General features: G+C 35.5%; 53 protein-coding genes. 19 read left to right on the top strand and 34 right to left on the bottom strand.

The genetic code is table 11. The annotated features are described in order from the left end of the window. The first annotated feature begins 83 nt into the window (after positions 1-83). Positions 84-2,108: a mucoidy inhibitor MuiA family protein gene (locus tag MWU65_RS13465; RefSeq protein WP_247078682.1), complete on the top strand. Its 2,025-nt coding sequence runs from the start codon at positions 84-86 to the stop codon at positions 2,106-2,108. Between the two features lie 61 nt (positions 2,109-2,169). Here the strand turns inward: MWU65_RS13465 and MWU65_RS13460 are convergent, their stop codons facing one another. Beyond that, complete coding sequence (locus MWU65_RS13460; RefSeq protein WP_247078680.1) at positions 2,170-3,462, bottom strand: glycoside hydrolase family 27 protein; 1,293 nt, start codon at positions 3,460-3,462, stop codon at positions 2,170-2,172. Positions 3,463-3,699: 237 nt separating this feature from the next. Between MWU65_RS13460 and MWU65_RS13455 the strand changes: the two genes are divergently transcribed. After that, complete coding sequence (locus MWU65_RS13455) at positions 3,700-4,482, top strand: NIPSNAP family protein (protein ID WP_247078678.1); 783 nt, start codon at positions 3,700-3,702, stop codon at positions 4,480-4,482. Between the two features lie 79 nt (positions 4,483-4,561). Here MWU65_RS13455 and MWU65_RS13450 read toward each other — a convergent pair whose 3' ends face one another. The 5 genes from MWU65_RS13450 to aroC form a co-directional block, all read right to left on the bottom strand. After that, positions 4,562-5,731 (bottom strand): flavohemoglobin expression-modulating QEGLA motif protein, encoded by a 1,170-nt coding sequence (locus MWU65_RS13450; protein WP_247078676.1) that lies wholly within the window; start codon positions 5,729-5,731, stop codon positions 4,562-4,564. Next, positions 5,731-6,558, bottom strand: coding sequence for an N-formylglutamate amidohydrolase (locus MWU65_RS13445; RefSeq protein WP_247078674.1), 828 nt, complete (start codon positions 6,556-6,558; stop codon positions 5,731-5,733). The genes MWU65_RS13450 and MWU65_RS13445 overlap by 1 nt, the downstream gene beginning before the upstream one ends. Then, on the bottom strand, positions 6,551-7,582 hold the full coding sequence (gene gshB / locus MWU65_RS13440) for a glutathione synthase (protein ID WP_247078672.1): 1,032 nt from the start codon (positions 7,580-7,582) through the stop codon (positions 6,551-6,553). Before gshB ends, MWU65_RS13445 begins: the two co-directional genes overlap by 8 nt. Positions 7,583-7,595: 13 nt before the next feature. Then, complete coding sequence (locus MWU65_RS13435; RefSeq protein WP_247078671.1) at positions 7,596-8,924, bottom strand: dicarboxylate/amino acid:cation symporter; 1,329 nt, start codon at positions 8,922-8,924, stop codon at positions 7,596-7,598. 90 nt (positions 8,925-9,014) lie between these two features. After that, positions 9,015-10,076: a chorismate synthase gene (gene aroC / locus MWU65_RS13430; RefSeq protein WP_247078670.1), complete on the bottom strand. Its 1,062-nt coding sequence runs from the start codon at positions 10,074-10,076 to the stop codon at positions 9,015-9,017. 166 nt (positions 10,077-10,242) lie between these two features. Here aroC and MWU65_RS13425 point away from each other — a divergent pair, with 166 nt between their 5' ends. Next, a complete protein-coding gene (locus MWU65_RS13425) occupies positions 10,243-11,130 on the top strand; it encodes a UDP-2,3-diacylglucosamine diphosphatase (RefSeq protein WP_247078669.1) in 888 nt (295 codons plus the stop codon). Here MWU65_RS13425 and MWU65_RS13420 read toward each other — a convergent pair. Continuing rightward, positions 11,122-14,025: an FAD-binding and (Fe-S)-binding domain-containing protein gene (locus MWU65_RS13420; RefSeq protein WP_247078668.1), complete on the bottom strand. Its 2,904-nt coding sequence runs from the start codon at positions 14,023-14,025 to the stop codon at positions 11,122-11,124. The genes MWU65_RS13425 and MWU65_RS13420 overlap by 9 nt on opposite strands. 89 nt (positions 14,026-14,114) lie before the next feature. Here MWU65_RS13420 and MWU65_RS13415 point away from each other — a divergent pair, with 89 nt between their 5' ends. Both MWU65_RS13415 and MWU65_RS13410 read left to right on the top strand, forming a co-directional pair. After that, complete coding sequence (locus tag MWU65_RS13415) at positions 14,115-14,642, top strand: hypothetical protein (protein ID WP_247078667.1); 528 nt, start codon at positions 14,115-14,117, stop codon at positions 14,640-14,642. Between the two features lie 107 nt (positions 14,643-14,749). Continuing rightward, positions 14,750-15,856, top strand: coding sequence for a TlpA disulfide reductase family protein (locus MWU65_RS13410; protein ID WP_247078666.1), 1,107 nt, complete (start codon positions 14,750-14,752; stop codon positions 15,854-15,856). 62 nt (positions 15,857-15,918) lie between these two features. On the opposite strand, the gene MWU65_RS13405 is transcribed toward MWU65_RS13410, so the two are convergent. Next, positions 15,919-16,566 carry a rhomboid family intramembrane serine protease gene (locus MWU65_RS13405; protein WP_247078750.1) on the bottom strand — a complete coding sequence of 216 codons (648 nt, stop codon included), beginning with the start codon at positions 16,564-16,566 and terminating at the stop codon, positions 15,919-15,921. 59 nt (positions 16,567-16,625) lie between these two features. On the opposite strand from MWU65_RS13405, the gene MWU65_RS13400 reads away from it, so the two are divergent. Beyond that, positions 16,626-17,516, top strand: coding sequence for a lysophospholipid acyltransferase family protein (locus MWU65_RS13400; RefSeq protein WP_247078665.1), 891 nt, complete (start codon positions 16,626-16,628; stop codon positions 17,514-17,516). Between the two features lie 4 nt (positions 17,517-17,520). Here the strand turns inward: MWU65_RS13400 and MWU65_RS13395 are convergent, their stop codons facing one another. Both MWU65_RS13395 and glmM read right to left on the bottom strand, forming a co-directional pair. Continuing rightward, positions 17,521-18,297, bottom strand: coding sequence for an endonuclease/exonuclease/phosphatase family protein (locus tag MWU65_RS13395; protein WP_247078663.1), 777 nt, complete (start codon positions 18,295-18,297; stop codon positions 17,521-17,523). Between the two features lie 12 nt (positions 18,298-18,309). After that, positions 18,310-19,698 (bottom strand): phosphoglucosamine mutase, encoded by a 1,389-nt coding sequence (gene glmM / locus MWU65_RS13390; protein WP_247078662.1) that lies wholly within the window; start codon positions 19,696-19,698, stop codon positions 18,310-18,312. A gap of 74 nt (positions 19,699-19,772) precedes the next feature. Between glmM and MWU65_RS13385 the strand changes: the two genes are divergently transcribed. Together MWU65_RS13385 and asnA are read left to right on the top strand one after the other, a co-directional pair. After that, complete coding sequence (locus tag MWU65_RS13385; RefSeq protein ID WP_247078660.1) at positions 19,773-20,366, top strand: acyl carrier protein phosphodiesterase; 594 nt, start codon at positions 19,773-19,775, stop codon at positions 20,364-20,366. 247 nt (positions 20,367-20,613) lie between these two features. After that, a complete protein-coding gene (gene asnA, locus MWU65_RS13380; protein WP_247078659.1) occupies positions 20,614-21,657 on the top strand; it encodes an aspartate--ammonia ligase in 1,044 nt (347 codons plus the stop codon). 216 nt (positions 21,658-21,873) lie between these two features. Here asnA and MWU65_RS13375 read toward each other — a convergent pair whose 3' ends face one another. The 3 genes from MWU65_RS13375 to MWU65_RS13365 all read right to left on the bottom strand — a co-directional run bounded on the left by MWU65_RS13375 (position 21,874) and on the right by MWU65_RS13365 (position 24,588). Beyond that, complete coding sequence (locus MWU65_RS13375; RefSeq protein ID WP_247078658.1) at positions 21,874-23,226, bottom strand: DEAD/DEAH box helicase; 1,353 nt, start codon at positions 23,224-23,226, stop codon at positions 21,874-21,876. A 124-nt stretch (positions 23,227-23,350) separates the two neighbouring features. Then, a complete protein-coding gene (locus tag MWU65_RS13370; protein WP_247078657.1) occupies positions 23,351-23,800 on the bottom strand; it encodes a cold shock domain-containing protein in 450 nt (149 codons plus the stop codon). 212 nt (positions 23,801-24,012) lie between these two features. Continuing rightward, positions 24,013-24,588 carry a uracil-DNA glycosylase family protein gene (locus MWU65_RS13365; RefSeq protein WP_247078656.1) on the bottom strand — a complete coding sequence of 192 codons (576 nt, stop codon included), beginning with the start codon at positions 24,586-24,588 and terminating at the stop codon, positions 24,013-24,015. Positions 24,589-24,678: 90 nt separating this feature from the next. On the opposite strand from MWU65_RS13365, the gene MWU65_RS13360 reads away from it, so the two are divergent. Further along, positions 24,679-25,683: a DUF4432 family protein gene (locus tag MWU65_RS13360; RefSeq protein ID WP_247078655.1), complete on the top strand. Its 1,005-nt coding sequence runs from the start codon at positions 24,679-24,681 to the stop codon at positions 25,681-25,683. A 263-nt stretch (positions 25,684-25,946) separates the two neighbouring features. Here MWU65_RS13360 and MWU65_RS13355 read toward each other — a convergent pair whose 3' ends face one another. The 10 genes from MWU65_RS13355 to MWU65_RS13310 all read right to left on the bottom strand — a co-directional run bounded on the left by MWU65_RS13355 (position 25,947) and on the right by MWU65_RS13310 (position 35,507). Then, a complete protein-coding gene (locus tag MWU65_RS13355) occupies positions 25,947-27,026 on the bottom strand; it encodes an amidohydrolase family protein (protein ID WP_247078654.1) in 1,080 nt (359 codons plus the stop codon). A 5-nt stretch (positions 27,027-27,031) separates the two neighbouring features. After that, complete coding sequence (locus MWU65_RS13350; RefSeq protein WP_247078652.1) at positions 27,032-27,628, bottom strand: nucleotidyltransferase family protein; 597 nt, start codon at positions 27,626-27,628, stop codon at positions 27,032-27,034. Further along, positions 27,628-28,638, bottom strand: coding sequence for an XdhC/CoxI family protein (locus MWU65_RS13345; protein WP_247078650.1), 1,011 nt, complete (start codon positions 28,636-28,638; stop codon positions 27,628-27,630). Before MWU65_RS13345 ends, MWU65_RS13350 begins: the two co-directional genes overlap by 1 nt. Next, positions 28,639-29,838 (bottom strand): molybdopterin molybdotransferase MoeA, encoded by a 1,200-nt coding sequence (locus MWU65_RS13340; RefSeq protein ID WP_247078648.1) that lies wholly within the window; start codon positions 29,836-29,838, stop codon positions 28,639-28,641. A 2-nt stretch (positions 29,839-29,840) separates the two neighbouring features. Next, positions 29,841-30,902: a HesA/MoeB/ThiF family protein gene (locus MWU65_RS13335; protein ID WP_247078646.1), complete on the bottom strand. Its 1,062-nt coding sequence runs from the start codon at positions 30,900-30,902 to the stop codon at positions 29,841-29,843. Positions 30,903-30,916: 14 nt separating this feature from the next. Beyond that, positions 30,917-31,519 (bottom strand): NTP transferase domain-containing protein, encoded by a 603-nt coding sequence (locus tag MWU65_RS13330; RefSeq protein ID WP_247078644.1) that lies wholly within the window; start codon positions 31,517-31,519, stop codon positions 30,917-30,919. Between the two features lie 82 nt (positions 31,520-31,601). Further along, the gene (gene moaA, locus MWU65_RS13325) at positions 31,602-32,585 is read right to left on the bottom strand and encodes a GTP 3',8-cyclase MoaA (protein ID WP_247078643.1); all 984 of its coding nucleotides are present in this window, start codon (positions 32,583-32,585) and stop codon (positions 31,602-31,604) included. 24 nt (positions 32,586-32,609) lie between these two features. Beyond that, the gene (gene moaD / locus MWU65_RS13320) at positions 32,610-32,855 is read right to left on the bottom strand and encodes a molybdopterin converting factor subunit 1 (protein ID WP_247078641.1); all 246 of its coding nucleotides are present in this window, start codon (positions 32,853-32,855) and stop codon (positions 32,610-32,612) included. A 1-nt stretch (position 32,856) separates the two neighbouring features. Beyond that, entirely contained in the window at positions 32,857-35,022 is a 2,166-nt protein-coding gene (locus MWU65_RS13315; protein ID WP_247078639.1) for a molybdopterin cofactor-binding domain-containing protein, read from the bottom strand. A 23-nt stretch (positions 35,023-35,045) separates the two neighbouring features. Then, positions 35,046-35,507: a (2Fe-2S)-binding protein gene (locus MWU65_RS13310; protein ID WP_247078637.1), complete on the bottom strand. Its 462-nt coding sequence runs from the start codon at positions 35,505-35,507 to the stop codon at positions 35,046-35,048. Positions 35,508-35,756: 249 nt separating this feature from the next. Here MWU65_RS13310 and MWU65_RS13305 point away from each other — a divergent pair, with 249 nt between their 5' ends. Continuing rightward, positions 35,757-36,845, top strand: a complete 1,089-nt coding sequence (locus MWU65_RS13305) for a VWA domain-containing protein (RefSeq protein WP_247078635.1) — start codon at positions 35,757-35,759, stop codon at positions 36,843-36,845. 160 nt (positions 36,846-37,005) lie between these two features. Beyond that, a complete protein-coding gene (locus tag MWU65_RS13300; protein WP_247078633.1) occupies positions 37,006-37,173 on the top strand; it encodes a hypothetical protein in 168 nt (55 codons plus the stop codon). 1 nt (position 37,174) lies between these two features. Here the strand turns inward: MWU65_RS13300 and MWU65_RS13295 are convergent, their stop codons facing one another. Next, positions 37,175-38,650, bottom strand: a complete 1,476-nt coding sequence (locus tag MWU65_RS13295; RefSeq protein WP_247078631.1) for a M14 metallopeptidase family protein — start codon at positions 38,648-38,650, stop codon at positions 37,175-37,177. 87 nt (positions 38,651-38,737) lie between these two features. On the opposite strand from MWU65_RS13295, the gene MWU65_RS13290 reads away from it, so the two are divergent. Beyond that, the gene (locus MWU65_RS13290) at positions 38,738-40,075 is read left to right on the top strand and encodes a serine hydrolase (RefSeq protein ID WP_247078629.1); all 1,338 of its coding nucleotides are present in this window, start codon (positions 38,738-38,740) and stop codon (positions 40,073-40,075) included. A 354-nt stretch (positions 40,076-40,429) separates the two neighbouring features. Here MWU65_RS13290 and MWU65_RS13285 read toward each other — a convergent pair whose 3' ends face one another. The 5 genes from MWU65_RS13285 to MWU65_RS13265 form a co-directional block, all read right to left on the bottom strand. Next, positions 40,430-41,044: a DEAD/DEAH box helicase gene (locus tag MWU65_RS13285; protein ID WP_247078627.1), complete on the bottom strand. Its 615-nt coding sequence runs from the start codon at positions 41,042-41,044 to the stop codon at positions 40,430-40,432. 242 nt (positions 41,045-41,286) lie between these two features. Continuing rightward, on the bottom strand, positions 41,287-42,129 hold the full coding sequence (locus MWU65_RS13280; RefSeq protein WP_247078625.1) for a 1,4-dihydroxy-2-naphthoyl-CoA synthase: 843 nt from the start codon (positions 42,127-42,129) through the stop codon (positions 41,287-41,289). Between the two features lie 9 nt (positions 42,130-42,138). Next, positions 42,139-43,377, bottom strand: coding sequence for a glycosyltransferase (locus tag MWU65_RS13275; protein ID WP_247078624.1), 1,239 nt, complete (start codon positions 43,375-43,377; stop codon positions 42,139-42,141). A 12-nt stretch (positions 43,378-43,389) separates the two neighbouring features. Next, positions 43,390-44,901 (bottom strand): DEAD/DEAH box helicase family protein, encoded by a 1,512-nt coding sequence (locus MWU65_RS13270; protein WP_247078623.1) that lies wholly within the window; start codon positions 44,899-44,901, stop codon positions 43,390-43,392. A 142-nt stretch (positions 44,902-45,043) separates the two neighbouring features. Next, positions 45,044-45,553, bottom strand: coding sequence for a DUF6155 family protein (locus tag MWU65_RS13265; protein WP_247078622.1), 510 nt, complete (start codon positions 45,551-45,553; stop codon positions 45,044-45,046). A 212-nt stretch (positions 45,554-45,765) separates the two neighbouring features. Here MWU65_RS13265 and MWU65_RS13260 point away from each other — a divergent pair, with 212 nt between their 5' ends. Further along, complete coding sequence (locus tag MWU65_RS13260; protein WP_247078621.1) at positions 45,766-46,629, top strand: RNA polymerase sigma factor RpoD/SigA; 864 nt, start codon at positions 45,766-45,768, stop codon at positions 46,627-46,629. 471 nt (positions 46,630-47,100) lie between these two features. Here MWU65_RS13260 and MWU65_RS13255 read toward each other — a convergent pair whose 3' ends face one another. The 3 genes from MWU65_RS13255 to MWU65_RS13245 are packed head-to-tail and all read right to left on the bottom strand — an operon-like array spanning position 47,101 to position 49,471. Next, positions 47,101-47,712 carry a hypothetical protein gene (locus tag MWU65_RS13255; RefSeq protein WP_247078620.1) on the bottom strand — a complete coding sequence of 204 codons (612 nt, stop codon included), beginning with the start codon at positions 47,710-47,712 and terminating at the stop codon, positions 47,101-47,103. 10 nt (positions 47,713-47,722) lie between these two features. Continuing rightward, on the bottom strand, positions 47,723-48,121 hold the full coding sequence (locus MWU65_RS13250; protein ID WP_247078619.1) for a hypothetical protein: 399 nt from the start codon (positions 48,119-48,121) through the stop codon (positions 47,723-47,725). 12 nt (positions 48,122-48,133) lie between these two features. After that, positions 48,134-49,471: an ATP-binding protein gene (locus MWU65_RS13245; RefSeq protein ID WP_247078617.1), complete on the bottom strand. Its 1,338-nt coding sequence runs from the start codon at positions 49,469-49,471 to the stop codon at positions 48,134-48,136. A gap of 156 nt (positions 49,472-49,627) precedes the next feature. Between MWU65_RS13245 and MWU65_RS13240 the strand changes: the two genes are divergently transcribed. Both MWU65_RS13240 and MWU65_RS13235 read left to right on the top strand, forming a co-directional pair. Further along, entirely contained in the window at positions 49,628-50,917 is a 1,290-nt protein-coding gene (locus tag MWU65_RS13240) for a dipeptidase (protein ID WP_247078615.1), read from the top strand. A 6-nt stretch (positions 50,918-50,923) separates the two neighbouring features. Continuing rightward, positions 50,924-51,382 carry a hypothetical protein gene (locus tag MWU65_RS13235; protein ID WP_247078613.1) on the top strand — a complete coding sequence of 153 codons (459 nt, stop codon included), beginning with the start codon at positions 50,924-50,926 and terminating at the stop codon, positions 51,380-51,382. Positions 51,383-51,413: 31 nt separating this feature from the next. Here MWU65_RS13235 and MWU65_RS13230 read toward each other — a convergent pair whose 3' ends face one another. Next, complete coding sequence (locus tag MWU65_RS13230) at positions 51,414-51,800, bottom strand: hotdog domain-containing protein (RefSeq protein WP_247078610.1); 387 nt, start codon at positions 51,798-51,800, stop codon at positions 51,414-51,416. A gap of 356 nt (positions 51,801-52,156) precedes the next feature. Between MWU65_RS13230 and MWU65_RS13225 the strand changes: the two genes are divergently transcribed. Together MWU65_RS13225 and MWU65_RS13220 are read left to right on the top strand one after the other, a co-directional pair. Further along, positions 52,157-53,068: an alpha/beta fold hydrolase gene (locus tag MWU65_RS13225; protein WP_247078609.1), complete on the top strand. Its 912-nt coding sequence runs from the start codon at positions 52,157-52,159 to the stop codon at positions 53,066-53,068. Positions 53,069-53,278: 210 nt separating this feature from the next. Beyond that, a complete protein-coding gene (locus tag MWU65_RS13220) occupies positions 53,279-54,337 on the top strand; it encodes an NAD(P)/FAD-dependent oxidoreductase (protein WP_247078607.1) in 1,059 nt (352 codons plus the stop codon). 166 nt (positions 54,338-54,503) lie between these two features. Here the strand turns inward: MWU65_RS13220 and MWU65_RS13215 are convergent, their stop codons facing one another. Next, a complete protein-coding gene (locus MWU65_RS13215) occupies positions 54,504-55,907 on the bottom strand; it encodes a hypothetical protein (RefSeq protein WP_247078605.1) in 1,404 nt (467 codons plus the stop codon). Between the two features lie 414 nt (positions 55,908-56,321). On the opposite strand from MWU65_RS13215, the gene MWU65_RS13210 reads away from it, so the two are divergent. Both MWU65_RS13210 and MWU65_RS13205 read left to right on the top strand, forming a co-directional pair. Then, the gene (locus tag MWU65_RS13210; protein ID WP_247078604.1) at positions 56,322-56,711 is read left to right on the top strand and encodes a VOC family protein; all 390 of its coding nucleotides are present in this window, start codon (positions 56,322-56,324) and stop codon (positions 56,709-56,711) included. Between the two features lie 268 nt (positions 56,712-56,979). After that, the gene (locus MWU65_RS13205) at positions 56,980-57,438 is read left to right on the top strand and encodes an RDD family protein (protein ID WP_247078602.1); all 459 of its coding nucleotides are present in this window, start codon (positions 56,980-56,982) and stop codon (positions 57,436-57,438) included. Positions 57,439-57,671 lie beyond the last annotated feature (233 nt).

The raw sequence follows: 57,671 nt of genomic DNA, 5'->3' as shown, positions 1-57,671 counted from the left end.
CTACAAAGGGATGCACATGCGTAGTATTGGTTTTATATCGCAGGATTTGGTTATAGGTTTGACTAACCTTAAAAACCACTACGATGAAGAACTATATCTATATTTTGCTCCTAATTCCATTTACTCTTTTTGCCAACGACAAAAAAATACCTTCAAAAATTAAAGAAGTAACCGTATATCTCAGTGGTGCACATATAACCAGAAGCAGTTCTTTTAATTTAGCTGCTGGAACTACCGAGTTAAAATTTACAGGCTTATCTTCTAAAGTTGATGAAAATAGTATTCAGATTTCAGGTTTGCAAACGGTTTCCATTGTATCTATAGATTATGGAATAAACTATTTAGATAGCTTTATGGTTTTGCCAGAAGCCTCAAAAGTACAAGATAAGATAAAGGAATTGACCTCTAAAATAGCGCTGTTAAACAATAAAATTTCAGGTTTGCATGAGGAAGAACTCTTAATAACAACGAATAGGAGTATTAGCGCTACCAATGAGTCTTTAAATTTAGAAAAGTTAAAACAGATTAGCACGTATTACCGAGAACGAATTACAGCCATTAAAAATGAAGTTTTTAATATCAACCTAGAAATAAATAGCCATAACGAAGCAGTAAGAGAATTAAGGCTACAGCAAGAAGAACTTACTAAAGGACCTGCTATTGCACAAGGTGAATTGATTGTGAAATTTGACGCTCCTATAGCAACCTCCTTGAATCTAATGATTTCTTACTTGGTTACTGATGCTGGTTGGGTGCCAACCTATGATATTAAATCTGAAGCACTCAATAGTAGTATACAACTAAAATACAAAGCTAATGTATACCAAAATACCGGTGCGGATTGGCAGCATGTGAAAATTAACTTATCTACCGGAAATCCAATACAACAGACAACAAAACCAAACATAGAAGCTCAGTACCTTAATTTTGTCAATGCTAATTGGTACAGACCAACAGCCATACAAAAAAGCAAGTATTACTACAATCCGGCTGTAAAAAAAGTAATAGGGAGAGTTACGGATGCATCTGGACAGCCTTTGCCAGGCTGTAATGTGGTTATTAAAGGAACCAATAATGGTACACAAACAGATTTGGATGGTAATTATAGTTTGGTCATTACAACCGGTCAAGAATTAGAGTTTTCTTATATCGGTTATACCTCTTCTGAAACCCCTATTTATGCCTCTATTATAAATACTCGAATGGAAGAAAATCACGCTCAATTAGATGAGGTTGTCGTTGTTGGCTATGGTAGGTCTAATGCATTGTCTGGAAAGGTAGCTGGAATTAAAATTAAAGGAGCCCCAAGTGTTGCTCAAGAGTTACCGCTCTATGTTATAGATGGCGTTCCTATGCCAAATTTTGAGGAAGGCGATATAGATGCTGCAGACATACAATCAATGGAAGTGCTAAAGAGTGAGAACGCCACAGGAATTTATGGCAGTAATGCAAGTGCTGGTGTAATTCTTATTACGACAAAAAAGAGTAAAACAGAAAATGATGTTACCCATACCTTATTTGCCATAAAAAAACCATATTCTATTGCATCGGACGGAGATATTATATCCTTGGAAATAAATACTTTTACTTTGGATGCCAAATATGAGTATTTGGCCATCCCTGTAATCAATGAAAATGTATTTTTAACCGCAGCCTTTAATGATTGGGAACAATTTAATTTATTACCCGGTGAAGCTAATATTTATTTCAAAGGAGGATTTGCAGGTAAAACGGTCTTAGATCCATATACAACTGCTAAAGAAATGACTATTTCGTTGGGTATTGATGCAGGAATAACGGTAACAAGAAAACAAGATCGTAATTTTAAGGACAAATCTTTTTTAGGAAACAACAGGATTTTAAACAGAGCATATGATCTTGAAATTAAGAACAACAAAAATACAAGCGTCTCCATTACATTGATGGATAGGATTCCCCTATCCGAAAACAATGAAATTAAAGTGAGTGAAATGGAGACCTATGCAGCTGAATACAATGCTAAAAACGGAGTGTTGCGTTGGAACCTAAATTTAAAAAGTAAAGCAACGCAAAAAGAACGCTTTTCATACCAAGTGAAGTACCCAAAAAATAAGCATATATCTTTGTAACTTACAATGACATTTCAAAAAACAGCGAGGAGTAATCCTCGCTATATCTAAGTGGATAATCCTATTTATCCTTATACTGAAACACATTATACGGCAAGGATGTTCCTGTGATTTTTAAGACCACTACCCCATGTGATGGTACCTCAATTTTTATCTTTTCATTTAAGGTAGTACCCTGTGTTTTTTTAGACCATAAATCCTTATAAATATAGGTTTTAGAAGCATCAATCCCTACTGCCTTTAATTCAAAAGGAATAATAGTGTCCGTATCTGACCTGTTTAATAAGGCAACGGCTACTTCCCCACTCATTGTAGAAACCAAAGGTTTGGCCCAAACCTCTAAAGCGCCATAATCTACCAACCGTCTGGCTTGGTATGAAAAGGGGCTTTGGTTTAATGCTATAACATCTTCATTGGTTACAATACCAATAGTTTCTGCACTCATTTTGGTTAAATCATTCCCCAGCAAAAGCGGCGACTGCATCATACTCCACATGGAAAAATGTGCTTTATCTTCTTCATAACTCATACCTCTGCCCACCTGCAGCATGTCCATATCATTATAATGCCCCTCTGAACTGTACATCCATAAATCTGCATTGAGATCAATGATATGCATTATAGATTGAAAAGTATTATTTATATCTCCAGAAATCCGCCAAGAATCGGCCACTTGTGTCACCCATTTTCCAGGGAATTCCCAACGACATATATTGTAACCTGCATTTGGTTTTATTTCCTTTATAATTTTCCCAATTTCTGTATACCGCACTTCTTCATCTAATCCCAACCATTCGCCACCACACCAATCTACTTTTATAAAATCATAGTCCCATTCCTTTAGATATCTAGTTAAATCGCGCTTGTCAAAGCCATACAATCCCATTCCAACACCAATGGTGTCTTTATCCCAATAGGCAGCACATGTATTACTACCTGCATCTGAATAAATACCAGCTTTTAATCCTTTTGAATGGATATAACTAGCCATGGTTTTCATTCCGTTAGGGAATCTATCTTGATGTGCTACAATATTACCCCTTGCATCTCTTCCTCCAAAAAAACCATCGTCAATATTGATATAGGAATACCCCACGTCCTTTAATCCTGATATTACCATAGCATCTGCTTGCGATTTAATGATAGACTCATTGATATTCACCCTATAATTATTCCAACTTGCCCATCCCATAATAGGTGTTTTATAGATAGGAGTAGCTGTATCCAGCTTTATTAAATTTACAGTTTCTGGTAATGCATTGGTGTTCGTAACCACTTTACAGCTCATAGAAAGACTGAGAAACACAAAAGGAAGTGATCGTAAAATATTAATTTTGTTATGTAATGAAGTCATTAAAAAAGTGGGTATAAGTATTTGTTATTTATTGTAAATGTAGCAATTTACGGTATAGGATATTAAAATTAAAACAAATGTTGCTTTTGTTGGGAGATAGCAGTTCAGACTAGAAATAACAATCAAGAACGAAGCGGTGAAAAAACCATAAATTTACAGGATTTGTGAAAATTAGGAGTATTAATAGGCTATTTGGGCTAATTTATTTAGGTTCGTAATGAATACATACTACATACTATGAAAAAACTGTTCCCTACCCTTTTTGTCTTTTTACTTTTGGCAAGCTTCACTTGCACAACCCTTAACGCACAAGAGGAAGAGTACTACCAACTAAAAACCTATACCATCAAAAATGAAAAACAGGAAAGTGCGATGGACCTGTACCTAAAAGAAGCGCTTTTACCTGCACTTAATAAAACAGGAATTACCCAAGTGGGTGTCTTCAAACTAAGACCAAACAAGTTTACATTAGCAAATAAAATCTATGTTTTGATTCCTTTTTCTTCCCTTTCGCAATTTGAAGGGTTAGATAAACGCTTATCAGAAGATAAAGACTACCAATTGGCAGGAAGTGATTATATTAACGCATCCTTCAAAAATCCGCCTTACGAACGCTTTACCAGCACTATTTTACGAGCCTTTACCGGAATGCCAAAATTGTTGCCAAGTCCGGTAGAAGGCCCAAGAGCCGACCGAGTATATGAACTCCGCAGTTATGAGTCTCCAACGGAAAAGACCTATTTGAATAAGGTAGCTATGTTTAATGCTGGGGGAGAAATTAAACTATTTAATGATTTAGGGTTTAATGCCGTGTTCTATGCCAAAGTGATTTCAGGAGATCATATGCCAAACCTGATGTATATGACCACCCATACCAATATGGAACAACGAGATGCCAAGTGGGATACCTTTCGGAATTCACCTGTATGGAAAAAATTATCTGCTGAAAAAAAATACAAAAACAATATGAATAAGGCAGATATTCTATTGCTTTATCCTACCGAATATTCGGACTATTAGTGACCAAAACACTACAATTAACAAGACCTCCTTTTCTTTTTGTGAGCAAAGGAAGTTTTTTTGTGACGCTAACTTGAGCTTACTTTAAATTATTCAATATAAAGTCTAGTGTTTCATTGCTGTTTAAACATTGATTGTAGGCAATATTGGTATGCGTTATTTTTTCAGATAGGCCCATACTTTCCAAGTTAGTAATGGCATTTTCATATTCTAAGGTAACCTTACCTCTGAGTAAAATATCCATAGATTTTTCATTTTGGTAACGCTTAAATATTTTACGCAAACCACTAAGGTATAGCCTATCTTTAGTAAATCCGCCCCCTCGATGTGCTCGTAATGTTATGGAAAAGGCATCGTTCTTATTCAATTTGTATTGATTGTGAATTAAATCGAACGTATCTGCAAAATTATACCCTTTTATCAAACTATCAGAGGCTAACACTCTATAAGACAACTCCTTTAATCTTTTTAAAGTTAATGCACCACTCATATATTCGCTAAAAACAGCCAATCCCTCTTGAGTTTCTACATTCTTAGGAAATCCATTGGAAAAAATTTGCAAAGGTTGTAAGCCGCCATTATAGGTAGTTACCAAATGCACGCCTATTTCGTGATGTGCCAAGGTCAATAACTGATTGTCGCTAAACTTGGCATTCTTTTTAATGAACAAACTTTTAGTAGCATTGCTTACCATGGCATCTGCTGCAATATTGGTAGATAATTTTATATTTATAGGAAAATTATACTGCTTGCCAAATTCTTCAAAATAAGAAACTGCTTGCTGAGCCGTGTATTTCTTATCTTGGTCTGGAGTTAATTCTTCATTCTTAAAATGCAATATAAACTCTGCGTTCTGTACATCTTTCTCTGTTGGTGTACCGTAAATTTTTAAGGAGTTGTAGTAGAATTTATTTTCCTTGCCAATGGTTTCAATACACTGTATCATATTAGAATAGTAGTATATGATATCCTGGTAAAGTTTGCGAATAGCATCATCTTCTATACGTTCTAAACGTTGTGAAAAAAATAACCGGTGTAATTTATAAGGATCAAATTTTAACTTGGGGTATTTAAATTCAGGAACCTCAGTAAATTTAGACGCAAAAAAGCGCTGCTTCTCCTTTTCTAAATTCTGGGGATTAACATAGCTAAGTAATTCTATTCGTTTTACTAACCGGTTTAAATTGGCATCGATCTCAAAAAGATCGGCAAATTCATTTTTTAACTCAACTTTGAGTGATTCTTGCATTATACGTTACTATTACTAAATTCAGTTACTTGCAAAGGTATTATGTTTTTTAATGCCGTTGCCACTGCTTGTACAACTTCTGGGAATATTACTCCAGATTCTTCGTCACAATAAATTTTTGCCATTTCTGTGGCAAAAACGAGTGAATTAGTGAAATTTTGGGTGATAAACTTTAAAAAGTAACCATTTCCTTGAAAAGTATCATTAAGCTTAGATGTAGATTTTAAGCCGTTAGGCAATTGTAGTTGCTCTAATTTTTTACGCCATGCTTCGGTAAAAACTCCAAATCTCTCCGTGTCAATATTTTTGGTTCCCATATTCCAAGTAGGCACTTCCCGATCCCACCGTTTCCAATTGTAACTGTGCATATCAAAAACTAAGACTTTGGGATGTAAAACTTCCAACTTAGTCAGTAGCGCCGCAGTTACCTTATAAAATGACTGGTGTTTTTGTAAACTAATTCTTTTTTCAATTGCTGAAAGCTCGTTTTTCCAAAGCTTTTTCCCCCAAGCATCCGTGTAAATGGCTGCATCAGGTGCTCTATTTAAATCGTATTCAAACCTACTATCGCAGCCTGCCAGAACTATGGGCTGATTCTGTATCATTTGTTTGGTACAAGGGTCTTCTTCATACCAACGTTCATAAGCAGTATGCAGGCAATTATCCCAAAGCGATTTCCGAAACTGATGTCCATCATGCACGGCCGCACAAACAAAAGGAACATATTCATCAATCTTTAAAGTAAAGGAATAGTCTTCAGCAACTGCTTCAAATTTAAGACCAGACTCAATATTGTGAATGATATCTGTAATAGATAATTTAAGCATTGTCTACTTCGCTTCTTAATCTAGATCTTCTATCAAAAGCTTGCAACTTGTCTAAAACTCTACTTTCTACAAAATCGATCACTTGTTTTTGAAGTTTTGTTTTATATACCTTGTTCATATAGGTTATCCCACCGGGCGACATTACATTGACTTCAACCAATTTACCACCAATGACGTCAATACCCACAAAATAGAGTCCGTCATTAACCAATTTAGGACCTATCTGTTTGCACAAGGCTTTTTCTTCTTTACTTAAGGTATGTTTTGCAATTGTACCTCCTGCTGAAACATTAGATCGATGGTCTTCTGTTCCTGGAATTCTTCGCATAGCCCCAATAGGCTCTCCATTTAATAATAAAATACGAATATCACCTTTATCTGCTCCTTCTATATAATCTTGAAGGATTACATAATTAGAACTACCGTCAGAATTTGTGATGTAAAAATCTAACAATGATTTTATATTAGACATGGCAGATTTCTCTATCAATATTACCCCAGAGCCTCCAAAACCATTTAATGGTTTTAAAATCATTTTATCGGCCTCAGATTCCCGAATTTGTTTGATGAGGTAATTCTTGTTTTTAGAAACATGGGTTGCCGGTATAATATTACTATGAGAATCCCCAAAGGCAGCCGTATATAATTTATTATTAGCCTCACGTAAGCCTTGAATGGAGTTAACAATAAAAACATCATCCTTAACTGAATCTAAAAAGTTAAGCATTATAGGGTCTAAGGGTGGATTTCCACGCATAAAAATCACGTCGAACCCAGCCAAAGGCAACATTTCTTCACGTAGTTTTACTTGCTTATAAAAAGTTTTCAGATTGACCGGAATTTTTTCCATTCTATTTAGAACCGTACAAAATGCATTGGTAACACTATTGCGAATAGTCAAATTAGCAGGTGTACATAAACCAACGCCATGTCCCCTTCGTATACACTCATGAATTAGAGCCAAACTGGTATCATTTTCTGGATCAATTTCTTCCCAAGGGTACATTAAAAAACAAATATTCATCTTCTAGTAATTTTTATTTTACTTTATCATAGTTATCATCCCAATTTTTAGGTTTAGGATCATGTAATTTGTCTACTGATTTGGCCACAACCATTGCAACGGTAGCATCTCCTGTTACGTTTACAACCGTTCTACACATATCTAGAGGCCTATCTACCGCAAAAATCAATGCTAAGGCAACTGGGTATAAGTCTGGTGGAAAACCGATAGCTTCCAAAACAATAACAAGCATAACCATCCCTGCACCAGGAACAGCTGCTGATCCAATGGATGCTAATAAAGCTGTTAATACAATGTATAATTGATTGCTAAATGTTAATCCTTCAGGCCAAAGTACTTGCATGATAAACACGGCAGCAACGGCCTGGTATAAACTGGTACCATCCATATTTATGGTAGCTCCCACAGGCAAAACAAAACTAGATACTTCTTTATCGACCCCAATATGCTCTTCTACCCGTTCCATTGTAACTGGCAAGGTCGCAGCACTAGAACTTGTAGAAAAAGCGAGTAATTGTGCGGGACTCATTTGCTTTAAGAACCAAATAGGGTTCTTTTTTGTATAAATAGAAACCACAGTACAGTAAAATACAATCATAAGTACTAACCCTAAAACAACAACCCCGGCATAGGATAATAATTTTTGTAATATTTCAGGGTCATCGGCTGTGACCACAACCTGACTTAACAAGGCAAAAACAGCAACTGGTGCCGCTAGCATAATTAAATCTACCATCTTGAGGACGACATCATTTAAAGAGTCAAAAAACTTTTTTAAAGGCTTAGAACGTTTTTCTCCAACGAGCAACATAGAAATTCCCATAAAAATAGTAAAGAAAATAACCTGAAGCATTAACTTATTATTTCCCAATGCAGCAATGGCATTGTCTGGAACCATATCTACTAAAAACCGCAATGGGCCTCCTTCTTTTTGATTGGTTGCCTCTGCTATTTTTCCTTGAACATTACTATCGTTAGCGTAGGTTTCTGAAAGTTTTGCAATGGTTTCTTCAGAAATACCTTCGCCAGGTTTAATGACATTCACCAAAACTAAGCCAATGGTAATAGCAATGACAGTTGTAAATATATAGATCCCTATAGTTCGTAATCCTATATTTCTAAATTTAGAGATATCCTTTAAGTCCGATATCCCTTTTATCAAAGATGCTAATATTAATGGGACAGCAATTAACTTTAAAAGGTTGACAAATATGCTTCCAAATGGCCCTATCCAATCTAGAATAAATTGTTTTCCCCAAACAACTTGTGCCATTCCAAAACCAAAGAGTAGTCCTAAAACCATCCCTATCATAATCTGCCAATGCAGCTCTAACTTCTTCATTCTTGTATATTTTGGTGAGTAATATACTATTTTGCCAAGCTAAACTCCAAATAAAATGGAAGCAATAATTATATAAGCGCTATTAAAAAATTATCGCATTGAATTATTCAGTAAGGTATAATCTGCTAAAACCAATGCAGCCATAGCTTCTACAATTGGCACAGCCCTAGGTACAACGCAAGGATCATGGCGCCCTTTGCCTTGTGTTTTTACCATATTACCTTCCTTATCTATAGTTTCATAAGGCTGTATTATAGTAGCAACCGGTTTAAAGGCTATGTTAAAATAAATATCCATTCCATTGCTAATACCTCCTTGAATACCACCACTGTGATTTGTTTTGGTGCTACCGTCGCTATTAAATTGATCGTTATGCGCACTACCTTTCATAGTAACTCCATTAAAACCACTTCCGTATTCAAATCCTTTTACGGCATTAATACTCAACATTGCTTTACCCAATTCGGCATGTAATTTATCAAAAGCTGGTTCACCCAAGCCAATTGGAACGTTTTGTAAAACACAGCTAATTACTCCACCAATAGTATCGCCTTCTTTTTTAATTTCTTTGATATAGTCTTCCATCTGAGCCGCCATCTCTTGATCAGGACAACGGACAGGATTTAATTCAGTTTCTTCTAAATTTAATTCTTTGTAGCTTTTTGTCAGTTTTAAATCACCAACCTGCGAAACATACGCATTTATTTTTATCCCTTTTAAAAACTGTTTGGCTATAGCACCAGCGACTACCCTACTTGCGGTTTCACGTGCAGAACTACGTCCGCCTCCCCTATAATCTCGAAAGCCATACTTTTTATCGTATACATAATCGGCATGTGAAGGACGGTATGAATCTTTAATATGTGAATAATCATGTGATTTTTGATTGGTATTGTGAATGGCAAAACCAATAGGTGTTCCTGTTGTTTTCCCTTCAAATAAACCGGAGTAGAATTCTACTTCATCTGGTTCCTTACGCTGAGTAACGATCTTAGATTGACCAGGTTTTCTTCGATTTAAATCTGTTTGTATAGCCTCAAAATCCAATTCAATTCCAGACGGACAACCATCTAAAACTCCCCCTATTGCTACGCCATGTGATTCTCCAAAAGTTACCAACTTAAAAAGATTCCCAAATGTGTTTCCTGCCATGTATATAAATTAATTGATGCTTTTAAGCCACCAAAGGTAAATCATACCAAAGAGAATCAAAAATTTAGTCTCGCCATAATGTAGACTTAACACAATCATCACAAAATATTGATCTGTTGTTTATATTCAATTCATATACAAAAGCGTAGTTTGTATAAACTGCAATATGAAAAAAAGAAAAATTGAAGTCGCTGTAATTTCAGACCTCCATTTGGGTACCTATGGATGTCATGCCGATGAAGTTTTGATTTACCTTAACAGTATAGACCCTGAAATTTTAATTCTAAATGGTGATATTTTAGACATCTGGCAATTTAGCAAACGCTATTTTCCTAAGTCACATATGAAGGTATTAAAGAAAATACTAGGAATGGCATCTAAAGGAGTTGCTGTTCATTATATCACGGGTAACCACGATGAAATGTTGCGTAAATTTAGCGGAACAATTATGGGAAACCTCCAAATTAAAGATAAATTGCTCTTAAATTTAGACGGCAAAAAAGCTTGGTTTTTTCATGGTGATGTGTTTGACGCCTCCATTACCAACGCCAAATGGCTTGCCAAAATGGGAGGAAAAGGGTATGATGCCTTAATACTGATAAACAGAGCCTTAAATTGGGGGCTTGCAAAATTAGGAAGAGAAAAATACTCCCTTTCTAAACGAATAAAAAATAGCGTAAAAGGTGCTGTTAAGTACATTAATGATTTTGAAGAAACAGCGGTAAATTTAGCTATTGAAAATGGTTATGATTATGTGGCTTGCGGACATATTCATCAACCTAAAAAAGAAATAAGAGAAAACAAATACGGACATTGTACCTATTTAAATTCTGGAGATTGGGTAGAAAATTTAACCGCCTTAGAATATTCTTTTAAGCGTTGGAAATTATATCATTACAATCATGACAAGCTATCTGCGTTTTACGCAGATGAAGATATAAAGCATATGAATATTCAAGATTTAATTGCCTCCATTACCAACAACGATGATGTTACCGAAGAAATATACCCCACAACAGCACAAGAACAAAAAGAAAAACCTCCCTTAGCTTAGCGCATCTTTAAAGATACTTATTGGGTGTTGTGCTTTTCGCTTGGTGCCATCGTAAATTTGATGCCTACAACTCGTTCCATTTGCAGCGATAATTACATCTTCATTTGCCTTTGCTACAGCCGGAAATAATTTTAACCTTCCAACCGCCATACTGGTTTCATAATGCTCTTTTTCATATCCAAAAGACCCAGCCATACCACAGCAACCAGAACTAATTATAGAAACTGAATAGTTTTCAGGAAGGTTTAGCATATCAAAAGTTACCTTTTGGTTACTGAGGGATTTTTGATGACAGTGGTTGTGAATCTTGACTGTTTTAGCTTCTTTCGTAAATTGATCCTTTGTAATGTTTCCCATCGCAATTTCATTTGCTAAAAATTCCTCGATGATAAAGGAGTGTTTTGCCAATAGGTCTACAGCTTCCTTGTCTCCTACCAGTCTTTTATACTCATCTCGAAACGTTAAAATAGCTGAAGGCTCTAATCCAAGAATAGACACCCCTTTTTCAGTGTATTTCCGTAAGCTTTCTACATTCCTATTGGCAATTATTTTTGCTTGTTTTAAAAACCCTTTGGAAATAAATGTGCGTCCGCTTTCCCCGTAAAATAATTCGATTTCATACCCTAATTTTGTAAGTACTTCTATGGCATCCTTACCAAGGTCAATATCCATGTACTCGGTAAACTCATCAATATACAACACTACCTTTGTTTTTGTCGATTTTCCAGAAACCTTCTGCTCTAGGTATTTATCAAAATTAAAACGAAACACATTGGGTAAAGTCCGCTTGGGTGCCACCCCACTAATTTTTTTAATAAGTGGCCCTACTAGGGAAGAATTAAACATAAAATTAGTGACACTGGCCATTTTACTTCCCATGGCATTCAGTTTTGTATTGTAGGCAAAAAGTTTACTCCGCAAGGAGTATCCATTTTGTTCTTGGTATTGGTAGGTAAACTCGGCCTTTAGAGTAGCCACATCTACATTACTAGGACATTCGCTAGAACATGCCTTACAACTTAGGCAAAGATCAAAAACATCTTTGAGTTCCTTTTGGTCAAACTTATTGGCCTTGTCCGTAGTGGTTAAAAGTTCTCTAAGCGCATTTGCCCTACCTCTTGTAGTATCTTTTTCATTCTTGGTTACATGGTAACTAGGACACATGGCTCCAGCCATTTTGTGTGTTTTCCTGCAATCTCCACTCCCATTACATTTTTCTGCTGCCTTTAAAATACCTTCACTATCCGAAAAGTCTAAAAGTGTTTTTATAGAAGGCTCTTCCCGATCTATCTCATATCTAAAAGATTCATCCATAGGGTAAGAGTCCACTATTTTTCCAGGGTTAAAAATTCCATTTGGATCAAAATAAGACTTAATACGCCGTAACAATTGGTAGTTTGTAGTACCGATCATGAGAGGTATAAATTCGGCTCGCACTATTCCATCTCCATGTTCACCACTAAAAGAACCCCTGTACTTTTTGGTGAGCTTAGCCACATCTGTGGTTATGGCTCTAAAAAGGGTTACATCTGTCTTCTTTTTTAAATTTAATATCGGGCGTAAATGCAATTCGCCCGCCCCCGCATGAGCGTAATACACTGCACTTTGGTTGTATCCTTTCATTATTGAAGTGAATTCGCCAATAAAATCTTTTAGGTCTTCTAAGGCCACGGCTGTATCTTCAATGCAAGCAACAGCTTTTTTATCACCAATCATATTCCCCAAAAGCCCCAAACCTGCCTTGCGTAATTCAATAGCCTTTTTAATATCGTCTTCATACAAAATAGGGCTTGCATAGCTTAAACCAGAGCTGCTTATTGTTTTTAAAAGTTTAGCAACATCGGCTTCTAAATCCGACTTAGAATGTGCCTTAATTTCTAACATTAATAAGGCTGCTGGATCGCCTTCCACAAAAAATCGATTGGCTAACTGTGCTCTGTTGTTTTTTGTACAATCTAAAATTACCTTGTCCATCATTTCACACAGCTGTAATTGGTGATTCATCACGGGTGCTACATCTGCCAAACAATCTTCTAAGCTAGTATAATGTGTAACTACCATAGCTGCAAATTTTGGAGGTAATTCATCCAACTGCAGGGTGATTTCCGTTGTAAATGCCAACGTCCCTTCACTTCCACTTAATAACTGGCACATATTAAACGAACCGGATTCTCCAAAAACAGAATTGTTCAACAATTCATCTACGGCATAGCCTGTATTTCTTCTATGGATGGAAGGTTTTGGAAATTGATTTTTTATTTCTGTCTGAACCTCCTTAATAGACAATTCATCATAGATGGCATTGTACAGCTTTCCTTCTAAGGTGTCTTCTGTTCTTTTTTCATGAAATTCCTCTTCACTTAATTCACCAAAATGAGCCTCAGAACCGTCTGATAAAATTGTTTTTAAGGAAACCGTTTTATCTCGAGTAACCCCGTATTGTATGGAGGTTGTTCCAGACGAATTATTACCAACCATACCGCCAATCATACATCTATTTGATGTGGAGGTGTTTGGCCCAAAGAATAGGCCATAGGGTTCTAAATACTGGTTTAATTCATCTCTAATAACCCCCGGTTGAAGCCTAACTTGCTTTTTTTCTTCATCTACAGCAAGGATGGCCGTAAAATGTTTGGAAACATCTACCACAATTCCGTCTCCAACACATTGCCCAGCTAAAGAAGTACCTGCTGTTCTTGGAATTAATCCAATTTTATGTTGGTTGGCAAAATTTATTAATTTTTTTATATCCTCGATGGATTTCGGAAAAGCAACTGCAATTGGTATTTTACGGTAAACAGAAGCATCTGTTGCATAGAGTGTTCTTGCTAGTTTATCGCTTAATACATCTCCTTCTAATTCTTTTTTTAATCTATTCAATAGCTCAGTATCCAACGTGGTATAATTTTTGAAATCTAAATTAAGTTTTTATTAACGCAAAAATCATGGAAACACCATATTTTTGCTTCAAATTTAAAAGTATTATGAAAATCTTAAAAGTAATTCCATTTTTTGTTTTTTTGATAACAGCAACCTTAAGTGCTCAAGACCTTGCAGAACACACGGCGGGTTTGCGTTTGGGAGATAGTAAAGGCTTTGGAGCTGAACTGTCGTATCAAAAAAGTTTAACAAACTATACACGTATAGAAGCCAACTTGGGCTGGAGAGATAGTAGAAATTACAATTCATTTAAACTTTCTGGAATTCATCAATGGGTATTGGAAATAGACAATGGATTTAATTGGTACTATGGTGTTGGTGGTGGTTTAGGTAGCGTTAGTTTTGAACCGCTAACAAACCCTGCTAATCCTAATGATGTACAAACTCCAGATGGTGGCTTGTTTATTTTTGCAGCAGCAGATGTGGGCATTGAATATAACTTTGATTATGAGTTGGGAGTGCCATTATTAGTTTCTCTAGACTTACGACCAGAAATAGGATTATCGGGCTATAAGCATTTTAGCGATAATTTTGATTTTGATATCGCCTTGGGTGTGAGATACAAGTTTTAACCGCAAAATTTTTGAATTTAAGAGCCCTTGCATTAGTAAAATGTTAAGGGCTTTTTTTTATGTACTGATATTAACTACATTTGCACTTCTAAAAAATAAGAAATAGTATGAAAAAACTAGTAATAACGCTTACAATCACTCTAATGGTGATCGCTTGTGGAGAAAAAAATGATGGGTTTGTTTTAAATGGAACGTTAAGAGGAGATGTGGCAGATGGCACAAAAGTTTTTCTTAAAACGGCCGGTGAAAACAATACCATAATAGAAGTAGATACTGCTACAATTACCGCTGGTAATTTTACCTTTAAAGGAGAACCAAAGTCCTTGGAACCACATGTTATACTTCTAGAAAACAGCAGAGATAATATGATGCTTTTTATTGAAAACGGAACCATAGAGTTATCTGCACATAAAGATAGTTTACGTAATGTTTCCATTATAGGAACTACGCAAAACGATGTGTTTACTTCTTTCAAAGAGGAGTCTAAAGCAATTGGAGAAAAAGGCATGTCTATTCAAAGTGATTATCAAAAGGCTGTTGCAACGCAGGATACCGCGACTATAAAAGCATTGCAAGAAGAAATGCAAGAAATACAAGAAGAAGGAAAAACCTTTGAAATTGCTTTTGCAAAAGAAAACCCAAATGCTGTAATTTCTGGTATGATCATTAATAGAATGTATGCTAGTAAAATCATAAGTGATGAGGAAGCAAAAGAAATGCTAAACAACCTAACAGAAGAGGTTAAAAACACTAAGGCAGCCAAATCTCTAATTGAAGCCTTGGAAGCTTCTAAGAGTACTGCAATAGGTGCAAAAGCTCCAGAATTTTCGGCACCTACGCCATCAGGAGAAGACTTAGCCTTGAAAGATGCTTTGGGTAAGGTAACTATTATCGATTTTTGGGCTGCATGGTGTGTTCCTTGTAGACAAGAAAATCCTAATGTTGTAAATGTTTACAACAAATACCATGAAAAAGGATTGAATATTATTGGAGTTTCTTTGGATAAAAATGCTGAAGAATGGAAAAAAGCAATTGCTGAAGATGGCTTGACTTGGTACCAGGTGTACAATGAAAAAAATGTACAAGAAATTGCTCAATTATACAGTGTAAATGCAATACCATCTACATTTATTCTCGATGAAAACGGAGTTATCATTGCGAAGAATCTAAGAGGAAAAGCATTGGAAGATAAAATGGCTGAATTACTACAGTAGTAGAATTTTTCAATCTTGAAAGAAGCTCAAAGTGCGTTACTGTACTTTGAGCTTTTTTTGTTTTAAAGTTTACCCATTTTAGCTAAAACGAACAGGATTATGATAGGTATAGCTAACAATATAACCATTAATGTATCGGTCACTAATAAAGACGGCATAAAAAGCAAGGTGGTTAAATATCCGCCAATAGCACCTCCAAAATGTGCAGTATGCCCTATATTACCTATCCGTTTTTTCATTCCGTAAATAGAATATAATAAATACCCAATACCTAGTACGTATGCTGGTAGTGGTATAGGAATAAACATGATCCCTAAACGCATATTAGGCTCTAATAAAATAGCAGCATACAAAACACCAGTTACGGCGCCACTTGCACCCACCGCTGTGTAGTAGGGTTCATCTTTGTGAAAAAACAATGCTAATAAACTCCCCGCTATTAGGCTAATTACATAGATAATTATAAATTTTATTGGGCCAAACCAATCAATACAGACATCTGCAAAAAAATACAAGGTAAACATGTTGAAAAAAAGATGGGACATATCTACATGTAAAAAACCTGAGGTCAACATTCGGTCTTTTTGTCCCGCATTAATGGCTCCAACTCCAAATTTATAGCGATCAAAAAACAATCTATCATTAAAACCTTTTAACGACACTAAAACATTTGCCACTATCAATACTATGGTAACCGGGTGTAAATTCATCATTGTAACTACTCTATTTGGCATCAAATATAACTATATTTGTCCTAATTTTATTTTGAATGCAGTTACTTATCTTTATTTTAATATTTCCCCTTCTTTGGATAGTTTCTATTCTTCCACACCGTATCTTTTACGGTGTTTCTGATATTGTCTTCTTCCTTGTTTATCATGTATTTGGATATCGAAAAAAAATAGTCTTAAGCAACCTAAAATTAACTTTTCCCGATAAAACAGATTCTGAACATAAAGAAATCCGAATTAAATTTTACAAACATATGTGTGATATGTTTATGGAAATGGTCAAGACCATGAACATGTCTAAGGAGGATGTAAAAAAAAGGTATAATGTTGTAAATATTGAACTCCTAAAAGAAATTGAAAAAGAAAAAAGTGTTTTAATTGTCTGCTCGCACTATGCCAACTGGGAATGGAATGTTAGTATCAATAATTATGTCAATTCTAAAGGGTACGCAGTTTATCAAAAAATAGGAAATAAGTATTTTGACCAATGGATAAAAAAAGTACGTTCTAGATGGAATACCACACCAATACTTCAGAAAGACACGGTAAAAACAGTACTTAATAACGAGAGAAATCATATACGGTCTGCTTACGGTATGGTCAGTGACCAATCGCCTCCTTATTCTAGAGCCCAATATTGGAGTAATTTTATGGGGCTTAACGTTCCCGTTTTTAATGGGGCCGAAGTATTGGCCAAAAAGTTAGATTTAGCGGTGGTATTTTTAAAGGTTACCAAAGCAAAACGCGGGTATTACAAGGCTGAGTTTATTCCGATAACACAGTCCGGAAAAAACACAGAAAAGAATGCTATAACTGATCAATTCTTAAAGCTTACAGAAGATCAAATTAGAACGCAACCAGAATATTATTTATGGACGCATAGACGTTGGAAACACGCAGGTAAAAAACCGAAGCACAACAAAGGCTAAAGTCTTAAGGAGTAAAAACAAGTGTAGCAACCACAATACAATGGTCACTGGCATAATTTTCACAAACCACTTCATAATCCAAAACCTTCCATTTGGCTGGCATATTGTATAGAATATGGTCAATGGTTATCGTAGGACCCGTAGCTGGATAGGTTCCTCCCCAAGCATTTTTATGCGCAGGTTTTGTAAATTTTTCACTTATTATTTTTATCGTTTCACTCGTTGGTTCTGCATTTAAATCGCCTACAATTAAAGTTGGATATTTCGTATTGCCCAAAGTATCCCGAATTGCCTTTGCTTGCATAATACGATCGGTCTCATCCTTTAAATGATCTAAATGTGTACCCACAAACTGGATGATATTTCCATTTTTAGTACGCACTCTCGTTACCAAAGCCGCTCTAGGCTCTGATTTCTCTAAATGGGGCAATGCAATATTTTCACTACCAATAAAACTTAAGGAAGACAAAACACCTTCTCCGTATTCACCGCCATCATAATACATGGCCCGCGCAAATAAGGAAGCCATTTTAGTTCGTATACCTAACTCGGTTGGCAAATCGTACTTTTTTGCTCTATTTGTCTTAAAATCCACTTCTTGTAAGGCAACTAAATCTGGCTTGTATTTGTTTATAACCCCTGCTATGGTATCCAAATTAAAATCGTTTTTGGTAGTAGCCCCATGCAATATATTGAAGCTCATTACCCGTAATGTGTCAGCTTGTGCATTTGTTCCACTATATACAAATAGGGCAATAAGCATCAATAGTATTTTTCTCATAATATTTTGTTTTTATAATCCTGCAATTTCTTTTATTTCTTCAATAATACGATCTGCCAAAGCATCGGCCTCATTCTGACTTTTAGCTTCTGTATAGATTCTTATAATAGGTTCTGTATTGGATTTACGCAAATGCACCCAATTCTCAGGAAAATCGATCTTAACACCGTCTATGGTAGAAACTTCTTCATTTTGGTATTTTAGGGCCATTCCCTTTAGAATACCATCCACATCTAATCCAGGCGTTAATTCAATTTTCTTTTTACTCATAAAATAACTCGGGTAACTTGCTCTTAATTCTGCAACAGTACCTCCTTTTTCTGCCATCAACATTAAAAACAAGGCAGAACCCACTAAAGAGTCTCTCCCGTAATGACTTTCAGGGTAAATAATACCGCCATTGCCTTCACCACCAATAATAGCGTTATTGGCTTTCATTTTTGTTACCACATTTACTTCACCAACAGCCGAAGCTTCATAGGTGCCACCGTGCTTTTCAGTAATATCTCTTAGCGCCCTTGAGGACGATAAATTAGAAACTGTATTCCCTTTGGTTTTTCCTAATACATAATCTGCACAGGCCACCAAGGTATATTCTTCACCAAACATTTCACCGTCATTACTAATAAATGCCAAACGATCTACATCTGGATCTACAACAATTCCAAAGTCGGCCTTTTCTTTAACAACCAACGCGCTGATGTCAGTTAAATGTTCCTTTAAGGGCTCTGGATTATGCGGAAAATGCCCAGTAGGCTCACAATATAATTTAACAACCTCTACTCCTAATTCTTCAAGGAGTCTAGGTATGGCAATACCTCCTGTTGAGTTTACGCCATCTACAACTACTTTAAATTTAGCGGCCTTTATTACTTCTTTATCAACCAAGGCTAAATCTAAGACTTCATCAATATGTATGTCTATATAGGAATCGTTTCTAGAAATAGTCCCCAAATCATCTACTTCAGAAAAAACAAACTCTTCTTTATCTGCAATTTCTAATATTTTTGCCCCTTGGGCTGCATCTAAGAATTCTCCTTTTTCATTTAAGAGCTTAAGTGCATTCCACTGTTTAGGATTATGGCTAGCGGTGAGAATTATTCCCCCATCTGCTGCTTCTAATGGGACTGCAATTTCTACCGTTGGTGTTGTAGATAAGTCTAAATCTATCACATCAATACCAAGACCTACTAAGGTAGAAACCACCAAGTTCTGAATCATTTCCCCAGACAAGCGGGCATCTCTACCAACCACGACCTTAAGTTTTTCCTTTTTTGAATATTCTTTAAGCCATGTTCCATAGGCAGCTGCAAATTTTACAGCATCTAAAGGGGTTAAATTCTCTGAAGGCTTACCTCCTATTGTTCCTCGTATTCCTGAAATTGATTTTATTAATGTCATTTTTTTACTTAAAATTTTAACAAATATACATATACAAAAGTAATTGTTCTGCTTTGAATTTGTAAATTCGGTTTATGAATTTTTTAGCACATATTTACCTTTCTTTTGAAGACGATGAGATCACCATTGGCAATTTTATTGCGGATAGTATACGGGGCAATAAGTTTAAACATCTACCAGAACGCGTTCAAAAAGGAATTCTGCTGCACAGGGCTATCGATTCATTTACAGATTCGCACAAAACGGTTCGCAAAAGCACCAAACGACTCCATAAGAATTACAGTCATTACAGTGGTGTTATTGTCGATATTTTTTACGACCATTTTTTAGCTAAGAATTGGAAGACCTATTCTGACACTCCTCTAGACGAATTTGTAGAGAATTTTTATGACTTATTAGAAGATAACTACACGATATTACCTGAAGGCACCAAACGGATGATGCCCTATATGATTGCTGATAACTGGATATTTAATTACTCTAAATTGGCGGGTATTTCTAGAGTATTAGACGGGGTGAACAGGCGCACCAAAAACAAATCTAAAATGAATTTTGCTATTCTGGACTTAAAAGAACATTATGAAGAATTTGAAGGGGAGTTTAGCTCCTTTTTTGAAGAACTCACTGTTTTTGCCAAGCAAAAGTATACTTCCTTGCGTGAGGAATAGGTAGTTTCTTATATTGAAGGCTCTATACAGATAAGGTCAATTAAAGTTAGGTATATTTCTAGTCATCCCAACTTTTGATAGTAAATAGCCAGAATTAGAGCAAAAATTAAAACAAATAACATTTTCTCATAAGAATGGTATATTATTTCGGTATTTCTCATTCCATACGGCTTTGAAATTCTTACCAATTATTGCATTTTTGCTTTAAAATAGCACATCGCTATTCATCCAATTAAATACCAACAGAATGGCTTATAAATTACAAATCCCGCAAGGGTATAATCCGCAATTAAATTTGCAAGAAACAGAACAAGCAATTAAATTGATAAAAGATTTTTTTGAGCTTAGTTTATCCTCTGAATTGAGATTAAGAAGAATTACAGCTCCTCTATTTGTAAAAAAAGGTTCTGGAATTAATGATGACCTTAGTGGAATTGAACGCGCTGTAAGCTTTCCAATTAAGGAAATGAATGACGTAGAAGCTGAAATTGTTCATTCACTTGCCAAGTGGAAAAGACTTGCATTGGCTACCTTAGAAATTGAGTCTGGTTATGGGGTGTATACTGATATGAATGCCTTGCGTCCTGATGAAGTTTTCTCTAACATACATTCTATATATGTAGATCAGTGGGATTGGGAGCGCGTGGTTACTGCAGAAGAGAGAACAACGGATTTCCTAACCTATATTGTAACAAAAATTTATAGCATATTAAGAAGGGTTGAATATGTGGTTTATGAACGTTACCCTCAAATGAAACCTGTTCTTCCGGAAGAAATAACCTTTATTCATACGCAAGAATTGGCAGAACAATACCCAGATCTTTCGCCAAATGAAAGGGAAACCGAGGCTGCAAAAAAATATGGGGCAATATTTATTATTGGCATTGGAGCTCAACTTCCTGAAGGAAACAAGCATGATGATAGAGCTCCCGATTATGACGACTGGAGCACCGAATCTGAAAATGGTCAAAAAGGTCTGAATGGTGATATTGTTCTTTGGAATCCTGTACTTGAAAGAGCTTTTGAGATCTCTTCCATGGGAATTCGAGTGGATAAAGAGGCGTTAAACAAGCAATTAGCCATTGCGGGGGCAGAAGACAGAAAAGAATTAATGTGGCATAAAATGCTGCTGAATGATGAACTTCCGTTATCCATTGGAGGAGGAATAGGTCAGTCTCGCTTGTGTATGTTTTTCTTAAAAAAAGCACATATTGGAGAGATTCAAACCAGTATCTGGCCTGAGGATATGCTAAAAGAATGCAAGCAAGGAAACATTCCTATTTTATTTTAAAACTTCAATATAATTCCAAAAAAAATGGCTACCGATGAGCTGGGTAGCCATTTTTTTATGGAATAAGTAAAAGCTTGTAACTTTTTTAGGTTGCGAATAACCTCTTAATTCGCTTTAAAGGAGCCTAAACAAACATCGCCTACCTTTTGGGCTTACGGTTTGTTAATGTAATGCAGAGGATGCCACTAAATGTACTATAAGCCTATGAAAATATAATTATTTCTTCTTATTGCGCTTGTTGTAGTTTTTATCCCCTTTGGTCTTTGGCTTTTTATATTTTCGAGCAATTTCAAACTTATAAGACCCACCCTTGTTTACCTTTTGATTTTTTTCTTTCTTATCATGAAAGCTAGCCCCTTTTTCTTCCTGGTTTATATTTATAGGATTATGGTGCTCTAAAATCTTTGGACGCTCTTCAGGTATTAAGTCTGTTGAGATTTCTACAGTTTCAGGAATTTCTAATGCCGGAATGGTATATTCCATAAGGGCTTCAATAGCATCCTTGTATTCTTCTTCCTTTTCGGTATAAAACAAAATAGCATTTCCTTGTTCTTCCGCTCTACCGGTTCTACCAATACGGTGCATGTAGTTTTCAGGAAAAGTAGGGGTGTCAAAATTAATGACATGTGATATTTTATCCAAATCCAACCCACGTGCCATTACATCTGTAGTTACTAAAATTCGGTTTTTCCCTTCATCAAATTGATTTATAGAACGAATTCTATAATTCTGGGTTTTATTGGAGTGAATAACACATAGTTCTTCGGAAAATATCTCATCCAAACCTTTAAATAGTCGGTCTGCAAAGCGTTTATTCGCCACAAAAACCAATACTTTTTTATAAGTTTCACTGTCTTTTAAGAGATGTACTAATAAATTAACCTTGGTGTAAAAATTTGGAACCGCGTACTGGGTTTGGTGAATATTATCTAAGGGAGTACCACTAACCGCAATAGAGACTTTTTCTGGGTTTATAAAAAAATCATTGATTAATACCTCTACATCATCAGTCATTGTAGCAGAAAACATGATGTTTTGCCTGCGTGTAGGTAGCAATTCAAAAATATTGGTAATCTGAAAACGAAAGCCCAAATCTAGCATGACATCTACTTCATCGATCACCAATTTCTTAATAGACTTCAGCTGTAAGGCGCGCGACAAAACAAGATCGTACAAACGCCCTGGTGTCGCTACAATAATATCTGCTCCTTGAGACACCATTTGTGCCTGGGTGTTCATATTTGTCCCCCCATACACCCCCATAACCCTTACATTGATGTACTTGGCAAAACTATTAATCTGTTCTACTACCTGTAGCACCAATTCTCGAGTGGGTACCAAAACAAGAACACGTGGTGTGAGCTGTTTTGAAAATTCTAAATCTTGTAAAATGGGAAGCATATAGGCAAAGGTTTTCCCTGTACCTGTTTGTGCTATACCTACCATATCCTTTCCTGAAAGAACTACAGAAAAAGCTTCTTTTTGAATTGGGGTTGGTGTGGTAAATCCTAAATCATCTATGGCGTAATGCAGCTGTTTTTTAAGCTTGAATTCAGAGAAAGATTCCATTTTCTTTAATTTTATATAAAGTTACAAGATAATACCTACTAGATTCTAGTAGGAATATTAAATCTAAAAAAAAGCAGTCATAAAAATGACCGCTTTTTAAATATGATTTTGAGTTAAATTAAATTTAAACTCTTTTTACACGTACAGCATTCATTCCTTTCATTCCTCTTTCAAGTTCAAAAGAAACTTTGTCGTTTTCAGCAATTTCGTCTACTAAACCACTAACGTGTACAAAATATTTTTCGTTGTTTTCTGAATCAATAATAAATCCAAATCCTTTAGAGGTATCAAAGAAAGATACTTTTCCTTGTCTTACAGGATCTTCTTCTTCCCCTTCAACTTTCTTAGGAATACCAATGATAATGCTTTCAGCATCTACTTTAACTTTCTTGGTTGGATCTGGTGGAGTATCGGTAAGATGTCCATTTTCATCAACATAAGCAAGCATATCCTCAAAGTCTCCACCTTTAGAATTTGCTTTTCTTTCTACTTTACGCTTAGCTTTTTCTTCGCGCTTTTTTAATCGTTTTTTTTCTTTTTCTTTTTTACCGAATGTCTGTTGCGATCTCGCCATTAATATTTACTGTTTTTAGAATAGTACTTAGCCTATAAGGCTCTAATTAAAAGGAATTGAGTAAATACCATGGGCGACTTTTCTTCATACAACTGTCTAAAAGATTTAGAATCAGTATTTATTGGGAACCACTTAAAAGTATTTAAACTTTTGCTTTTAGGATACAAAGATACAACTTTTAGCGCAAAAATTAAAATTACCTATTTTAATAATTATGGATAGAGTATGCTTTTTACATTCTGATGCAAAGTTGGTATCACTTCTTCCTTAAACCACTCATTTTTAGCCTGCCAAATATTATTTCTAGGTGATGGATGAGGCAACACAAAATACTCCGGCAGGTATTCGGTGTAATTTTTAACGGTTTCGGTGAGAGTACGCTTAGCGCTGTTCTTTAAATAATAGTCTTGCGCATACTTCCCAACCAATAGAATTAATTGTTTATTTTCAATTTTATCCAAAAGCTGCTTATGCCATAAAGGAGCACATTCTGTTGTTGGAGGTAAATCGCCCGACTTCCCTTTCCCTGGATAGCAAAACCCCATAGGCAATAAAGCAACCTTGGAAGGATCATAAAAATCAGCAACCGTAATCCCCATCCAATTTCTAAGATTCTTGCCACTTTTATCATCCCAAGGAATTCCGGTTTTATGCACAATACTGCCTGGAGCCTGGCCAATTATAATGATTTTACTACTGACGGCTGCACTTACAATGGGGCGCGGACCCAATGGCAACTTGTAGGCACAAAATGTACATTTTTTAATCGTATTCAGAAGTTCTTCCAAAATAGATACTTTTTTATGTAATCATTTTTAAACTTTCGTAATTTTACTCTAATTTACATTATAAATTATTAGATCACTTTAAATTTTAAAATGAAGCATTGCACAATAAATGATAAATGGACATACAACGGTATGAAAGTGGTTTTTCTTGAAAACGAATTTTTAAAAATAGGGATTTTAGTTGATCGTGGCAGTGATATATTTCAATTTACATACAAGCCCACAGCAACAGATTTGTTGCTGAAGTTGGATAAAGATATTCTGAATCCTAATGCTATTATTACCCAAATGCGTAATACAAACAATCAGTTTGAAGATTATTACTACGGGGGTTGGCAAGAAATTTTACCCAACACACCCGCTATGCACCATAGAAATACTAGTTTAGGTCAACACGGGGAGGTTTCTTTAATTCCTTGGGATTATACTATTCTTCATAATTCTGAAGAAGAAGTTAAATTAAAAGTGTGGACCAGACCCTTACGTTACCCTATTTTAATAGAAAAAACACTCAGTATCAAAAGAGGTGACACTAAACTATATATTGAAGAAACACTAACCAATGAGTCGGACACAAAACTACATCTTATGTGGGGTCATCATATTGCCTTTGGTATTCCCTTCTTAAAAAATGGGGCTACTATAGAAACGAGTGCCACCAAATTTATAGCCAAAGGAGCAGTTGCCAAAACCGCGCTCTATACCCAAGATTTGGTTCAAGATTGGCCCCTAGTTGAAGCTACGGACGGAAAAAAAATAGATGCTAGTATTATAGAAAAACTACCTTCTAAAAGTTTTGCAGATATGGCTTTTTTAACTGACTTTAAAGAGGAAGCCTACTATAAAATACAGACAGATACGATGAGTTTTTCGGTGCATTGGGATAAAAAAGTCTTTAAAAACTTATGGTATTGGCAAGAACGCTATGCCGAACAAAACTCTCCCTGGTGGGGCAAAACCTATGCTGTTGCCTTAGAACCTTGGAGTAGTGATTGGCATCCGAATCCCGATCAAAATTTTAAAGAAAAGGAATGGCTACAACTAGAACCTAGGGAAGTTTTAAACACTGCGTTACACACAGAATGCTCTAATTAATCTTGCAGCTCTGTATCGTATAACTCCTTTAAAATAGTTTCAGCGGAATTTAAATGCTTTTGTAGCAGTTAAACGATTGTAATCTTAAAAATAAGTCCTTGGTTTTCTTGAATAATGGCAACAAATTTATCCTCCTTGGTCATAGTTAGATTCCCTTTAAAACATTAGTGTGTAGCACTTGAGAAAAATCACATTTTTCTCCATAAAAAAACCTCTAGCATAAAAAAGATAGAGGTTGTACTGAAAAATACTGATGCAAAAGATTATTCAAAAAGGCCAATGTCTAAGCCAGGTAAAAGTTTCATTGCGTTCTTATAGTATAATTTTTTAAGGACTTCATCTGGTAAACCTAAGCCGTACATGGCCCAAAATGCATGGTATTTTTTATAGTATGGGAAGTACTCATCCGAGGTTTCTAGCACCCTAAAATACATTGGGAATTCTTCTGGTTTCCAACTATCCTTTCCAAACAAAACCCTATCCTGATACTTTGCAAAAAAAGCATTGGCGTTTTTTGGTTGCCTTCCTAGTTCTGCAATAACAGCACCAATACCAACATACATATTTGGCATTTCATCTAAGAGCTGTCCTAACTTATCAAGGTTATTTGCATACCAGCCCATATGGGCGTTTATGAATTTCGTTTTTGGGTGCTTTTTAAACATATTGTGTTGTTCTTCAATTATTTGCTCCCAAGGAACAGGGTTCGTAGCAGAACGCTTTCTTCTAGGGTGCGTTTTAAGCTCTAACCACCTTTCATTATCACTATCTTGTGCATCCCAAAAAGATTTTGGATCGGCTGAGTGTATCAATACCGGAATATTTAAGTCGGCACATTTTTTCCAAATGGGATCTAAGCGGGCATCATCAACTGCAATTCGATTTCCATCCGTATCCTTATTGTTTAAACCTAAGCTTTTGAATACTTTTAAACCTTTAGCACCATTCTTAACATCAGTTTCCAATTGTTGAGCTGCCTTTTTACCCCAACCAGGACTCCCTACATCCTTAAAATCTACATTTGCAAAAACAACAAATCTATTGGGGTAGTTGGCATTAATATTAGCAACTATATTTTTAATATTATCACCAGATCCCCCACTTAAATTTACCATCACTCCCATATGCATGGCATCCATATCTTTGATTAAAGCAGATAAATCTTGCGTTGCCATTCGGTATTGATGACTATGAATATCTATAAAGGGAAATTTAGCCCTGTTAACTTCATTTTTAGGAACAACTAAGGTAGAAGTAGGATTGTATTCCTCAAAACCCATTTCTTGGGCTGAACCAAAATTAAAAACTAAAAACGTAAAAATTGCAATCTGATATTGTTTCATAAACCTTACATTAACTTGTTATAATCTTCTATTGTATCTATATCTTTTTCTTTTCCTTTGGGATCTAAAGATAGCGTATCTAAGGGATACTTCTTCAAAATTTCTTTGGCACCAAAATCATGGTTTAATTCTTTTAATTCTGAAAAATAACGCTTACTAAAAATAGCGGGTACCCCTACCCTTTTCCCATAGCTTGTGGCAACAATACTTTTCCCTGATTCCTTATAGGAGGCAATCATTTTAGACAAATAAATACTATCTATTAGTGGCTGATCTGCCAGCATCACTACTATTTCAGTATAATTTTTCCGACTCTTTTCAATTTGTGTAATTCCAAATGCCAATGTATTTCCCAACCCCTTACGCCACTCATTATTAACAAAGCAGGGGTCATTTTTTAGCTGTATTTCTGTGGTTATTTTTGTAGCGTTTGCACCTAAAACAATAAATAAATCGGTATTTTCTACCGCCTTAGCTTCCATAATTGCATGGCCCAAGAGGGTCGTATGCTTCCATGGCAACAGTTGTTTTGGTGAACCCATTCTACTGGAAGCACCTGCTGCCAAAATTAAGATTGCAATAGCTGTGTTTTCATGGCTCATTAGTTGTGTATCTTGGAGGTACTATCTTTTAAAAACTTGGGCGTTCGTTTACGTTGAACCGCCAAAATCTCAGCTATTATAGCCACTGCTATTTCTTGTGGTGTTTGTGCACCAATGTCTAATCCAGCAGGACCGTGGATATTTTCTAAAAACGCTTCGGATACTTCCGGAAACTGCTCAATAAATTCATTCAATAATTTTTCACGTCTAGATACAGGTCCCAAAAAACCAATATAAGCAGGAATGGTATGTTTTAATGCCAGTAAATAGCCTACATCCTTGGCGAAACTATGCGTCATTAATACAATTGCCGTTTGATTGTCGATCTCTGAAACATCCAATGCTTCTGGAGTTGTTACCTGCATACGCTCGGCTCCAGGGAAATCATCCACCGTTTTTTCTTCGGTGGGAATGGTACATACGGTTACCTCCCATCCTGTTAATGCTGCATAAGAACATAATTGCACTGCATCATGTTCTGCGCCAATGATAAGCAATCGAAAACACGGCTCCATTTGCTGGTGAAAAATCTGAAGATCATTAGATGCACTTAAATGCTCTGCAACACTCATTTTTTTATCTAAAAACGTAAAAAACGATCCAAATTTAGGATTTTCAGCTGCATTTAGTTCAAAATATGAGGTAATTGAAAATGAGTTTCTTTGCGCTATTGTGTCCCAAAAAGTGGCTAAAAAATCTGGAGTGGGATTAAAAGGTTCTATTAATAGGTAAATAATTCCCTCACAGCCCAACCGATACCTACCGTCATAGGACATTACCTTAGCCATTCCTGAGCTAAAAACGGAATCTGCCTGCTTAGCTATTTCCTTTTCTACACAACCACCACTTACCGCTCCTATGGTTTGCCCATTTTCTAGGATTAACATCCGAACTCCGGGCTTTCTATAAGACGAACCATCTAAGGCAACAACAGTCACTAAAACAGAGGATAACCCTTTGTACTTTGCTTTTTCAAAGGCGCTTATTATAATCTTTAATTCGTGCGTCATTTAAATTATTCTTCTAGTAGACAAAAAAGGTACACTTTCTCCCTTACAATATTCATTTAGTTTTGGCTCTAACCGAATAAAACCATCGCAATTTGCTAAGCTTGTTAAATCTCCAGAACCATTTTCTTGAATTCTATTCGCAATTAATTTACCCTGAATCGCACCAACTTTAACTCGTAGAAAAAGAGTTAAGTCGCTCTTATTTTCAATGGGTTCATCTAAAATTACAGTATTTACTAGGATTGGTAATCCCAGGGATTTCGCCAACCAATCTTTAAAGTAAATATGGTAATTAGCAAAGGTTGATGCAGGATTTCCCGGAAACGAGAATAAAACAGTATTTGTAGGCCTATGCACACCAAACCAAAATGGTTTGCCCGGACGCTGCATAACCCTATGAAAGATTTTGGTAACTCCTAATTCCTCCATAACCTCAGGTAGATAATCAAACTTCCCCTTGCTTACACCCCCACTAATTAACAAAACATCATTCTCTTGCAAGGCAGTATTCAGGGCTTTCTTTATAGCGTCCTTACTATCCTTTAAATGCAATAATTCTGGTACAATTCCTTCTTCAAAAAGTGCGGCATACAATGAATTTACGTTCGATTTACGAATTTGATACGGCAAGGGCAATTCATGCACATCAACAAGTTCATTACCCGTGGAAATGGCTGCTATTTTTGGGCGTATTTTCACCCAAACTTCCGATTTTCCAACAGCAGATAGTACTCCTATTTCAGCAGCTGTAATTTTTTTGTTTTTAGACAAGACAATAGCTCCCTTTGCTTTATCGCTCCCTTTAAGATGTATGTTTTGCCCTTTTAGGGGCTTCTTATTAAGTTTGGCTACCCCATTATCAATAGTGATATGTTCATACATTACCACAACATTGGTACTTTTGGGAACTACAGCCCCCGTCATAATTTCTACACAGTTTGTGGTTTCAATTAACTCAATCGTAGGACTTCCAGCCGCAATAACGGCTTCAATAACAAAAGATGTATGCCCCTTTTCAAGGGCAGCATAATGAAGTGCAATTCCATCTTTTGTAGCTCTATTAAATGGTGGAAAATCCCTGTCTGCTACAATATCTTCAGCCAAAACCCTACCCATTGCTTGGTGCAACAGCACTTTTTCCGTACCATAATCAACAGTATGTTTCAAAACATTTGTATAAGCTTCTTTTGTTGTAATCATACTTATTTTGCAGTTAGTAAACCTTTGTAGGCATTAATGCCACCGTCAATATTTATAACGGAGATCTTATCCTCCAGCAATAGTTGCTGGGCTATTCTACTTCTTTTGCCAGACTGACAGATGACATAAACAAGGCTGTCTTTTTTTATTTTAGCCTGATGGAACCCTAAGTCCGCCAAGGGAATATGAGTTGAATTTGGTAAGTGATACTCTTGGTATTCTAAAACTGTACGCACATCTAACAATTGAAAATTATCCTTATTTACTAGGGCTTTTTGAAAATCTTGGATTGCAATTGAGGGTCCAATGGAACAGGGCGAACTGCCATAGGATTCTTCCAAGGAAGTACGCTCTAAATTTGCCGTAACCAACTTAAATTTTATGTTTTGATACGATTGATGTAATCCATTAAACAATAATAACCTTCCAGATAATACCTCACCTATTCCTGTAATCACTTTCACGGTTTCCAAGGCCTGTAAGTTGCCTATGATTCCAGGTATAACTCCCAAAACACCATTATCATTGCAATTGGGTATTTCGGAATCAGCCGGCATGGTAGGAAACAAGCAGCGGTACGTTGGTCCGCCATTGTAATTAAAAACACTTAATTGCCCTTCAAAACCCTGAATAGCCCCCGAAACAAAGGTTTTTTTCAACAGTACACAGGCATCGTTAATTAAATATCTTGTCGCAAAATTATCAGAAGCATCTACGACTAGATCGAATTCTGCTATAATGTCTAAAGCGTTTTCTCGGGTTAAAAAAGTATGAAATGGCTTAAAAATTGTTGTGCTATTCTGGGCTTGTAATTTCCCTAAAGCCGTTGCGAGTTTGGGCGCACCCACCTCATTTTCGGCATACAATACTTGCCTTTGCAAATTGGTAACATCAATAGTATCGGCCTCTACCATCCCTAAAGTGCCAACCCCCATAGCGTTTAAATATTGCAATACAGGAATTCCCAAGCCACCAACGCCAATAACCAAAACTTTCGCTTTTGACAATTTTTCTTGTGCAGCTACACCAAATTCCTTTAAGACCGTTTGCCTTTGGTACCTCATTCTTTACGCGTAATTTACTTTGATGTTAGGGTGTTTATCTTTTGCAATGCCTCTTTATATTCTTCCTTAGAATTGGCATTTAGTAAGACGTTGTCTAGTTCTGGAAATACCAATTTAATATCTGAATTTATTAAAAATTTCCGTGGGCAACTTCCATTTCCAGCCTTTAAATACAAAACAGCCTGTTTTAAAGCTTCTGGCTCCCATATAGCACACAAAGGTTCTGGCAATTGACTTTCTTTGGTTGCAAAAGCTGTGGCAAGTTTGCTGCTATCCCTTTGGCTTATCAATTGCTGTACTGCCTCTAGATCTAATAGCGGTAAATCACAGGCCACTACCAACCATGCCGCCTCTGGCGCATAATGGTGTGCGCTGAGCAAACCATTAAAAGGTCCCCTAAATTTATTTTCATCAATGATAACCTTGGTTTCAGACGAAAATTCATCTCGTTGATCTTCCCGAATACTCCAATAGGTGTTTTCGCAAACTGTGGTCAATACATTGTACAAATATTCGCGTTGCGGAATTCCGTGGTACAAAATCACCCCTTTGTCCGTTCCCATCCGGGTACTTTTACCACCCGATAATACCAGTCCGTTTAGTTTTAAATGCTTCAAATTAAATGCTACAATTAAGTTGTTTCTATGTCTGTTTCAATATTTTCCCATCTATATATACCACAAATTGATAGATCCGTAATTAACCTCCTATGGAGGTCATGGAGTTACTAAAAACTGTAGCATATTTCTCTTGTGCCTCAAAACCCGTTTTTGCACGACTCCCAACAGCCTCTAGAATCCGTTCTTTTACAGCTTCCTCAGAATTGTTGGTTCTTAAAATCTCTCGTAAGTTGCCACTTGGTTTTGCATAAAGGCAAGTGATAATATCGCCAGTTGCGGAAATACGCAAGCGATTGCAACTCCCACAAAATGTTCTACTAAAAGAGGGAATTAAACCAAAGGTACTTTTATGTCCCTTAATTCTATAGTTGATGGAGGTTGATGTTGCTGGCGATTCCAATTCCGTAATCTCTGGAAAAGCATCCGTGATGTGTTTTAGAATTTTTTTATAGGTCCATTTAATAGTTAAAAACTTTTTAGAGCCACCATTAAATGGCATTTCTTCTAAAAATCGGACCGATACATTGTAATGCTGCATCAGCTCTAAAATTGGAATGATATCTTCCGTGTTTTGATTTTCGAGTACAATAAAGTTGATTCGAACATTAAAACCTTCTGAAATTAACCGAATTAAGTTATTGTGAACCAAATCATACTCATTTCGTCTGGTAATCTTATTAAAGGTTTCTTTATTAATAGCATCCAAACTAACATTGATATTGGTAATCCCCAAGGTTTTTAACTCATCAATATACGGGCCAATTAAAGTAGCATTGGTAGTAATAGAAATATCATTTAAACCTTCTAATACAGCCAATTTGCGAAGTAAAACCATCAGGTCCTTCCGCACAAAAGGTTCCCCTCCAGTTATTCTAATTTTATCGATACCTTGAGCAACAAGTATTTCACTTAATTTAGAAAGCTCGTCTATGGTAAAGAGTTTATTATTTTTAGCAAAATTTATTCCCTCTGCGGGCATGCAATAATTACAACGTAAGTTACAACGGTCTGTAACTGCTAAACGTAAATAATTTATGGTTCTATTGTGATTGTCTATCAGCATATTTCCTTTTCCTTTATCTATAAATTATCCTCCGCTAACTGGTGGTATTAAAGCAATTTCATCGGTCTGTTTCAACAGAAGGCTATCATCTGCATATTCATTATTTACCGCAATTGCCAACGATGATAGATTTTCTAAGTTTGGATACTCTTGTGTTAAATACATTTTTAAATCCTGAACTGTCTTAAGTTTATCTTTAACAATATCAGAAAGCATTAAAGTGTTTTTCCCAATAATATCTTTGGTAACACCAAATAATAAAACGGTCATATTATCCTAAAATTTCCTTTTTTGTGTTGTTCATCAATTCGTATTGTTTGGTAAAAGGTTGTTTTAAAAACCGATTCCCTGTAGCGGCTTTAAGGGCATTTGCCACGGCTGCACCAGCCGGTGGTAAAGTTGGCTCTCCCAAGCCCGTTGGTGCTAAGTTATTTTGTATAAAATGCGTTTCTACCAGAGGTGCTTCCTTCATGCGAATTAATCGATAGGTATCAAAATTTTTGGATGATGGCACACCATTTTTAAAGGTAAAATCACCATACATTGCATGACCAATACCATCTACAACTCCACCCTCTGCCTGGTTCCTGGCTCCTAATGGGTTTACAACAATACCACAATCTATCACACAAGTTACCTTTTTAACAACGGGCTCTCCATTTTCCATCACCACATCTGCAACTTCAGCCACATGCGAATTGTGACAGTAATAGGCTGAGAATCCTTGGTAGATATGATCTGGCTTATTGCCCCAACCCGATTTTTCAACCGCCATTTTTATAACACCCTCCAGACGTTCTGGAGAATATTGAATTCTGTCGTCTGTTGTGCCCTTTACTTTCTGCAACAAATCTAATCGCATTTGCACCCGATCTATTTGTAACTCATCGGCCAATTCATCAAAGAAACTTTGTTCTGCAAAGGCTAAAAAGTTAGTATAAGGGGCACGCCAGGCACCTGTGGTAATTTTACTTTGGTAATTGGCAGCATCTACTTGATAATTTTCTATAGCTCCGGCCGGGAAAAAGTTTGGTATTAGTCCGTACATATTCCCATTTATGGCAGCTTCTGTTAGGTGATACCCTGTTATCTGTCCGTCTTTTATGGAAGCTCTAATCTTATATTTAGATGCGGGTCTATAAATACCATCTGTCATATCATCCTCCCTAGAGAAGACCACTTTTACCGGTTTTTTAGATATATTGGATATAGTTGCCGCTTCCACTGCAAAATCCCCATACAATCGTCTCCCAAATCCGCCTCCCATACGTGTCATTTTTAAATGCACCTCTTCAGGTTTTCTTCCCAAACTAGCGGCAATCCCGGCTGCAGTTCCTTGAGGCGTTTGTATAGGTCCCACCAAAAATATTTTCTCGGGAGTTACATGCGCAAAGAAATTCATAGGTTCCATGCAATTGTGTGGTAAAAAAGGAGCTTCATAAGTACGCTCCAAAATTTTATCGGCTTGTGCAAAGGCTTTTTTTACATCACCATCTGCCCGTAAAACATCAACATCATTCCCCTCTAATAGAGCTAATAGGATCTTATCGTGATCTTCTGTACTTTCTAGTTCTTCATCAGCTTTCCATTGGGCAACTAGGGCCTTTTTAGCTTTCATTGCAGACCAAGTATCCTTGGCTAAAACTGCTATTTTATTATCAAATTTTATAATATCAATAACGTTTTCCGAAGCTCTAGCGGCCGTATCATCATAAGACTCTAAGGTCTGACCAAAGGCAGGCGGCCGCAAAACAGAGGCATAAACCATCCCTTCTGTCTTGTAATCCAGGCCAAACAATGGCTTCCCTGTAATTATTTTATCCATATCTACATTGGTAGCGTCTGTACCAATGATTTTAAAATCTTTAGAATCTTTTAAGCTTACATTTTCTGGTACTTCCAAAACCGCAGCGTCTGCTACTACTTCGCCATACCCTAAAGTCTCCCCTTTGGCATTGGTAATTACACCTTCATGTGTTGTACATTCGGAGGCATCTACCCCCCATCGTGCAGCTGCTGCATTCACTAACATTTGTCTGGCTGTAGCACCCGTTTGTCGTAAAGGTTCCCATCCAAAACGAATAGACTGACTACCCCCAGCTACCTGGCGCTGATAATTTACGGTATCCAAATCTCCTTGAACCACATATACATTATTCCAAGCAACATCTAACTCCTCTGCAATAAGCATGGGCATCGCGGTTTTTACACCTTGTCCAATTTCTGGGTTTGGCGAAAAAATAGTAACTGCTCCATTTTCTGCAATTTTTATAAATGCATTAAAATCTTTGTAATCTAATTGGGCTAAATCTACCGGAGGTTTTGCATTGGGTTTGCAGGAATTAAAAAGGTTAAATCCAATTAAAATTCCACCACTGGCCAAGGTAGATGTCCGTATAAAGCCTCTTCTACTAAATGCTATTTTTGATGTTGACATGGTTGTTGCTTTTAAATATATTATTAAACTAATTTATCTGCAGCAACTTCTACTGCCTTGTGTATTCTATTGTAAGCTGAGCACCGACATATATTACCGTGCATTGCATTCTTGATTTCTTCAGAAGACGGACTAGCGTTTTTTGCCAAAAATGCAGAAGCTGTCATTATTTGTCCAGCTTGGCAGTAACCACATTGTGGTACATCAACCTCTTTCCATGCCTGTTGTACCGGATGTGAGCCATCATGAGACAAACCTTCTATTGTAGTAATGGCTTTACCAGCCAATTGGCTTATTGGCATAGAACAACTCCGCGCAGCATTACCGTCTATATGAACGGTACAAGCTCCACATTGTCCAATACCACAACCAAACTTGGTACCAACTAAGTCTAACTGATCTCTTAATACCCACAACAAAGGAGTATCTTCACTAACATCAACTGTTTGTGTTTTACCATTTAAATTAAGGGAGTATGTTGGCATAATTTGTAGTTTTTTAAAACGATCTAAAGAATCGTTGGTTTTTTGCTTCCCCAATTTACCAAAAAAAATAGAAGTATTGTTTCAATTTAACAATAACTTAGAAAGGTATTTCTAACATTCTAATACACAAATAGTACCTGCCTTTAATCTTAGATTTAAATCTTAACACTTTTTAACAAACAAAACGTGGTAACTCCTATAATTTTGTAGTCATTAGTACGTTTAACTAAAGAACATAAAATATAGTATATGAAACTGAACTTAAAATTTCTTACCCTTTTTTGCCTAACAGCAGTATTGTTTTCTTGTGGAAATGCGGATGATGATGTTGATTTTAATTTTAACAATCAAGGCGAATTGGGAGAAGGAGAAATTGTAGATGATTGTCTAGGATTGGGGGAAAACCAATTAATTCTTTCTATACAAGACCAATACACAACAAAACCCGGAAAAGTGTCTATCTTCTTTAAGGTTTCCGATAAGGATGGTAATCCGGTATCTGGATTAACCGCTGAAGAATTTACGATTTATGAACAAGGCCGGAATGACGATTGCTTTAATACCATATCTACTTCAGAATCTTTTGCGAGAATATCTCCAAATTCTCAAATTTTTAGCAATAGCACACTTTTGGTGTTGGATTTAAGTAATAGTGTATTAAGCAGTAGTTTGGAAGAATTAAAAGCTGCATCTGTTAGCTTTATCAACAATGTAATGGCCACAGAAACAGAGTCTTTTAAAATGTCTATTCTTTGGTTTGATGGAGAAAATAAATTGCATGAGCTTAATCCACTTACATCTTCTAAAGACGAACTGATTGGTTCTATAAATGGTATCACTACAGATATCAGTAATGATCCTTCAACAGATTTATATGGTGCTGTTATAAAAGCAACTGATCTCGCTAGCGATTTAATTAAGGCGAGTACCACTAAAAGTGTCATCGGAGCTTCATCGGTTGTTATTTTTACCGATGGTACCGACCAGGCTTCACGTTATACAAAAGCAGCTGCCTTAAAGAAAGTTGAAGATGCTAATGCCAATATTTCCTTTTTTACGATTGGTTTAGGAAGTGAAATTGACACACAAGTGTTAGAAGATTTAGGAAAAACATCGAGTGTATTTGCAAGTAATAAAGAAGAATTAGAGGATACATTTAATGATATATCATTTAAAATATCTGAAAGAGCAAATAGTTTTTATTTGTTTGAATATTGTACACCAAAACGTGATGGCAGTGGTACTAACAATTTAGTTATTCAGGTTAAAAACCAAAGCAGACAAGGGGCGGTGCAAACAAAGTTTAGCGCAAACGGGTTTACCGGAGGTTGTGAATAGGACTTTGCACGTATAAAGTAAAAAGGGAGTTTCATACTGAAACTCCCTTTTTTTTATGGTATAAAGTAGGGTTTATAGGGTGGTAGTTGTTTAATATATAGAGGATAATCCTCGAGCTGATACGCAATCACTTTATTGAACAAGCTTAAAACTACAAACCATGGAAACAATTAAAGATATTATTGAAAATAGTGCAATTGGTAATGCTTCTTTTATTTATCAAACTATGGTACTCAGTATTTTTGTGAGTATTGTAATTACAGCAATCACCATGCTGGCAATTCTTTTAAAAAATGCATCACAACTCACGGTTACCTTTGGCTATTAACTCAAGGTTTTAAAACCAAGGCATTTTTAAAAAAACCATCTCCTGTTTCTAAGTCGATTAGAAAGCCATTAACCACGGCATATTTTAGTTTGCCATCTTTCTCTAAAAAGAAATTTGGGGTTTTCCCCGGATTTAACCGAAAGGATTTTGCAGGTGTATACGTGGTGGTAACAATATTTAAGGGTAAATTTGTAATTTTCAAGGTAGCCGGTAAATTTTTTACAGCTACATATAGGTATCCTTCTTTAACAATCTCTAGCGGATTTAAGTTATTAAATTCTTCCAATGTATCTAAACTTCTAGGGTACACTTTTCCATCCCTTACTGTATATCCGGTAGCATCAAGTGTCCTATACCCATAAAAAGTAGAAAGATCTCCTTGGTCTATGATTTTACTACTGTAATAAAAATTGCCTTTTCTTCCAGTATCAACTTCTGAGTGATTAATTCCCAAATCTAATTGGTACTTTTTTCCCAATAATGGATACGTCACGTTCACTATTTTTAGATCGAATAATTTTCGGTCGTTTTCCGGTATTTTCTCGTATTCATCAATAGAAATAGTATGATAAGAATTGTTGGCAATAGCATAAATAGCAGAGAGGATAGAAACGTAATTTAATTTTCTTATTTCTTGTTTTTCAATATCATCATAATTTCCACCAGACTCTATTAAAATGGCACTCGTTCCCCATTTCTGGATATTATCACCAAAAGCCCTAGGCTCAAAATCATCATTATACCTACCTACTTGTCCGGGTGCATATTTCTGGATAATAGCATTCATATAGACAATAACTTTCATAGCATTACTACGTACCTCATTAATCTCTTTCTCATAATTATATGCTGGAGCCAAATACGAAATGGTGGCTGGTTTCGCTGTACGTTCTGCATTGTAATAGGTACTTTGATCGTGTAAATTAAAACCAAAATCGGCCTTGAGACTATCCCGTACGCGTTTTAATAGTTGGCCTTCCGGAGATTGAAGTTGTAAGGCATCTCTATTAATATCTATCCCTAAGGCATTTCTTCTTGCAAAAACTTCGGCACCATCTGGATTTAACATGGGTAAGAAATGAAGGCTAAGGTTATCCAGAATTTCTTCTTTTTCTTTTTGAAAAGAATGATGATTAAAAAAGTTTAGAATATCAAAAATTGCTTGGGTTGCTGTGGGTTCATCACCATGCATTTGCGACCATAAAAATACATTTACAGGGCCAGTTCCTATACTTACTAGTGAAATACTTCGACCTTCAATAGACTGTCCCACTTTTTTAACCTTAAACTTGTTATTAGCGGAAAAGGCTTTTAGTAAGGGACTTAATTGCGCATGTTTAATTCTTCGTTTATCTAAAGAACTTTCCCTATAGTCATTGTAGGTTCCATAAAGCGAAGTAGTAATATCTTTATTTTGCGAGTAAGCACCAGAAACTAAGGTAAGAATCACTAAAATTGTTATTGTAAGAGGTTTCATATTGTGTATATTTAGATAACTGCAAGATAGCAATAGTCCTTAAGAAAAAACGAGTATTTTTGGAAAGTGAATCCTTCATTCGTTATTATGAAAAAAGTAAAAATAGTACTACTGGTTTTAGTTTTAACCGTCATTGCAGTTGCCGTTTACAACTACCCGAGATTAAATATGATTTCTGGCTATGCTGCTAAAAATATGGCGTCCAGTGTTTTTTTAGCCAATCGGTTAGAATCAAGTATAAATGAGGTAGATAACAACATACCCCTGATCAAAAACGCGGATTCCAAGGTAGATACTGCATCAAAAAGTGCTACTGCAAGCGTTTATGGTTTGCTAGAGCGCAAGGCAATATATAGGGAGGGGTTAGGAGCTGTTTTAGTCCCGAATGACACAGACATTTCAAGATTCACTTTAAAACCGAAGCGGAACCAGATACCAACGGATTTAGCTTTTCCTTACGGTGAAAAAGAACAAGAAGACACCATTTTTGCTAATATTAGGTATACAAGCTTAGACAAGGGAGTTGATTTTGCTTTTTCAAGTCCGGAAACACAAAAAACCAAAAGTGTAATAGTTGTTTATAAAAATAAAATTATCGCAGAAAAATATGCGGGAGATATAACCAAAAACACTAAGGTTTTAGGTTGGTCTATGACGAAAAGTATTATAGCAACACTTTACGGAATTCTTCAGTTTGAAGGAAAATTAAATATAGAAGATGCTGCACCTATACCAGCTTGGCAACAGGATGATCGCAAAAACATTACATTAAACCATTTGTTGCGTATGCAGAGTAGCCTGGCCTGGGAAGAGGATTACACCAAAATTTCAGATGTTACTCAAATGCTATTTTTAGATGCAGATATGACACTAGCGCAACAAGAAAAGCAAGCCTTGGCAAAACCTACTGAAATTTGGAACTATTCCTCAGGTACCTCCAATCTATTGTCTGGTATTCTAAAGACTAAATTTAACACCCTCCAGGAATACTTAGATTTTCCGTATACCGATTTAATAGACAAAATAGGGATGCATTCTATGGTCTTAGAGGCCGATATGGAAGGGAACTATGTAGGTTCTTCTTACGCTTGGGCCACTACACGGGATTGGGCAAAATTTGGGTTACTATACTTACACAAGGGAAACTGGAATGGCACGCAGATCTTTGAATCGGACTGGGTAGATTATATTACCAAGCCAACCCTACATTCTAACGGAACCTATGGGGCACATTTTTGGTTGAATGCAGCCGGAAAATTTCCAGATGTACCAAGAGATATGTATTCTGCCAATGGCTTTCTAGGACAACGGGTTTTTATTATTCCTTCCAAAGACTTGGTTGTTGTGAGAACAGGACTTGCAGAGGCCCCTTATTTTGATACCAATTTATTTTTAGCTGGAATCATAGCTGCGATTGAACAATGACCTTATTTTCAAAGCTTTTCTAATAACGTCCTCGTTGTAATAAGTCGGTTACCACAGCTATGAAACAGAGCACTGCTGTAGTATCTATAAAAACGGCTTTAGCTTTTGTAAAAACTCCAGGCATCCTTGTTTTTCCAGAGGAACCCTGGTAAAATATTTAAGGATAACATCATTGTTTTCTAGTCTAACCACATAAAACCATTGGTTTACAACATTAATTTCCCAGAAGTTACAAAGCACTATATATTAGCAGTATAAATAAAACGACATAAAAATTTTCATTTTCATATAGTGTTCTCGTAAAAGAGCCTTGTCTTAATTGACAAGGCTCTTTTTAATTGATTAGCAAATATCTTAATTACTTTTCACCGTTTGCGCATTAAACATAAAAGACTCTTGCAAACGTTCCATCCGTTCATCAAATTTAGTAGAAAATACTAAATACTGACATTTTTCAATGCTTTCAGGGGTTCTAATAACATCTGAAAATAAATTGGGTTTAATTAAAAACTCCGCATCTTCAACGATGAATAATTTTAACTGCCCTAAGTTTATTCCGTTGGAGTAAAAGATCTTATTCAGCCTTTTTGGAGTGGCAATCACTATATCAACACCGTCATAAATATCATCGCGCTGGTCGTCAATTCCTTGCTCTTCATAAGCACAATACACCCGTATGTCCATTCTAAAAATAAAGCGCTTAAATTCTTCTTGTAGTGCCAAGGCTGCCTGTTTGTCTTTTACAAAAATCAAGGCTCGTGGTGCATCTTCAAAAGCTTCACATTTTAACTTCTGCAAGGTTGCCATAACCAATGCAGTGGTTTTACCCGAGTCTTTGGGAGCAATACAAAAAAGATTAGCACCACCTTTAATTTTAGGTAGTATTTGCTTTTGATAGGGCAACTGTTCTGTTATTTCTAAGCGTTCTAAAGCCTCTTTTAACTGAGGGTGCATTTTTTTAAACGACATCTATTTTTTGTTTTGTTATGATTTTTAGGCTGTGATACATACCACAACCACTTATTAATAAACCTACACCACAATAACAGTGTAGTTAACAACATTGATTTTAAAATTCCTTATTTCTATCTTACTTTAGTAGTGTACAAAAAAAGAAATAAAAATTTTCATTTTCATATAGTGTTCTCGTAAAAAGAGTTTTGTCTTCATTGGCAAGACTCTTTTTTAATTTTACACTTAGCGTAAATTGTTTACGGAATCCATTTGTCCTTTCCAAAGTCGGGCTTACGCTTTTCTAAAAAGGCATTTCTACCTTCCTTAGCTTCTTCTGTCATATACGCTAATCTTGTCGCTTCTCCTGCAAATACTTGTTGCCCAACCATACCATCATCTGTTAAGTTCATAGCGAACTTTAGCATTTTTATAGAGGTTGGTGATTTTTCTAATATTTCTTGCGCCCATTGGTAGGCTGTTTCTTCTAACTCGTCATGTGGAATTACAGCATTGACCATGCCCATATCAAAGGCCTCTTGAGCAGAGTAATTACGTCCAAGAAAGAAAATTTCTCGTGCTTTTTTCTGTCCTACCATTTTTGCCAAATACGCAGAGCCATACCCTCCATCAAAACTAGTAACATCGGCATCTGTTTGTTTAAAAATGGCGTGTTCCTTGCTCGCCAAGGTTAAATCGCATACAACATGCAAACTGTGTCCCCCGCCTACAGCCCATCCTGGAACAACAGCGATAACAACCTTTGTCATGAAGCGTATTAAACGTTGTACTTCTAAAATATTAAGCCTATGCATACCATCTTCACCAACATAACCTTGATGCCCCCTAGCCTTTTGGTCGCCCCCACTACAAAAAGAATAGATCCCGTCTTTGGTAGAAGGGCCTTCTCCTGATAATAATACGACACCTATTGAGGTGTCTTCTTGTGCGTCATAAAAAGCCTTGTACAACTCACTTGTTGTTTTTGGACGAAATGCATTGCGCACATTAGGTCTATTAAAAGCGATACGTGCAACACCATTACATTTCTTATAGGTGATATCCTCAAATTCTTGTGCAACTTGCCATTCAATTTCTTTCATTTCTTGTAATTATTTATTCGCTTTCTCTTGAATATATTTAGACAGGTATTTGGTACTGGCCATGGAATGGTGCAACAACATACTGCCAATGAAATTCTTATTTCTATGCTTTTGTAAGCCTTTCTGCAAAGTACTAATTTTATTAGAGAGTTTGGTTTCTAAAATGGTTCTAGAATAGTATTTGTTATGTATTTCCATGCCCTTTTTTTGTGCAGCTAACCAAAGTTCCTCATTTGTATACAGTGTAATAGCTGCCGATACAAAGCTTTCAAGGTCAGGAGCAATTTCTCCTCCCCATGGCAAATTGCCGTGCATACCTTCGGCCCCTATATCTGTAGTTACACTGGGCAAACCAGTACGCATCCCATCTATTAATTTTCCTTTAATTCCTGCTCCAAATCGCAGAGGCGCAAGGTTCACCCTTGCTTTTAGCAGTACATCCGTTATTTCATTTGTCCAACCCTCTACAAAAAAACCGAGCTTAGGGTTGTGCTTCTCTTTAATTTGCTGGGGCAAATAGGCCCCGTATATAAAAACACTTGCCTTGGGAAGCGTTGCTCTAATTTTTGGCCAAATAACCGTATACAACCACAAAACAGCATCTACATTGGGTTTGTGCTTGCCATTACCAATACAGACAAAACCTGTTCTCTCTGTACTTTTATTCCATTTGGCTGTCGTGGCAGAATCTATACCGTCTAGCATAAATGGTAAAAGCAACAATAATTCCTTAGCAATTCCAAAAGTTACTTGCAATATTTCCATTTCATAACTAGATATTATCAATGAAAAATCGCACCTATAAATACTGGCTACCTCCCTTTTGGTGATGTCCTGAGCTTTTAGATCATGTTCTGTTACTGTTCTATTCTCATTCTTAAATCCTTTTTCTCTCGCTGTCCGTAAAAAATGAAGATCTTCCGTATCTAGAATTCGAAGTGCATTGGGTGAATTTTGAGCTATCCGCCATCCAAACTGCTCTTCAGTTAAAAAGCGATCAAACAAAACAATATCAGGGTTAAGGTCTAAAATAAAGGCATCAAAACTAGCGTTGTTTAATTGAATTTCTTTTTCACAAACCCCCATTGCACTCAAATCATTAGAGTAGATTGTCTTGGCAGCTGTACTCGCAAATGTAATGTGATAGTTTTCCGCTTTAAAAAAACGTATTAATTGCATCATTCTGCCACCAGCAGCCGTAGTAACGGACTCTGGCCAAACAAAACCGACAATTAAAACTTTCTTCAACTTAGTGTTATTTTACATTCTAGAAGAGAACTTTTGAGAAATCCGCGACCGTAACTTACGCTCATAATCTTCCTCTAACCATTCCTTATAATTTTTTGTATTGTTCATTATACAATACGAATATTGACGCACCCGAAAAGCAATTTCCTCCTTTAATTTTTTGGCCAGGATACGCGCATCAAACACATCTTCACTATTTTCTGAACAAATTTGAGCGTGTTGCTCTATACTTTTTTCTAAAACCGATTTGGATTTTAAGCCTTGTGCAAACGCTTTTTTATACTCCCCTTTAATGTCAAAAAAAATGTTTTCAGATTTAGAAAATTCATCTTTTAGTTCTTGTGGCATTTCATACACAAAATCGCGCTCTATTTCTTCATCATTCTTTATATTTTCCAAATAGAATTCTGGAAAATGAAAAATTTCTTGCCAGTCTACAGGTTCACTCCATAAGCCAAAACGCTTGGCGTTATTGCCCAAATCAATAACCGTGAATACATCTTTTGTGGGCATCACTCGAGACCCACGACCTATCATTTGAAAATATAAGGTTAGTGACCGTGTAGCCCTGTTTAAAATAATGGTCTCTACGGTTGGTTCATCAAAACCAGTAGTTAAAATACTAACTGAGGTTAAAATAGCATCTGGAGTTTTATGAAACCATTCCAAAATTTCTTTCCGCTCCGACGCTGAATTTTTATTGTCTAAATGCCGAATGTCATAACCTGCTTTTTTAAAGGTTTCATATACATAGTAAGATGTATTTATACCGTTGTTAAAAATAAGGGTTTTGGTGCCTTTACTTAATTCTTCATAAGCGGTTAGCAATTTGCTTTGCATGGAGATATTACCGTACAATTCATCCGAAGATTTTACGGTATAATCGCCATTAATACCTAGTTTTAAGGTTTTAAGACCCACATCATAACTATACTGATTGGCCTTGGATAAAAATTTTCTTTTAATAAGCGATTTTATAGACTCTCCAATAATTAACTTTTTATAGTTGTCCTTCATGGGCAACTTAATATTGGAACTTAAAGGAGTTGCGGTAACCCCTAAAATGGAAGAGTCTTTAAAGTATTTAAACAACTTGCGAAACGAGTTGTAGTGCGCTTCATCTATGATAACGAGGCCTATATTATTCATTTCCCCTACATCGTCTTGCAGTCTATTTTTTAAAGTTTCTACCATGGCCACAAAGCACATGTATTCATCCTGATCATTGAGGTCTTTTACACTGCTATTAATAACCATATTGTGAACTCCAAAACCTTTGAGCATTTTAGACGTCTGTACGCTTAACTCAATCCTATGGGTAAGCACCACGACTTTTTTATTGGTCTCTGCAATATACTTCCGTGCTATTTCAGAAAAAATCACAGTTTTACCACCACCCGTTGGCAATTGATATAACAAATTTGCCCCTTTAGGATGCTCATTAAAAAAATCAAAAATTTTATTTAGATCTTCTAATTGATAATCGTATAGTGTTTTTTCTGTTGTTGTTTTTTGTTGTTCCAAATGGTAAAACTATTACATAATGAACCGAAAATGAACGGTATTCGTTAAAAAATAAACCTTGCAAAATTAGGAGATTTTACGCTTAAATAAAACTTATCTGCAGAAATCTAAAAAAAGAAATTATTCGCTGCATAAATTCTTTTTAATCAATACTGTCTAAAGCTCTAGAAAAACCGTCGGATAATGGCCAATTCTTATCTTGTGTTTCTTTATAAATGTACAGAATACGCTCTTTAAACTCTGGTAAAAGAGCGTGCATGGCGATATATTGTACGGCTTGCTCAAAAGAGTTTAGCATACTTTTATAAAAACTATCCTGTACGTTTTTATGCTGTGCAAATTCTTGTGCAATTTCTAAGTTATAGAGCATTACATCTGCCACCAAAGGAGCATGAACCCCTAATACTAGAAAGTTTTTAATATATTTTTGAGCTACAGACCTTCGAGCTCTTGGTCTTTTGCGCTTAACTGGAAAGTATTCATTGGATATTTTAAGCTTCGCTTCTTGAATTAATTTTTCTTCTTTTGGATTAAAGGCAAAGCTATAATATGACTTTACAGCAGGGAATTTTTCGTACAATCCCAAAAGCTGTTCCTCCAATTCCTTCTTTTTTAGGCCCGATAAGTACTTTTTTAATGCTCTTTTACTCATATTTTAGTAGAATGAAGCAGGAAAGTTACCAAATATTAAATTAGTTAGCGCCATTCTTTTCTGATTGTTTCTGATGGTTTCAAGCACTTATAGTTTTAGAATCACTGCTCTATTAATAACTAGCGTATAATATTACTTCTAGTTGTTTGGAAAATAGCGTTTTAAAATGTATACTGTAGTCTTATAATTAAACACATACTGAACATACATATATGAGGCAACTAAAGATAATCAAACAGGTAACAAATAGAGAATCAAAATCATTAGATAAGTACCTGCAAGATATCAGTAAAATAGATTTAATTACTGCTAATGAAGAGGTAGAATTAGCTCAAAAAATACGCGAAGGAGATGAAGCGGCCTTAGAAAAATTAACAACAGCCAATTTAAGGTTTGTGGTTTCAGTAGCAAAGCAATATCAAAATCAAGGACTTAAATTGCCCGATTTAATTAATGAAGGTAATGTTGGTTTAGTTAAAGCAGCGAAACGTTTTGATGAAACTAGAGGTTTTAAATTTATTTCTTATGCCGTTTGGTGGATCCGTCAATCCATATTGCAAGCCTTGGCAGAGCAATCTAGAATTGTACGTTTACCATTAAACAAAATTGGCTCTATCAATAAAATTAAAAAAGCATTTTCTTATTTGGAGCAGGCACATGAACGCCCACCGTCTCCGGAAGAGATTGCCAAGGAATTAGAACTTTCTGTTAATGAGGTAAAGCAGTCCTTAAAAAATTCAGGGAGACACGTCTCTATGGATGCTCCTTTTAAGGAAGGGGAAGATTCTAACCTGTATGATGTTATTAAATATGGAGAGTCTCCTAATCCCGACCAAAAACTTATGCAACAATCTCTAAATACAGAGATTAATAGAGCATTAGAAACCTTATCTCCTAGAGAAGCAGATGTGGTAAAACTATATTACGGTATTGGTGACCAACATTCCATGACTTTGGAAGAAATTGGACAGATATTTGATCTAACCAGAGAAAGAGTTCGACAAATACGAGAAAAAGCTATCAGAAAACTAAAACACAATTCTAGAAGTAAGATTCTAAAAACGTATTTAGGATAGTCTTATATCAAACAAAAAAAGCAACCCTAGGGTTGCTTTTTTTGTTTTTCTTAGCTTGTAAATTAAGAATAATTTAATTTATTAATATTAACTTCCATTAAAATTACATTTAAATTTTCTACAAAATTTAGGTAAGCTGCATTGTTTTGATTTGCCATAACAAAGATTTAGGGATTATACACTTAAGTGACTAGATATAGTCTACTTCAACTAGTTCGTTTAAACTCAAAATTTCATTTAAGTCATAAAGGAAGTTTAAATATTCCTCACCGTAGGTATCATATAACATAGTACGTCTTTAAATTTGGTTAATTTGGGTTTTTTAGCTGCACTAAAACTAATAAAAGAGTATTTATTGAACAATAAAATGTGGTGAATTGATCTTTTTTTGTTGTGTAAACATAGTTTTAATAGCGTAACATCTAAACGAGATGCGATCGATGGTAAAACGTATACCTCACAAATAGCACATTACCTTTGAAATCTATGCGTAAACTTCTTTAAGTTAATCTTCTGTATAAAATTTTGTAGATCCGTGGGTTCTTTTTTAGAAATACTAGCCAATTTAGAGGAGTTAATCTCTAATTCTTCTAATAAAAGGGTATACTCTAAGGGAACAGAAGAAGAATCCCACTCACCCTCTTCCTCTTGCCGAAACGTTTCTTTTGAACGAATAGAATTTTCTAAGGAAATTATTTTAATCCGGGTTTTTAACAAGGGAATTATTCTGGCTGCTTTTTCTCTTATAAGCGCCTCAGGTGCTTCTAATTCTGAAACTACAAAACTGAGTTCTTTATCATCACCCAACATCGATATTTCGTCTAATAAAATCAGTTTTGCTTCTGTATCACAACAATCGTAGAGTTCCTTAAACACGGTTTGTGGCGGTAGAAAAATAACCTTATTACTTTTCTTTTCATTTACTGAAACATAATTATCTTGAACTACATCCTGACTTTTAGCATTTAAAAATTGTACAAATTCAATATGTTTTTCTTCGTTATGTTTAGAACGGTCTATTGCTTTTCTACGTTTTGAAATACCTTTTCTAGATTTGGATACTCTTGGTTTATTTATGCTCATACTATTTAATTTATTCGCCGCTTAAGCGTTCCAATTCCTTTGCTAACTGTTCCTCTACCATGGCATATTCTTCTGTAAAACCCTCATATAAATAATTGAGGTGTGTTGTATCTACTTCATCACCTACTATGGTAGCCTCCATTTGCAAGAGCCAGCTGTGTAAAGCTTCAATCTTTATCATCTTTAAACCCATTTTAACCTTATGCACACTAAATTTTAAAGATTCAAAATCTTCGTTTTTAATATACACCTTCGTCATCCCTATAAACTCTAAAACATTCATATTAAACAACATCACTAATTCTTGTACCAAGTCTAAATCTCCAATACATTCATTCAATACGGGTGAAAGATTTAAGTTAGAAATACTTTCCTTCGTCGCTATATGATTCTTATTCGTTACTTCCATTGGTTTGGTTTACTAGTATTTTAAATTTGTAAGTTTTAGCAATAGTTCATCAGAACTATATGGTTTTAACAGAAAATCATTAAAACCGTCAGTATCAAATTTAATTTTATTTTTGATATTGTGATCTGTAGAAACCGCCATAATTGGGATTTTTTGTACGCTACGGTTTTGGTGGTTTCGGATACATTCTACAATCTCCAGACCATAGCCATTAGGCACTCTTAAATCTATTAAAATGACATCTATGTTATGCTTCTCAATAATCTTCAACCCTTTTTCGCAATTATCTGAAACAAAGGAGTTGCACTTCCATTTATCCAGGTTCATAGCAATCGTTTTTTGATTGGACATTTTATTTTCAAAAATCAATATTTTCAACCCTTTAACTGAAATTGCTTCAGGATTTGTCACTTTCTTTTCTGCTGTTTTAAAAGGTATGGTAAACGTAAATACAGTACCCACTCCTGCCCTACTAGAAACATAAATTTCACCACCAAGAACTTCTACCATTTGTTTTACAGTGCTTAAACCTAAGCCAGAATGTGGTTCGTTTTTTTCCTTATACGGATCAAAAACGTTTTTTAAGCTGGCATCCGATATTCCGTCACTTGTATCACAAACTTCAAATTCTAATAACCTATTATTTTTATATACTTCCTTAACTTTGGCCTTGAGCAAAATTTCTCCTGCTCTGGTATTCTGAATAGCATTACCAATTAGGTTTAGCAGTATTTGAGATAATTTTGAAGGGTCACCAAGTAATTCTTCAGGAATATTTGGATCTATCTCTACTTCTAACTTTAAATCGGTATTAAGGATTAATGTATTACACAAAAACAACACATCGCGAATAGCACTATAAAATTTTATGGAGATATGTTCATTTTTCGCTAACCCGGCACCCAATTTAGAATATTCTAAAATATCCTGCGAAACTTCTAACATATTATATGAAGTTCTTTGTATGGCGCTAACCAAGGATAGTTGATTTTCATTTAAATTGCTGTCTAGTAATTGATCTGCAAATCCAAGAATACCGTGTAGGGGTGTTTTAATTTCATTGCTTGCTTTTGCAACTAACAATTGATCCTCACCACCCAAATTATGTAAAAATTCTTGCTTGGATAACCCCTTAGCACTTACTTCCGTTAATTCTTTATTATAATCTGGTTTGTTTACTTCGCCAATAAATAAGAATTGCTTGGATGTAGATAGTTCTACTACATGTCTAAAGTTATTTAAAGCATCTTGCAGCACACAAGCCTCTTCTGTTGATAATTCATCAAAAGAATAAGCAGTAAGTTTTTCTTGCAATACGGCTATGGTAGATTGTAGGCTATCTATTTTCAAGGTGAAATATTTTAAATGAATGTCTCTCTCCAGTATAAAACTGGTTTTACACTTGAGTAAATCTCAATAATATATAAGGTATAGCCAATAATTTGTTCTATATGTTTCTCTTTGTGTTGTGAAATGGCTTTATTTGTACGTATAAACTATTTTATTATGAAACAATTCGCTGTATTTATTAGCATTTTATTCCTTTTCTCTTGTGGAGAAAATGTAAAAAAGAAAGAAGAAAGCCTTCAAGATAAAGCAATGCGTATTCACAAAAAAGTAATTACGATAGATACGCATAACGATTTTAATGTAAAAAATTTCACAGATAGTATTAACTACACACAGCGTTTAGACACCCAAGTAAATATTCCGAAAATGGTAACCGGAGATCTTGATGTTTCTTGGTTAATTGTGTATACGGGTCAGGGAGATTTAACGCCAGAAGGCTATAAAAAAGCGGAAGAAAATGCTATGGCTAAATTTAATGCCATCCATAAGTTGTGTACTGAAATTGCGCCAGAGCAAATTGAGCTTGCACTCACCTCTGACGATGTACGACGCATTGATAAAACAGGCAAAAAAATAGCGATGATCGGCGTTGAAAATGCCTACCCTATGGGTGAAGATTTGGCAAACTTTGAAAAATACCACCAATTAGGAGCCCGCTATATATCGTTATCTCACAATGGTCATAGTCAGTTTTGCGATTCAAACACAGGAGAACAAGATAGCGTTTGGTTGCATAATGGATTAAGTGAACTGGGTAAAAAAGCGGTTGTAGAAATGAATCGATTGGGAATTATGATCGATATTTCGCACCCTTCAAGTGAATCCATGAAACAAATGGTTGCTTTGAGTAAAGCACCTATTATTGCCTCTCATTCCTCATCCAGAACTCTTTGCAACCATAGTCGTAATTTAGACGATGAACAATTACTATTGCTTAAAGAAAATGGCGGGGTTGTACAAACCGTTGCTTTTAAATCCTATTTGGATGGCGACAAAAATGAAGCGTGGAACGCACACCTAAATAGTGTAACTAAAAAAGTTGCAGACTCCTTACAATTAAAAATGCATACAGGCGCAGAAATTGCTGCCCTAAGTGCTGAAGATAGAGCTGCTTTTTTTGATGCCCGCTTTAAGGCAAGAGAAATAGCCGAAGCCATAGCTTTACAACAAAAAGACGGACCAAAACCCGTGAATGTGGCCGATTTTGTAGATCATATAGATTATATGGTGCAACTTATCGGTTTAGAACACGTAGGTATAAGTTCTGACTTTGATGGTGGCGGTGGTATTGAAGGTTGGTCTGATGCTTCCGAAACTTTTAATGTAACCTTAGAACTGGTAAAAAGAGGGTATACAGAGCCTCAAATTGAAAAATTATGGGGCGGTAATTTACTTCGGGTTTTGGATGAAGTGCAGGCCGTGGCTAAAAGCCTAACGGAAAGTTAAAATAGGATGAAAAATACAACCCTAAAGATATTAGGCCTTCTCCTCATTGTTTTATTTGCGACTAGTTGTGTATTTGATTTGCAAAAGAAAGAGCAATCTCAACACCTAGAGGCTATGGACTTTACAAAAGAGGACATCCTAGGCACTTGGGTCCCAACTCCTCATAACAAAGCTACAATAAACGATACTACTGCAGTGAAGGCCATCACATTTTATAAAAATTTAACAGCGGCAATTTCATTAGCGGATACTGCTGGTAGTAAGGAGGTAATGGGGCAATGGAAAATTAAAGATACAACCTTGCTTGGCTCGGAATCTGTTCATGTGACCTTTGCTTCAGACCTTGTTCTCAATTTTCGTAGCGATCCTAATCACCAACATATCTATTTGATGGCTGTTGGAGCACTTAACGGAAAAATGGCAGTACAGTTTTCAGGTAATACGCTCCAGAAAAAAATGAAATAATAGGGCTGCTTTAGGAAGGTAGAATTTGATACTAGGCCAATCTATCTCTTACAAATTCTATTTTAGTTTTTCCATGTGGTTTTGGTTTACCGTCTTCACCAAGGTTTACCATAATAATATTATCAACGGTTAAAATGGTTTCCCGGGTCATTTTATTACGCACCTCGCAATTTAAAGTTAAGGAAGAAACACCAAATTTAACCACTGCGATGCCTATTTCAACGATATCTCCTTCTACGGCAGAACTCATAAAGTTAATTTCAGAGATATACTTTGTTACCACTTTATTGTTTTCTAACTGAATAATGGTGTACAAGGCGGCTTCTTCATCTACCCAAGCGAGCACTTTACCCCCAAAAAGAGTTTTGTTTGCATTTAGGTCTTCTGGTTTTACCCATTTTCTAGTATGAAAATTCATAAATATAAGGTTTAGACTACAAAATTAAGGAAATAAAACAGGGGTTACACCCTATGCTGTACCGATTTAGGAATACCCAAATTAAGCCCCATTGTTTTGCTTAAACCCGTAAAAAAAGGGGGTGATAATAAGCGTGACTTCAATTCCAATGGATTAGTATGTAAATAATAGCTGCTTTTATCTCCTCTTTTGCCATAGCCCAAAATATGAATACCGTTTTCTATTTAATTATGGGTCAAGGTTTATAGTCTGCGCTCACTTGTGTATATTTACGTATAAGGGATATAACAGTACACATACAGGAAGCCATGTGTTGTGCATAATTTTAAAGAATATCATCCAATCAATAATATATTATGAGCAAAATCAGAACTCTATTCTTAATTTTTGGACTAATTTTCATTAGTACCATTTCATTTGCACAGAATGAAACTGCCTATTTAAGTTATTATCCAAAAGTAGAATACAATGCTAAAGTTGCTGAAAGTAATACTTCAGACGATGGCACTATTTTAGAAAAAATTGTCATAGACGGATTTGATTCTAGAGTTCCATTCTATAGTATTAAACCAGAAATTAATAAAACAGACCAGTTTGTTATACTTCTTCACGGAATAACTGGAAGTAAAGAAAATTGGGTTAATCCAACATCAAGCCTTTCTACAAAATATGTAAAATTAAAAGATTCACTACTATCAATAGGATACAACGTTATAATACCTGATGCTAAATATCACGGAGAAAGAAGTTATGAAGCCGACTTTGCATCACCAATTTTATTTTATGCAACACAAGATTTACAAAGAATACAAAACCTTTGGTCAACTTCTGTTAAAGATATCAGAGTAATAATGGACTATATGCAATCACTTCCGAATGGGGAACAGATTACTTTTGACGTAGTTGGTTACAGTATGGGTGGATTAATGGCTATTTATTTAAACTCGGTTGATGACAGATTGAACCGAATAGTTGCTTGCGTAGCACCTATAGGAAGTACTCTTAAGGCTGGGATGAGTTTAGGACTCAATGAGGAAAACGCTAAAAAAATGAAGGAACGTTTTTCAAGTGAAATATATGCGCCAATGCAAAAAGCCCCTATTACTTTACTTATGGGAGCAAAAGATGGTTGGTATACAGAAAAGGAGGCACAAGATTTTTATGATAACATAGCGATTAAAGCCAAATCATTGAAATTCTATGAATCAGGACATTATTTGCCTGAAGAATTTATTTCAGATGTAATTACATCTTTAAATAAAAAGTAAAAAAACGCTACATAACAACGGGTAATGCGTAATACGGGGGTTATGGCTGGTTTGAAAATAAAAGTATATTTGATTTGGCCATTTGACAAGAAAAATTAATATCAAAAACAAAAGATTTGGCTCAATGCCGGCTTTAAGAGAAAGTGAAAGCTTAAACCTGCACTGCGCATACCCAAACCGCTTCCAGCTGAATTGAACAAATATCAATTAATGAAACAAAACGAAAGAATAATAATCATTGGTGCGGGACTTAGCGGTCTTACCTTAGCCTATTTATTATCAAAAAAGAATGTGTTTGCAACAGTTTTGGAAGCCTCGAATAGGTCCGGTGGTAGAATACAAACCATAAAAGGAGAAAATGAAACACCTTTAGAATTAGGTGCTACTTGGTTCTCTGATATGCATCCCAACTTAATTTCCCTATTGGATGAATTAGAATTAAAAAAATTCCCTCAATTTTCTAAAGGAAAATGTTTATTTCAAACCAAATCATTTGAACCAGCTCAGGAATTTTATATACCCGAAGCCGAAACGCCATCTTATAGAATTGCAGGCGGAACAGAGCGTTTAATAAATACGCTGTATGAAAAAATAGATGCTGAACAGATTAAACTAAAAACAAAAGTTGTTTCCATTGAAGAAATTGAAAATGAATTAATAGTTGAATCCAATAAAGGAGAAAAATTTATAGCTGATAAAGTGATCTTATGCCTACCTGCTCAGTTGGTGGGTTCGCAAATTAAATTTATCCCTGAATTGCCTAACACTATTTCGGCTGTTCTACCAACAGTACAAACTTGGATGGCGGGAGCCATTAAATTTGTTTTAGAATATTCCGAACCGTTTTGGAGAAAAAATGGATATTCCGGAATGTTGTACAGTCATGTAGGTATTGTTTCTGAAATGTATGACCATACAAATTTTGAAGAAGATAAATTTGGCTTCACAGGCTTCTTGAATGGTAGTTCATCGACCTATACTAAAGCACTCAGAATAGAACTTGTACTAAGGCAGTTAGAAGAACTTTTGGGAAAGGATGCTTCGACTCCTTTAAGTTACCATGAAAAAATATGGACAGACGAATTTATTCTAAATGGTAATCGGATAATCAATATACCACATCAAAATAATGGACATCCGTTATTTCAGAAAACCTATATGGGTGGTAAATTATTTTTTTCAGGGACAGAATCCATTGATAAATTCTCTGGCTATATGGAAGGAGCAATACTTTCTGCGAAAAATACTTTAAAAAAAATATTAATCTAAAAAATCCAGCAGGGAAAAATATACAACCGCAATTACAGCAGTACAATTGAAACGAGAATTTCCTCTCGCTTATCTGATGAGTTTTTTGATTTTGACTTTTAATTGTATTGATAAAAATGACCTATAGAATCTTTATGACCAAAGCTAATATTTAAATTAGTTAGCTCTAATTTAACTTTGCTGCTAATTCCTGCATTTTCGTATAAACGTTTTTAACTTTTGGAGAGTTACATTTTCCTTTTAAATGCTTTACAATAGTATTGCTATTGCCTATTCTATACGATAATTCGTTTTGCATAAGATTTAGATTTTTCCGTTCATAGACGCGCATAACTAATTTAAAAGCATCCGTAACAGTTGTTAAATTATTTCTTGATTTAAAAGCTTTATATATAGGTAGATATTCGGTTTCGATAAAGGATTCTGAAGGTGGGTATAGCTCTGATTCTGTTTTTGAACCATCTGCAAAGGTTTTTACTTCAAAAGTGCGAGTAACTACTTTAGCTGGATTTACAAGATTATTATTACAAAAACTTCCATAGAGATTAGAATATTCTTCATAAAATAATTGAAAGAATGGAGTGTAATCATCGGTAAAACTCTCAAAATCACCCTTATCAAGTAGTTCAATAACATCTTTATAAGTAGTCATTAAAGGAGCTACATATGGAATTAATTCAAAATTAGATTTATCGATTTCCCAATTATCTAATTTACTAGCTGTTAATGTACAATTTGTACCTTCTTTACATCGATATCCAGTTGGCACAAAATCTAAGGTGAAATTTAAAGTTTCTGCATTAATACACTCAGCGCTATACTTATCTATAGCTATTTTTGCAATCCTTGAAAAATCAATAAAAGAAGCTTTTTTTTTATAAAATGTTTTCTCGGTATCGTTTGAAAACATAGGTGCTATATTCATTGTTGCCGTTTTTTGACATTTCCCTTCATAGTAAATTCCTAGGGCTGTAAATATGTCTTTGCCAGTATTTAGCTTAAAAGCATAATCATCACTGGTTTCTTGAAAACCATCTTCCAATTTCCAGTTGTTAGACTTTTTCATGGTTCCTCTATAAATATTCCCTTGGTAAGTTCCCATTTCTATGCGAATTGATTCCAACTCATCGCATTGGGCTAAAAATCCTTTTAAAAGAGGTTTCAACATTTCATGAATTGGTAAATCACTTGAATTACCACTCGCCTTATAAGCATTTAATAAAGTACTTTTATCACCACCGTGGACAAAAGCTGGCCTTAGTATTATTTCTTTAGCGCAAGCACCTCTATAGGTAATATATAAGTCGTCAAGAGAAGAAAGATATGTTCTGTTATTTACTTCTGCAATAAAATCCTTGGGTAAATTTTTAAGACGTGTATATGTGAAATTAGCTTTGTATTTTCCTTCCTGATAAACGACCGAAACGTATTTCTCCGTTTGCTCCCAAATTTTCCCTTCTGGCTTAACCGTCTCCGTCTTTTTTTTATTATTCCCCCATCTTTGTGATTGAACTGGATTCCAAATCAATAGTACTGCAAGAATAATTATAATGTTTAATATTTTTTTCATGCTTTTTTGTCTGACGCTTTGTATTGCTTGAAATTACAAATAATTGTTTAAACACTAATTCACTGACTTAAATTTGTTTTTAGTATTGGTTTTAACCTATAGGTAAGTTTACTTTTTTAATAAATTCTTAAAACATAAATCATGGAATGATATCGGAATAACATTCTATTATTTGAATACACCATTTTTTAGATTAAACGCAATTTTTACTATTTTACAGCAAGAGCCTATCCGGACCATCACTACTTAGATCCTGTAGAACAAAAGAAATTTACACCCATGTAGCCAATAGATCACTTATGGAAATAAAAGATTTATTATCTTAGGCACATAATGTAGATATAGACAATAGTCTATATCCAATTGTTGTGGTGCATTGGACAAAACCATCGAAATTTGAACTAAAAAAGGAAAATGAAGACAATTAATCGAATAATGACGAATATCTGCTCGGACAATTTAGCGGAAAGTCGAGATTTTTACACAAAACTATTTGACTTTAATGTGGACTTTGATAGTGATTGGTTTGTACACTTAATCTCAAAGGACAAAAAACTCGAATTGGGAATAATTGACCGAACGAATGAAATTGTGCCGAAAGATTTTCAAAACAATCCGCAAGGATTTTATGTAACATTTGTAGTTGACAATGCGGACGAAATATTTAAGATTGCGGAATCGGAAAAATTTAAAATTATAAGCGAACCGACTGACACGTTTTATGGACAAAGACGTTTATTACTGAAAGACCCGAACGGAACTTTAGTAGATATTTCATCACCGATTAAGGATTTTGAATTTTAAAATAAATTGCGGATTAGAATGGACGGAAAAATCAATCTAAACGAAAAAAAACGCACCACAACAACGTATATAAAACATAGCTATTACAGGCTATTCGAGAGGTTTGTGTGTATTTACTGAGACCGCCAAATATTTTGATTTGGCTTTTAGAAAAATAAGATAAAAACAAAATGCAAAAGCTTTGGCTAATTGCGTAATCCGAAAAGTAAGCGTCTATTTATACGCTACGTTTCATATACCAACCGTTACCATACATTTGAGAAAAACGATGACAGAAACAAACATTACTACTTCAGAATTAAGAACTGAACCAAATATTGGAAAAAGAATTTTAGCCGGATTTATAGATTATCTAATAATTTACGTATTCGTTTTTATCTATATCTATGCGTTTGGAGAACCAAATGCGGAAGGTGAATATTCTGTAAATGGATTACCAGCACTTGTGCCAATAATCTTTTGGGGAATTATGACTGTCGGACTTGAAATCGGGCTCGGAGCAACACTCGGAAATTCACTCGCAGGAATAAAAGCAATTCCAAAAAGCGGTATTAACCGAAAACTGACTTTTGGTGAATCTTTTAAAAGACATTTACTTGACCCAATTGATATGTTCTTTTTTGGACTAATTGGAATAGTAACAATAAAAAATACAGATAAAAATCAAAGATTGGGAGACATTTGGGGAAACACAATTGTCGTGCGGAATGAAAATCTGACTGAATAATAAACCGAATAAAAACGTATGGTAACACCGTGTATAATTAATGGCTGGTTCTCGCCTACTTACGAAAATCCTCGCGGATTTTCTATTCGGTTTTTATTTGCTAAATTAGGTGCTTAAACACGCCACTAATCATACACAAAACCGTTAGAGGCCATTATAAGTGCCGTGGGGGCATTTTTTCTAAGGTTTGTGTGAATTATGAAAGCGGGCGTTATTTCTTTGTTAATGGATAG

This window comes from Cellulophaga sp. F20128 (assembly GCF_023015805.1).
Taxonomy (GTDB): domain Bacteria; phylum Bacteroidota; class Bacteroidia; order Flavobacteriales; family Flavobacteriaceae; genus Cellulophaga.
The sequence above is the reverse complement of the archived record's forward strand: the minus strand, read 5'-3'. Positions and strand labels throughout refer to the sequence as shown.

Coding starts and splice junctions, on each gene's coding strand:
- MWU65_RS13375 (WP_247078658.1), bottom strand. CDS start 23,226: ATGGAATCTTTCTCTGAATTCAAGCTTAAAAAACAGCTGCATTACGCC.
- MWU65_RS13225 (WP_247078609.1), top strand. CDS start 52,157: ATGAGCAAAATCAGAACTCTATTCTTAATTTTTGGACTAATTTTCATT.
- MWU65_RS13425 (WP_247078669.1), top strand. CDS start 10,243: ATGAAAAAAAGAAAAATTGAAGTCGCTGTAATTTCAGACCTCCATTTG.
- MWU65_RS13220 (WP_247078607.1), top strand. CDS start 53,279: ATGAAACAAAACGAAAGAATAATAATCATTGGTGCGGGACTTAGCGGT.
- MWU65_RS13460 (WP_247078680.1), bottom strand. CDS start 3,462: ATGACTTCATTACATAACAAAATTAATATTTTACGATCACTTCCTTTT.
- MWU65_RS13465 (WP_247078682.1), top strand. CDS start 84: ATGAAGAACTATATCTATATTTTGCTCCTAATTCCATTTACTCTTTTT.
- gshB (WP_247078672.1), bottom strand. CDS start 7,582: ATGAATATTTGTTTTTTAATGTACCCTTGGGAAGAAATTGATCCAGAA.
- MWU65_RS13410 (WP_247078666.1), top strand. CDS start 14,750: ATGAAAAAACTAGTAATAACGCTTACAATCACTCTAATGGTGATCGCT.
- MWU65_RS13305 (WP_247078635.1), top strand. CDS start 35,757: ATGAAACTGAACTTAAAATTTCTTACCCTTTTTTGCCTAACAGCAGTA.
- MWU65_RS13360 (WP_247078655.1), top strand. CDS start 24,679: ATGAAGCATTGCACAATAAATGATAAATGGACATACAACGGTATGAAA.
- MWU65_RS13340 (WP_247078648.1), bottom strand. CDS start 29,838: ATGATTACAACAAAAGAAGCTTATACAAATGTTTTGAAACATACTGTT.
- MWU65_RS13295 (WP_247078631.1), bottom strand. CDS start 38,650: ATGAAACCTCTTACAATAACAATTTTAGTGATTCTTACCTTAGTTTCT.
- moaA (WP_247078643.1), bottom strand. CDS start 32,585: ATGCTGATAGACAATCACAATAGAACCATAAATTATTTACGTTTAGCA.
- MWU65_RS13345 (WP_247078650.1), bottom strand. CDS start 28,638: ATGACGCACGAATTAAAGATTATAATAAGCGCCTTTGAAAAAGCAAAG.
- MWU65_RS13280 (WP_247078625.1), bottom strand. CDS start 42,129: ATGAAAGAAATTGAATGGCAAGTTGCACAAGAATTTGAGGATATCACC.
- MWU65_RS13455 (WP_247078678.1), top strand. CDS start 3,700: ATGAAAAAACTGTTCCCTACCCTTTTTGTCTTTTTACTTTTGGCAAGC.
- asnA (WP_247078659.1), top strand. CDS start 20,614: ATGGCTTATAAATTACAAATCCCGCAAGGGTATAATCCGCAATTAAAT.
- glmM (WP_247078662.1), bottom strand. CDS start 19,698: ATGACATTAATAAAATCAATTTCAGGAATACGAGGAACAATAGGAGGT.
- MWU65_RS13265 (WP_247078622.1), bottom strand. CDS start 45,553: ATGAGTAAAAGAGCATTAAAAAAGTACTTATCGGGCCTAAAAAAGAAG.
- MWU65_RS13250 (WP_247078619.1), bottom strand. CDS start 48,121: ATGGAAGTAACGAATAAGAATCATATAGCGACGAAGGAAAGTATTTCT.
- MWU65_RS13395 (WP_247078663.1), bottom strand. CDS start 18,297: ATGAGAAAAATACTATTGATGCTTATTGCCCTATTTGTATATAGTGGA.
- moaD (WP_247078641.1), bottom strand. CDS start 32,855: ATGACCGTTTTATTATTTGGTGTTACCAAAGATATTATTGGGAAAAAC.
- MWU65_RS13350 (WP_247078652.1), bottom strand. CDS start 27,628: ATGAGCCATGAAAACACAGCTATTGCAATCTTAATTTTGGCAGCAGGT.
- MWU65_RS13400 (WP_247078665.1), top strand. CDS start 16,626: ATGCAGTTACTTATCTTTATTTTAATATTTCCCCTTCTTTGGATAGTT.
- MWU65_RS13290 (WP_247078629.1), top strand. CDS start 38,738: ATGAAAAAAGTAAAAATAGTACTACTGGTTTTAGTTTTAACCGTCATT.
- MWU65_RS13230 (WP_247078610.1), bottom strand. CDS start 51,800: ATGAATTTTCATACTAGAAAATGGGTAAAACCAGAAGACCTAAATGCA.
- MWU65_RS13215 (WP_247078605.1), bottom strand. CDS start 55,907: ATGAAAAAAATATTAAACATTATAATTATTCTTGCAGTACTATTGATT.
- MWU65_RS13255 (WP_247078620.1), bottom strand. CDS start 47,712: ATGAGCATAAATAAACCAAGAGTATCCAAATCTAGAAAAGGTATTTCA.
- MWU65_RS13315 (WP_247078639.1), bottom strand. CDS start 35,022: ATGTCAACATCAAAAATAGCATTTAGTAGAAGAGGCTTTATACGGACA.
- MWU65_RS13370 (WP_247078657.1), bottom strand. CDS start 23,800: ATGGCGAGATCGCAACAGACATTCGGTAAAAAAGAAAAAGAAAAAAAA.
- MWU65_RS13210 (WP_247078604.1), top strand. CDS start 56,322: ATGAAGACAATTAATCGAATAATGACGAATATCTGCTCGGACAATTTA.
- MWU65_RS13260 (WP_247078621.1), top strand. CDS start 45,766: ATGAGGCAACTAAAGATAATCAAACAGGTAACAAATAGAGAATCAAAA.
- MWU65_RS13205 (WP_247078602.1), top strand. CDS start 56,980: ATGACAGAAACAAACATTACTACTTCAGAATTAAGAACTGAACCAAAT.
- MWU65_RS13285 (WP_247078627.1), bottom strand. CDS start 41,044: ATGTCGTTTAAAAAAATGCACCCTCAGTTAAAAGAGGCTTTAGAACGC.
- MWU65_RS13355 (WP_247078654.1), bottom strand. CDS start 27,026: ATGAAACAATATCAGATTGCAATTTTTACGTTTTTAGTTTTTAATTTT.
- MWU65_RS13450 (WP_247078676.1), bottom strand. CDS start 5,731: ATGCAAGAATCACTCAAAGTTGAGTTAAAAAATGAATTTGCCGATCTT.
- MWU65_RS13415 (WP_247078667.1), top strand. CDS start 14,115: ATGAAAATCTTAAAAGTAATTCCATTTTTTGTTTTTTTGATAACAGCA.
- MWU65_RS13300 (WP_247078633.1), top strand. CDS start 37,006: ATGGAAACAATTAAAGATATTATTGAAAATAGTGCAATTGGTAATGCT.
- MWU65_RS13405 (WP_247078750.1), bottom strand. CDS start 16,566: ATGAATTTACACCCGGTTACCATAGTATTGATAGTGGCAAATGTTTTA.
- MWU65_RS13310 (WP_247078637.1), bottom strand. CDS start 35,507: ATGCCAACATACTCCCTTAATTTAAATGGTAAAACACAAACAGTTGAT.
- MWU65_RS13445 (WP_247078674.1), bottom strand. CDS start 6,558: ATGCTTAAATTATCTATTACAGATATCATTCACAATATTGAGTCTGGT.
- MWU65_RS13235 (WP_247078613.1), top strand. CDS start 50,924: ATGAAAAATACAACCCTAAAGATATTAGGCCTTCTCCTCATTGTTTTA.
- MWU65_RS13240 (WP_247078615.1), top strand. CDS start 49,628: ATGAAACAATTCGCTGTATTTATTAGCATTTTATTCCTTTTCTCTTGT.
- MWU65_RS13435 (WP_247078671.1), bottom strand. CDS start 8,924: ATGAAGAAGTTAGAGCTGCATTGGCAGATTATGATAGGGATGGTTTTA.
- aroC (WP_247078670.1), bottom strand. CDS start 10,076: ATGGCAGGAAACACATTTGGGAATCTTTTTAAGTTGGTAACTTTTGGA.
- MWU65_RS13335 (WP_247078646.1), bottom strand. CDS start 30,902: ATGAGGTACCAAAGGCAAACGGTCTTAAAGGAATTTGGTGTAGCTGCA.
- MWU65_RS13385 (WP_247078660.1), top strand. CDS start 19,773: ATGAATTTTTTAGCACATATTTACCTTTCTTTTGAAGACGATGAGATC.